The organism is Streptomyces sp. NPDC057682 (assembly GCF_042799575.1).
Classification (GTDB): domain Bacteria; phylum Actinomycetota; class Actinomycetes; order Streptomycetales; family Streptomycetaceae; genus Streptomyces.
The window spans coordinates 1-53975 of the sequence record NZ_JBHVIN010000012.1; the positions used below are offsets into that span (position 1 = coordinate 1).

Genomic DNA, 53975 nt, shown 5'->3' on the forward strand with positions numbered 1-53975 from the left:
CCGGGTGGGGGCGTGCAGGGGTGTCCCCGCAGGAAATGGCGTACGACCCGGGTCCCTCGCGTACCGGGGTGAACACGCCATTTCTGAGGAGTCACCCCGGAGGGACCCCGCCCCCACCCACCGGACAACGGCGCACCCCGCACCCCCGAAGGGCACCCGCACGCTCAGGACCCGCGCGGCCCCCGCGACCGCATCAGGAGGTACGCGGCGGAGGCCAGGGCCGCGGCGCGGAGGGCCCAGGGGGCGGTGTCGCCGAGCGCCGGGCCCATGGCGCCCTCGGCGATGGGGGCGCCCCAGTGGCGGTTGAGGCGGCCCCACAGCCAGACGAGCGCGGCGGCGGCGACCACGCCGGGGAGGCCCATGACCGCCCAGTTGGACTGGGACTTGGAGAGGGTGCGGGTGATGTAGGCGAGGCCCCAGCCGGCCGCGAGGGCCACGAGGCCCTGGATGCCCTGGAGGACGGCGCCGGCGGCGAGGAGGAGGGCGGCGAGGAGGAGGACGGGGTGGGCGAAGCCGCGGCCGGGGGCGTCCTCCTGGGGGCGGCGGCGCCGGAGCCGGGGGAGACGGCGGCGGCGCCGTACGGCGGGGGCGTCGGGTTCCTCGGGGGCGTCCTCGGCGGCGGGTTCGTCCGCGTCCGGGGAGCCGTCCGGCTCCTCGTCGGGCTCGTCGGGCCGGGGCGGCTTCAGGACTTCGGGGATCTCGACGCCGCCGGTGAACCCGGGGACGTCGGACCGGGAGCCGAACTCGCCGAAGTCGCCGAAGCGCCCGGGTGCGACGCTCCACCACTCCGGGCCCTCCTCGGAGGACCCGAGCTCGTCGGTGCCGGCCCGGTGCGGTGCGGAGGCGCCGGGTTCGGCGCGCCGGGGGGCGGGGATGCCGTCCGCGCGGCCGGCGGGGGCGGGCGCCTCGTCCGGCGGCGCGCCCGGCAGGGACGGTGCGCCGTCGGGCGACGCGGCCGCCGCGGCGACGAGTTCGTCGGGGCTGCCGAGGCGTCCGATGATGCGGCGCACCGCGGCCGGCGAGTCCGCGGACTGCTTCACCCGCTGCCGGTCGATCTCGCCCCGGAGGGCCGAGACGAGCCTCATCCGGGTGCCGGAGGAAAGCTGTTGCTGCTGGGCCAGGTCGCCGACCCGGCTCAGGTAGTCGTAGACCAGCTGGTCGCTCTCGATCCCCACGCGATCGTTCCCCTCTGCCCGCGCCTGCACCGACGGTAGCGCCCTCGGGCCTGTCCGGAGCGACTACCGTGGGACGGATGGGGACGACCACACCACCGCGGACGCTCGCCGAGGCGCTCCGCGCCCGGGACGACGAGTCACTGGCCGGGCTGCTGCGCGCCCGTCCCGATCTCCTCAGCCCCGTGCCGGGCGACATCACGCAGCTCGCGACGCGCGCGGGCACCCGTGCGTCGGTCGTGCGGGCGCTGGAGCGCCTGGACCGGTTCGCGCTGCAGACGGCGGAGGCCCTGGCGGTGGCCCCGGACCCGGCCCCGTACGACACGCTGCTCGGGCTGATGACGGGCGACGGGCGGGACGACGGGGAGCACCGGGGCGACGCGGGCGCGGCGATCGTCAAGGCGCTGCCGGGGGCCGTGGCGGCGTTGCGGGAGCAGGCGCTGGTGTGGGGGGAGGACGACCGGCTGCGGCTGGTGCGGACGGCCCGGGAGTTGCTGGCGCCCTCGCCGCAGCATCCGTCGCCCACCGGTCTCGGGCCGACGGTCGCGGAGGCGACGGCGGGCATGTCGCCGGGCCGGCTCCAGGAGATCCTGGCGGCGGCGGGGCTGCCCGCGACGCATGATCCGGTGTCGGCGGTGGGCGCGCTGGCGGGTCTGTTCACGGACCGGGCGCGGATGGGGGAGCTGCTGGACACGGCGCCGGTGGAGGCGCTGGCGGTGCTGGACCGGCTGGTGTGGGGGCCGCCGTACGGCGAGGTGACGCCGAATCCGACCGCGCCGGTGACCTGGCTGCGGGACCGGGGGCTGCTGCTGCCGGTGTCGACGCGGACGGTGGTGCTGCCGCGCGAGGCGGCGCTGCATCTGCGGGCCGGGCGGGCGCACCGGACGCCGGAGCCGGAGCCGCCGGTGGTGGCGGCCGTGGCCCAACGGGATCCACAGGCTGTGGACGGCGCGGCGGCCGGGCAGGCGTTTCTCGCGGTGTCCACGGTCGAGGAGCTGCTGAAGGGCTGGAACGGCGGCGGGCCCGCCGTGCTGCGGGCCGGCGGGCTGAGCGTCCGGGAGCTGAAGCGGACGGCCGTCGCGCTGGACGTCTCGGAGCCGGTCGCCGCGTTCTGGGTGGAGCTGGCGTACGCGGCCGGGCTGCTGGCCTCGGACGGCGAGGCGGACGAGCGGTACGCGCCGACGCCGGCGTACGACGACTGGGCCGAGGGGCCCGCCGAGGACCGCTGGGCGGTGCTCGCGGCGGCCTGGCTGGCGGCGACCCGCACCGCGGGGCTGGTCGGCGGGCAGGACGCCAAGGGCCGTGCGCTGTCGGCGCTGGGCCCGGAGCTGGACCGGTCCGCAGCGCCCGAGGTCCGGCTGCGGGTGCTGACGCTGCTGGGCGACCTGCCGGCCGGCACCGCACCGGATCCGGAGACCGTGCTGGCCCGGCTCCGCTGGGAGCGCCCGCTGCGAGGGGCCACCGCCCAGGACAGCGCGGACCTGCGGTCCCGGCTGGCCCTGTGGACGCTCAACGAGTCGGAACTGCTGGGCATCACGGGCCGGGGCGCGCTCGCCGCGCCGGCCCGCGCGCTGCTCGCCGAGGGTCCGGACGCGGCGGCGGCCCGGCTCGCCCCGCTGCTGCCCGAGCCGCTCGACCACATCCTGCTCCAGGCGGACCTGACGGCCGTCGCCCCGGGGCCGCTGGTGCGCCCGCTGGCGGAGGCCCTGGCGGTGCTGGCGGACATCGAGTCCAAGGGCGGTGCGACGGTCTACCGCTTCACACCGGGCTCGGTGCGCCGTGCCCTGGACGCGGGGCAGTCCGCCGCCGATCTGCACGCCTTCCTGGCCGCGCACGCCCGCACCCCGGTGCCGCAGCCGCTGAGCTATCTGATCGACGACGTCGCCCGCCGCCACGGCCATCTGCGGATCGGGGCGGCCTCCTCGTACGTGCGCTGCGACGACGAGGCGGTCCTCAACGAGATCCTGGCCGACAAGCGCGCGGCCGGACTGCGGCTGCGCCGCCTCGCCCCGACGGTCCTGGCCGCGCAGGTGGACCCGGCGTCGCTGCTCGACGGCCTGCGCGAGATGGGCTACGCCCCGGCGGCGGAGTCCGCCGACGGCAGCGTGCTGATCACCCGCGCGGGCGCCCGCCGCACCCCGCCGCGCACCGCCCCGGCCCCGGTCCCCGAGGGCCCGCCCGTCCCGGACGCCACGCTCCTCGGTGCGGCGGTCCGGGCGATCCGGGCCGGGGACACGGCCGCCACGGTCGTCCACAAGGAAACCGGCCCGGCCACCCCGGCCGGCACCCTTCCCCGTACGACCTCCGCCGAGACTCTGGCCACCGTCCAGGCGGCCGCGATGACGGGCTCCGCCCTCTGGATCGGCTACGTCAACGCGGACGGCGCCGCGAGCCAGCGGGTGATCGCCCCGGTGCGGGTGGAGGGCGGCTTCGTGACGGCGTACGACCACACGGCGGACGAGGTCCGCACGTACCCCCTGCACCGCATCACGGGCGTCGCGGAGCTGGCGGACGACCAGACCGTGTGAGCTCCCGCGAACCGGGGACGGAGCCCGCCCCCGACGGGCAGACTTGGCGTGTCCACGATTCTGGGGGAGATGCCATGCGACGCACCGACGCGGCCCGGCAACTGGGCGGTTTCGTCCGTGAGCACCGGACGGACGGCGGCAGACGGCTGGTGCAGGCCTGGGTGTCGATCGGCGTGGGGGCGGTGGGCCTGGCGTTCGGGATACCGGTGACCACGGCGACCATCGGTTCGACCGACGGCGCCCCGGAGCTGGCGGGGCTGCTCCTCGGGGTCGGCCTGGCGGGGTGCGGTCTGGGGATCTGGCGGCTGGTCCAGGGCTTCCGTACGCGGGAGCAGTCCTTCGACATCCACGAGCGGGGTATGACCCACCGGGTCGCGGGCAGGGCGAAGCTGATCCCGTGGGAGGACATCGCCTCGGTCGGCGCCCACGGCGACGACGGCCGGCCCCTGGCCGAGGCGCGCGGGATGGGCTTCGGCTGTCAGATCAAGCTGCGCGACGGCGGGCTCATCAAGATCGACACGTTCACCGTGGACGCCCGCGAACTGGCGGTGACCGTCCACACCGCCGTCCACCTGGGCCGCAACCCGGTGGGCCGGGGCTACCGCCGCCGGGACGCCGACTAGGGACGACGCCCGCAGGGGAAGCCGCCCGCCGGGGCGCCCGCTACGGCCGCCAGGGCGGTCCCGGGACGACCAGCGGGGAGCCCGTCACCGGGTCCGGGACGATGACCGCGTCCAGGCCGAAGACCTCGCGGACCAGGTCGGCGGTGACGATGTCGCCGGGGGCGCCCTCGGCGACGATGCGGCCGGACTTCATGGCGACCAGGTGGTCGGCGTAGCGGGCGGCCTGGTTGAGGTCGTGGAGGACGGTGACGACGGTCCGGCCGCGGGTGCCGTCGGCGGCGGGTGCGGCGAGCCGGCGGACCAGGTCGAGGACCTCCACCTGGTGGGCGATGTCGAGATAGGTGGTCGGCTCGTCGAGGAGCAGCAGATCGGTGTCCTGGGCGAGGGCCATGGCGATCCAGACGCGCTGGCGCTGCCCGCCGGAGAGTTCGTCGACGGAACGGGAACCGAGCCCGGTGATGTCGGTGCGCTCCATGGCCTCGGTCACGGCCCGCTCGTCCTCCTGGGACCACTGCTGCCACCAGTGCTGGTGGGGCTGGCGGCCGCGCGCCACGAGGTCGGAGACGGTGATGGCCTCGGGGGCCACCGGGGTCTGCGGGAGCAGCCCGATGGACTGGGCGATCTTCCGGGTGGGGATCCTGGAGAGTTCGGTGCCGTCGAGGAGGACGGCGCCGCCGCGCGGCTTGAGGAGTCGGCCGAGCGCGCGCAGGGTGGTGGACTTGCCGCAGGCGTTCGGCCCGACGATGACGGTGACCCGGCCGTCGGGGACGGTGAGGTCGAGTTCGTGGACGACGGTGCGGTCCTCGTACGCGAGGGTCAGCGCCCGCGCGCCCAGCCGGCTGGTCACGGCGTCCGTCTTCTCGGTCGTGGTCATGCCTTGCCTCCCCTGCGGCCACCGTGACCGCGGATGATCAGCCAGATCAGGTACGGGGCGCCGACCGCCGCCGTCAGGACGCCCACCGGCAGTTCGGTGGGGGAGAACAGCTTGCGGGCCAGCAGGTCCGCGAGGACGACGATCACCGCGCCCAGGAGGGCCGAGCAGAACAGCGGGATCTGCGCGGTCCGGGTCATGCGGCGGGCGATCTGCGGGGCCAGCAGGGCGACGAAGTCGACGGGCCCGGCCGTGCCCGTGGCCACGGACGCGAGGATCACGCCGAGGGCGACGAGCCCGAGCCGTACCCGCCCGAGCCGGACGCCCAGCGCGGTCGCCGTGTCGTCGTCCATGGAGACGGTGCGCTGGGCGCGCGCCGCCCACAGGACGGCGGGCAGCAGGACGAGCAGCGTCCAGCCGATCGGCGCGGCCTCGGGGTAGCCGCGCCCGTTGAGCGAGCCGGTCATCCAGATCTGGGCCTGCTGGGCGACGAGGTAGTCGCCCTTGGTGAGGAAGAGCGTGGTCACCGAGCGCAGGGCGATGGCGAAGCCGATGCCGATGAGGACGAAGCGGGTGGCGTGCAGTCCGCCGCGCCAGGCGAAGGCGTAGACGAGGGCGGCGGCGGCGACCCCGCCGATCACCGAGAGGTACGGCAGCACGGTGTACGAGGTGATGCCGAAGGTCATCGCGCCGACGGTGAGCGCGCCCGCGCCCTGGCTGATGCCGATGATGTCGGGGCTGGCGAGCGGGTTGCGGGCGACGGTCTGGATGAGCGCTCCGGCGATGCCGAAGGCGAGTCCGACGAGGAGGCCGACGGTCATCCGGGGCAGCCGCAGCGTGCCGACGACGAGTTCGTCGGGGGAGGGGCGGCCGAGGACGACGTTCACGACCTCGGAGGGGGCGACGAAGCTCTCGCCGACGCAGAGGTAGGCGACGCAGACGGCGGCGAGGACGACGAGGAGCGAGACGGCGACGACGGTGGCCCTGCGGTGCAGCAGGAACCGTCCGCGGGAGCCGACGCGGACGAGGCCGTAGCCGGCGGGCCGTACGGCCGCGGGGGCGGTGTCGACGGGGGCGGTCACGCGGGCACCGCCTTCCGGCGGACGAGCGTGACCAGGAACGGCACGCCGATCAGTGCGGTCATGACCCCGGCGGGGACCTCGCTCGGCGGGAACAGGATCCGGCCGATCACATCGGAGACGAGCAGCATCACGGGTCCGATCAGGGCGGCCATCGGCAGCACCCAGCGGTGGTCGCTGCCGACGATCGCGCGGGCGATGTGCGGGACGGCCAGGCCGATGAAGGCGATCGGCCCGGCGGCGGCGACCCCGATCCCGGTGAGGACGGTGGCGCCGACGCCGCCGACGATCCGTACGGTCGCGACCTTCTGGCCGAGCCCCTTGGCCATGTCCTCGCCGAGGGCGAGGGCGTCCAGACCGCGGGCGACGCTGAGCACGAGCACCGTTCCGGCGAGCAGGAAGGGCCAGATCTGCTGGGCGACGTCGGCCTCGCGGCCGGCGATGGAGCCGACCTGCCAGAAGCGGAACTCGTCGAGGGCGGAGGCCTTGGTGGTCAGGACGGCCATGGTCACGGAGACCAGCAGCGCGTTGATCGCGGCGCCGCCGAGGGCGAGTTTGACCGGGGTGGCGCCGCCGCGTCCGCTGGAGGCGATGGCGTACACCGCGACGGAGGCGACCGCGGCGCCCGCGAAGCCGAACCAGACGTATCCGGTGAGCGTGTGGACGCCCGCGTACGCGATGGCCAGGACGACGCCGACGGACGCGCCCTGGCTGATGCCGAGGATGCCGGGGTCGGCGATGGGGTTGCGGGTGATGCCCTGGAGGACGGTCCCGGCGAGGGCCAGCGCGGCGCCGACCATCAGACCGATGAGGGTGCGGGGCACCCGCATGTTCCGGATGACCTCGGCGGCGTCGGAGTGGCCGCCGTGCAGCAGGGCGTCCAGGACCTCGGACGGGGGTATGGAACGCGCCCCCACGGCCAGGCTGAGCAGGACGGCTATCAGCAGCGCCACGACGGCCGCCGCCGTCGCGAGAGCGCGTCTGGAACGGCGTGGTGCGGCGGCTGACATCGGACCTCATCGGCGAACGGTGAAAAGTTAGGCTTGGCTAGCCTATGCGCACCCGGTCCGGGGGTCTCCGGCGGCACATCCCCTGGGACCGCCCCGTTCGCCTCGGCACAATGGGTTCCATGGCTTCGCACGCACTGACGGTCGGCTTCGACCTGGACATGACGCTCATCGACTCCCGTCCCGGTATCGGGGCCGTCTACCGGGAGCTCGCCGCCGAAACGGGGGCCGCCATCGACATCGATCTCGTGGTCGGCCGGCTGGGCCCGCCCCTCCAGGACGAGCTGGCGAACTGGTTCCCGCCGGCCGAGGTGCCCGCCATGGTGGACCGGTACCGCGAGATCTATCCCACATACGCGATAGCCGCCTCCCTCGCGATGCCCGGCGCCCGGGAGTCCGTCGACGCGGTCCGCGCCCTGGGCGGCCGGACGATGGTCGTCAGCGCGAAGTACGAGCCGAGCGTGAAGCTCCACCTCACCCACCTGGGCATCGAACCGGACGTGATCGTCGGCGGGCTCTGGGCCGAGGCGAAGGCGGAGGCGCTGCGCGAGCACGGTGCGACGGTCTACGTCGGTGACCACACCGGCGACGTACGCGGCGCGCGGACCGCGCGGGCCCTCTCCGTCGCGGTGACGACGGGCCCCTGCGACGCGGCCGAACTGCGCGCGGCCGGCGCGGACGCGGTCCTGCCGTCGCTGACGGAGTTCCCCGCCTGGCTGCGCGCCCACGTGGAGGGCTAGCTGTCGCGTTATCGCGTCCTGTTCGCCACCGCCGAGCGGACCACGCCCGCCGCGGCGATCAGGAAGCCCACGCCCATCAGCATGCACACGGCGTACGCGACGGACGGGAACGGATCCGTCCCCAGGAACAGCGGGGCGACCGTGACCAGCGTGGCCACGGCACCGACGAAGAAGACGATCGCGCCGACCCGGACGAGGAGGTCGCCCGCTCCGGTGGGGGAGGGCTCGGCGGTGGGAGAAGTACTCATCCCGCCAGGGTAGTTCTTTCAGGACACCAGTCCGGATGACCAGGCTTGACGGCGGGTACTTCACCTGTGGAGGCTTCTGCCAGCAGGGGAAGCACGACCACAGGACGGCCTGACCTGCTGAGGCTTCGTTCCGGCATTTACGGGTTGAGATGGGGTGCGTGCTTTGCCGACTGGCAAGGTCAAGTGGTTCAACAGCGAGAAGGGCTTCGGCTTCCTCTCCCGCGACGACGGCAGCGATGTCTTCGTCCACTCGTCCGTGCTTCCCGACGGAGTCGACGCACTCAAGCCCGGTCAGCGCGTGGAGTTCGGCGTCGTCGCCGGACAACGCGGTGACCAGGCACTCTCCGTGGCGATCCTCGATCCCACCCCGTCCGTCGCCGCCGCCCAGCGCCGCAAGCCGGACGAGCTGGCGTCGATCGTCCAGGACCTGACGACCGTCCTGGAGAACATCACGCCGATGCTGGAGCGCGGCCGCTACCCCGACAAGGCCGCCGGCACCAAGATCGCCGGCCTGCTGCGGGCCGTGGCGGACCAGCTCGACGTCTGACCGGCCACCCGTTGGGGTGATACGCGGTACGGACGGCCCGGGGGGCGCCCGTACCGCGTCCGCACGCCGTCAGCCGAACGACAGTGCGTCCGGTCCCAGCGCCGGGACCAGGCCCTCCGCCGCCGCGCGGGTCAGCAGACCGCGGACCGCCGCGTAGCCGTCCTCGCCGAGGTCGGCGGTGAACTCGTTGACGTAGAGGCCGATGTGCTGGTCGGCGACGGCCGGGTCCATCTCCTGGGCGTGCTCCAGGACGTAGGGCCGGGAGGCCTCCGGGTCGTCCCACGCCATGCGCACCGAGGCGCGCGCGGATTCGGCCAGCCGCTTCAGGGTGTCCGCGCCCAGCGAGCGCTTGGCGATGATCGCGCCGAGCGGGATCGGCAGGCCGGTGGTGTCCTCCCAGTGCCGGCCCATGTCGGCCAGATTGTGCAGACCGTAGTTCTGGTATGTGAAGCGGGCCTCGTGGATGACGAGACCGGCGTCGACCTTGCCGTCCCGTACCGCCGGCATGATCTCGTCGAACGGCATGACGACGATCTCGCCCACCCCGCCCGGCACGACCTCCGCCGCCCAGAGGCGGAAGAGCAGATACGCCGTGGAGCGCTCGCTGGGCACGGCGACCGTCCGGCCCGTCAGATCGGTGCCCGGCTCACGGGTCAGGACCAGCGGACCGCAGCCCCGGCCCAGCGCCCCGCCGCACGGCAGCAGCGCGTAGTCGTCGAGGACGTACGGCAGCACCGCGTACGACACCTTCAGCACGTCCAGCTCGCCGCGCTCGGCCATGCCGTTGGTGAGGTCGATGTCCGCGAAGGTGACGTCGAGCGCGGGCGCGTCCGGGACCCGGCCGTGCGCCCAGGCGTCGAAGACGAAGGTGTCGTTCGGGCAGGGCGAGAAGGCGATCCGCAGCGGGTCAGGAATCGGTTCGGTCATGGTGCGTCCAGCCTTCCAGTACGGGGGTGAGCGTGCCGAACGCCCCGGTGAGCGCGGCCAGCGCGTCACCGATGCGCCAGGCGTCGCGGTCGCGCGGGCCGACGGCGTTCGAGACGGCCCGCAGCTCCAGCACGGGCAGGTCCAGCCGGGCGGCGGCCTCCGCCACGCCGAAGCCCTCCATGGCCTCGGCCAGCGCGTCCGGGTGCGCGGCGAGCAGACCGGCGGCGCGCTCGGCGCTGCCGGTGACGGTGGAGACGGTGAGGACCTCCCCGGTCGCGGCCCCGCTCGCGGCGGCCACCGCCCGGACCAGGGAGCGCGGCGGGAGGTGGTGCGAGCGGCCGAAGCCCAGCTCCGTGACCGGCAGGAACCCGTCCGGCGTCTCGGCGCCCAGGTCGGCCGCGACGATCCGGGAGGCCACCACGAGGGAGCCGACGGGCGCGGCCGGTGCGAAACCGCCGCCGATCCCCGCCGAGACCACCAGGTCGTACCGCCCGGCCGCCAGGGCGAACGCGGCCGAGGCCGCCGCGGCCGCCGGGCCCGCCTCGCCCGCCAGGACGTCGAACGGGCCCGCCCGGTGGATCTCCGCCCCGGGTATCCGGTGGACGGCCGGCTCCGCACCGCCCCGGAACGCACGCGTGACCGCGTCCCGTTCCACCGGGACAGCGGTCACGACGAGCACACGCACGGGGGACCCTCCGAGGTCAGGAGGGGGTCAGTCGGTCTTTTCGAGCTTGAAGTGCCAGATGCCGGTGAGCTTCTTGCCCTTGGTCTCGACGATGCTGATCTGCGTCGAGCTCGTGGTCTCGCCGGTCTGGCTGGAGAAGAAGGCGCTGCCCGGGATGGACCGGTAGGTCTTCTTGTACGGCTCCTGCTCGGCCTGCTGGCCGTTGATGAACAGGGTCCAGCCGTTGTCCGCGATCTCCGGGTCGACGCCGAAGCGGACCTTGTCGTCCATCGCGACCTTGACGGTCTTCTCGGCCTTCTTGTTCAGGCAGCCCTGGATCAGCGACTCCTTCAGGGCGTCGCCGTCGTTGTAGCAGGCGGCCTCGGAACTCACCGAGTTGTCGCCGACCGTCACGGTGGCGAGCGGCGTCGGCTTGTCGCAGGCGGAGAGGACGAGGAGTCCCGCGGACACGGCACCAAGAGCGACGCCGATTCGACGGCCCTTACCGGAGAAGAACGCAACGGTCATGGGCCGAAGGCTATCGGTCGCTCCCGCTCACGCCACGCGGGGGTGCGGCGAGCCGCGCCGCGCGGCGCCCAGCAGACCCCGTACGGACGCCGCCGCGCCCAGCGCGAGGATGCCCGCGGCGACCGACATGCCCAGTACGCCGTTGAGGGGGAGGGAGATGCCGATCGCCCCGCCCACCACCCATGACATCTGGAGCAGCGTCTCCGACCGGGCGAAGGCGGAGGTCCGCACCTCCTCCGGCACATCGCGCTGGATCATCGCGTCCAGCGACAGCTTGGACAGCGCCTGGGTGAACCCGGCCGTGGCGGCCAGCGCGGCGACCAGGGCGGTGCTGAAGAACGCGGCGGCCAGCACCGCGACGGTCAGCGCCAGGCCCAGCACCGAGGCGACGATGACCTCGGGGCCGCGAGCCCGCAGCCAGGAGCCGACCGCCGTCCCCAGCGCGTTCCCGACCCCGGCCGCCACCCCGACGATCCCCAGCGAGATCGCGGCACTCTGCCCGGAGAGCGGATGCTCGCGCAGCAGGAACGCCAGGAAGAAGATCAGGAAGCCGGAGAGCGCCCGGTGCGCGGCGTTGGCCTGGAGGCCGTGCAGGACGGACGGGCCGACGGTCCGCAGCCCCGGCCGCTTCTCGCCGTTCCGCTTCTCCTTGGACTTCTTCTCCTGGGGCTTCCGCTCCTTCGGCCGGCCGGTCTCCGCCGTACGGGCCGGGGCGGGCCGGTGCGTCAGGCTGTGCGGCAGCACCAGCCGGGCCCGGCGCTCGCCCTTCGCCGAGTCCACCTTGGGCGGCAGCGTGAACGCCAGGGCCGCGCCGCCGACGAAGATCGCGCAGGCCCCGTACAGCGGCCACGGCGGCCCGATGGTCTGGAGCCCCGCCCCGATCGGCGCGGCCGCCCCGGTGGCCAGCAGCCCGGCGAGGGTGACCCGCGAGTTCGCCTTCACCAGCGAGAAGCGGGGTGGCAGCAGCCGGGGGACGACGGCGCTGCGCACCACCCCGTACGCCTTGGAGCAGACGAGCACGCCCAGCGCCGCCGGATACAGCTCCAGGCCGCCGGTGGCCACCGCACCCGACATGGTGATCGCCAGCACCGCGCGGGCCAGCATGGAGCCCGCCATGGCCGCCCGCCGGCCGTGCGGCAGATGGTCCAGGAGCGGACCGATCACCGGGGCGAGCAGGATGAACGGCGCCATGGTGACCGCCAGGTACAGCGCGACCCGGCCGCGCGCCTGGTCCGTCGGCACGGAGAAGAACACCGTGGAGGCGAGCGCGACCGTGATCATCACGTCGCCCGCGCCGTTCACCGCGTGCAGTTCGATCAGCTTGCCGAGGCCGGATTCGCCCGCCCCGTGCGCGTGCGTCGCCCTGCGGATGGAGCGCGCGGTCCGGGTGAACGGGGCCCTCAGGGCACGCCCGACCGCCCGCCCCGCCCTGCGGAGCGGACCGGAGTCGTCGTGCGACCTGGCGGAAGCCACCTGGTCATAGTGCCCCAGTCCCCGCCGTCACGAACCGGGATCGCGGTGGGGCGCGGTGCGGATGGCCCCGTCGGATCAGTGACCGGGCAGGTGGCGGGGGGTGCGGACGGTTCCGGCGGGGCGGCGCGGCGGGGGTGGCGGAGGGGGCACGGGGGGCGGATACGGCGTCGTTTGGGACGGGCAGGTGGGCGGGGAGCGGCGGAGAGGGTAGCGTGCGTAGCGCGCCACCGGCGGTTTCCTCCCGGCCGCGCGCCTCTCGGCGATCCCGCAGAATGGGTCGCGGAAGGTGCGCCCGGGTCAGGCACCTCGGATGCGGACGTCGACGCGGCCCCCAGGTCCGCTCCGCCCGCAGCCGTACGGCCGAAATCGATGGATGTGCTGGCGCGCTCGTGAGACTGGCGTAGGAGAGAAGCGAGACCTGTGAGTGCTGCGACGACGCGAAGCCGTACGGCCCGTACCCCCGTCCCCGACCGGCTGTGCGCGGAGGCGGTAGACCTCGCCCGCGCCTCGGCCGAGGAGGCCGCGGCGCCGGGGGTGGTGGGCGAGCATGTGGCCGTGGTCTCCGAGGGGGACCGGGTCGTCACGCACTACTTCGAGTGCACCGACCCCGGCTACCGGGGCTGGCGCTGGGCGGTGACGGTCGCCCGCGCCTCCCGGGCGAAGAACGTCACGCTCGACGAGACGGTGCTGCTCCCGGGCGGTGACGCCCTGCTGGCGCCGGAGTGGGTGCCGTGGAGCGAGCGGCTGCGGCCGGGCGACATGGGACCGGGCGATCTGCTGCCCACCGAGGCGGAGGACCTGCGGCTGGAGCCCGGGTACACCGGCGAGGACGAGCCGCCGCCGAACTCCGCCGTCTCCGAGGAGATGGCCGACCGGGTCGACGCGGAGGACGCCGAGCTGACCTCGCGCCCGGCCGGGACGAGCCGCGGTTCGATCGCCGCCGTCGCGGAGGAACTGGGCATGCGGCGGGCCCGGGTGCTGTCCCGGTACGGGCTGCACACGGCGGCCGACCGCTGGGACGAGGCGTTCGGCCCGAAGACCCCGATGGCACAGGCCGCTCCGGCGTCCTGTGTGAGCTGCGCGTTCCTGGTGCCGCTCGCCGGTTCGCTGCGGCAGGCCTTCGGGGTGTGCGCCAACGAGTTCGGTCCGGCGGACGGGCACGTGGTGTCCCTCGCCTACGGCTGTGGCGGGCACTCGGAGGCGGCGGTGATGCCGAAGCCGCCGAAGCCGGCGCCGCACGCGCTGGACACGATGCGGGTGGACGCGTACCCGCTGCGTCCGGAGCGGGACTCCGGGTCCGTTCCGGCGGAGGACGATCCCGAGAGCGATCTCGGGCACTCCTGACGCGGTGCGGGGGCTCTGGGCTCGGGGTTCCGTCCTCAAGCGCCGGACGGGCTGATGGGTGCGGGTTCCCCGCAGGGGCGCCTTCTGTTCGTCGTGTGGGGTCCGGGGTCCCTCCGGGGCGACTCCTCGAACGACGAACGTGCGGGCACCTCGTAAGGGCGTCCCGGTCTGTGTTCGTCGTTCTGCGGGGACGCCCCTGCACGCCCCCGAACCCGGCCGTCGCGCGTCTGCGGCAGCGTGATTCACCGGCGTGAGGACGCACAACCGGCCGGGTGGGGGCGTGCAGGGGTGTCCCCGCAGGAAATGGCGTACGACCCGGGTCCCTCGCGTACCGGGGTGAACACGCCATTTCTGAGGAGTCACCCCGGAGGGACCCCGCCCCCACCCACCGAACACGGGCGCACCCCGCGCCCCGGAGGGCACCCGCACCATCAGGGCCCCCGGGAAGCGCACACTGGGCAGCGCTGGGTAGGCGCAACCGGAGCATGGACAACGGACGAGGGAGTCACGTCGTGGGCATCATGGTGACCGAGGGGGCCGACCCGTTCGGAACGGCACGGCTGCGGCGCGGTGTGCTCGACGCCTGGGGCGCCGGCCCGGCCCGTTTCCGCGAGGACGCCAACGCGGAGGAGGACCTGGCGCTCGGCGGCTACCGCGACCGGCTGGTCGTCGAGCTGGCGCAGAACGCGGCCGACGCCGCGGCCCGCGCCGGAGTCCCCGGCCGGCTCCGCCTGACGCTGCACCCGGCGGCCGACGGCACCCCGCCCGTCCTCGCCGCCGCGAACACCGGGGCCCCGCTGGACGCCGCCGGGGTGGAGTCGCTGTCGACGCTGCGCGCCTCCGCCAAGCGAGAGGGCCACGAGAGCGCCGTCGGCCGGTTCGGCGTGGGCTTCGCCGCGGTGCTCGCGGTGAGCGACGAGCCCGCCGTCGTCGGCCGGCACGGAGGGGTGCGCTGGTCGCTCGCCGAGGCCCGGGACCTCGCCCGGGAGGCGGCCGTCGGCAGCCCCGGGCTCGGCGACGAACTGCGCCGGCGCGACGGCCACGTACCGCTCCTGCGGCTTCCGCTGCCCGCCGAGGGCACCGCCCCCGACGGCTACGACACCGTGGTCATCCTGCCGCTGCGCGACGCCGCCGCCGAGGACCTGGTGGAGCGGCTGCTGGCCGCCGTGGACGACGCGCTGCTGCTCACGCTGGGCGGCCTGGAGGAGATCGTCGTCGAGACCCCGGAGTCCGTACGGACCCTGCGGCGCTCGCAGCACGGCCCGTACACGCACGTCGAGGACTCCGCGCACGGCACGAACCGCTGGCGGACCGTCACCCGGCACGGCGCGATCGAGCCCGCGCTGCTCGCGGACCGGCCGCTGGAGGAACGGCTGCGCCCGCACTGGACGGTGACCTGGGCGGTCCCGGTGGACGAGGACGGCGCCCCGGTCCACCCCCGCACCGCCCCCGTGGTGCACGCCCCGACGCCCACCGACGAACCGCTCGGCGTCCCCGCGCTGCTGATCGCCTCGCTGCCGCTGGACACCACCCGGCGCCATCCCGCGCCCGGACCGCTCACCGACTTCCTGGTGCAGCGGGCCGCCGACGCGTACGCCGAACTGCTCGCCGACTGGCAGCCGGTGTCGGTCGCCACGATCGGCCTGGTGCCCGGCCCGCTGGGCAAGGGCGAACTGGACGGCGCCCTGCGCGCGGCCGTGCTGGAGCGGCTGCCGCGCGTCGCGTTCCTGGCCGCCGCGGCCCCGCGCGATCCGGCCGCCGAACCGGACCGCTGGGACGGCTGGGACGCCCCGGACACCGTGGCGGAGACGACGGCCGCGTTGCGGCCCCTGGAGGCCGAGGTCCTGGAGGGTGTCGGCGCGCAGACGGTCGCCGTCCTCGCCGAGGTGCTGCCCTGTCTCCTTCCGGCCGGACTGGAGCGCCGCGTCGAACTGCGCACGCTCGGGGTGGCCCGGGTGCCGCTGACTGAGGCGATCGACCGGCTGGCCGGGCTGGAACGCGAACCGGGCTGGTGGCGGCGGCTGTACGACAGCCTGACCGGTGTCGACCCCGACCGGCTCACCGGCCTTCCGGTGCCGCTGGCCGGGACGGCGTCCGAGCGGCCGGACCCGGACGTTCCGGCCGTGCCGCGGACGACGATCGGCCCCCGCCAGATCCTGCTCCCGCTGCCCGACGCGCTGACCGGGCCCGTGCTGGAGCGGCTGGGCCGGCTCGGTCTGAAGGTCGCCCACCCGGACGCCGCGCATCCGCTGCTGGAGAAGCTCGGCGCCCTGCCCGCCACGCCGCGCGCCGTGCTGACGACCCCGCAGGTGCGGGCCGCCGTCGCCGGTTCGCTGGACGCGGACGAGATCTGGGACGAGGACGCGCTGGACGGCGAGGAGCTGGCCGAGACCGTGCTGACCCTGGTCAGGGACGCCGGTCTGGAGCCGGGCGACGAACCGTGGCTGGGCGCCCTCGCCCTCCCCGACGAGGACGGCGAACCGGCGCCCGCCGGGGAACTGGTGCTGCCCGGCAGCCCGTTCGCCGCGGTGATGCGCGAGGGCGAACTCGCCCTGTGCGACGAGGAGCTGGCCGCCCGCTGGGGCGAGCAGCCGCTCACCGCCTGCGGGGTCCTCGCCACGTTCGCCCTGGTCCGGGCCACCGATGTGGTGCTCGACCCGGACGAACTCGACCCGCGCGACGGTGACTTCGCGGAACCGGACGACGCCGGGCTGCTCGACGCCGTCGACGTGTGGTGCGAGGACGTTCTGGACGGGCTCCCGGACGCGCCGGTCCCGCCGGTCGCCACCGAGATCGTCGCCGTCCGCGACCTCGACCTCGTGGACGACGACGCCTGGCCGCAGGCGCTCGCCCTGCTCGCCCGGCCGCCGCTGCGCGACGCGCTGACCCAGCCGGTCCGCGTGCTGCTTCCGGACGGCACGACGGAGTCGGTGCGCCCGTACGCCGCGTGGTGGCTGCGCGGCCACCCGGTGCTGGACGGCCGCCGCCCGGCGGGGCTCCGCGCCCGGGGCGGCGATCCGCTGCTGGCCGGTCTGTACGACTCCGTGGACGCCACCGGCTTCGACGACGCGCAGGTGCTGCGCGCCCTCGGGGTGCGGACCTCGGTGGCCGCGCTGCTCGACGAGCCCGGCGGGGCCGCCGAACTCCTGGGCCGGCTCGCGGATCCGGACCGCCCGGTCGGCCCCGTACAGCTCCACGCCCTGTACACCGCGCTCTCCGCGCTCGATCCGGAGCAGGTGACGCTCCCGGACGAGCTGCGGGCGGTGGTGGACGGCGAGGTGCGGGTCGTGGACGCGGCGGACGCGGTCATCGCGGACGCCCCCGATCTGCTGCCGCTGACCGGCGGGCTGCCCCTGCTTCCGGTCGCCCCGGCGTGCGCGGCGGATCTGGCGGACCTGCTCCAGGTGCGGCGGCTCGGCGAGTCCGTCGAGGCCGGGGTGACCACCGAGGGCGAGGAGCACCGCGTCCCGGACTCCGTCCGGGTCCTGCTGGGCCCCGCCACCCCCGACACCTATCTGGAGCACGGCGAACTCCGCGCGGGCGGCGTCGAACTCGACTGGCGCCGCACCCCCGACGGCACCGTCCACGCCGCCACCCTGGAGGGCGTCGCCGCCGGACTCGCCTGGGCCGCCGGCCAGTGGCCCCGCCGCTTCGAGGTCGCCGCCCTGCTGGAGGACCCCTCCCGTACGGAGGAACTGGCCCGCGACCGCTGGTTCGACTGATCCGGCGGCGGGCGGCCGGGTGCTGCTAGGGGAGTTCACCAGAGCTCTTCGCCGAATCTCCACATCCTTGTACAACCCTTCACGTTCGAGCGCGGTCTGTTCGGATGAGTCATCCCGACTCGACTGACCGGCCGGCCCGTGGGTTCCGCTTGCGGACCGGCCCTCTGCGTACGGGGAATCACACATGCGCATGCGTACATCCGCCGTCGTCTCCGCCGGTGTTCTCGCCCTGGCGGCGCTGGCGGTGCCGTCCGCCCAGGCCGACGGCCACTACGGCGACACGGCGATCACCAAGGTGACGGTCAACGGCGGCAAGAACGTGATCGTCGGCACGAGCCTCGTCAAGAAGTTCACCGTGGTCGTGACGGCCAAGGACGACTCCGGGATCAAGGAGGCCGACATCGTCCTGCACGGCCCGGGATTCGGCTTCCTCGACGCGAGCGGTGTCCGCTGCTCGGGCAGCACCTGCACGGCGAGCTTCCTCGTCGACCCGAAGGTCGATCTGCCGTACTCGAACGACTACGCGGGCACCTGGTACGTCGACGCCTGGGTGGACGCCAAGGACGGCGACTACGTCTGGAAGGGCAAGGCGGGCTCCTTCAAGTTCCAGCGGGCGGCCACGCTGGGCGTCAACGCCGCGCCCGAGCCGGTGAAGAAGGGGAAGACGCTCACGGTGACCGGCAAGCTGGCGCGGGCCAGCTGGGACGACTTCAAGTACCACGGCTACAGCGGTCAGTCGGTCGGGCTGCAGTTCTGCAAGAAGGGCAGCAAGACCTACACCACCGTGAAGACCGTCAGGACGAGCAGCACCGGCGCGCTGAAGACCACGGTCAAGGCGTCGGCCGACGGCTACTGGCGCTACAGCTTCGCCGGTACGTCCACGACCCCGGCCGTCGTCTCCTCGGGCGACTTCGTCGACGTGAAGTAGCCCCGGGGCGGGCGCCGCCGCCCTACGCGGGCCAGCGGCGCCCCACCAGGCGCCAGGCGTACTCCAGGGCGACCGAGGCGATCGCGGCGATGCCGACGGCGGTCCACGGCATCGTGGTGCCGACCAGTTTCAGGGCGAAGAAGTCCTGGAGCCAGGGGACGGCGAGGACGACGAGGAAGGCGGCGCCCATGGCGAGGACGAGGCAGATCCGCCACCAGGTGTAGGGGCGGGCGATGATCGCGAGGACCCACATCGAGACGAGGAACAGGGTGAGGGTGGCGGTGCTCGTCTCGGCGTCCAGGGCGCCGGTTCCGGCGTAGTGGGAGCGGGCGATCAGGTAGGTCGTGAAGGTGGCGGCGGCCGCGATGACGCCGGAGGGGATCGCGTACCGCATGACGCGGCGGACGAAGTGCGGGTGGGCGCGTTCCTTGTTGGGGGCCAGGGCGAGGAAGAACGCCGGGACGCCGATGGTGAGGGTGGACAGCAGGGTGAGGTGGCGGGGCAGGAACGGGTACTCGACCTGGAAGCAGACGACGAGGACGGCGAGGAGCACCGAGTAGACGGTCTTCGTCAGGAACAGGGTGGCGACGCGGGTGATGTTGCCGATGACGCGGCGGCCCTCGGCGACGACGGAGGGGAGCGTCGCGAAGCTGTTGTTGAGGAGGACGATCTGGGCGACGGCGCGGGTGGCCTCGGAGCCGGAGCCCATGGAGACGCCGATGTCGGCGTCCTTGAGGGCGAGGACGTCGTTGACGCCGTCGCCGGTCATGGCGACGGTGTGGCCGCGTGACTGGAGGGCGGCGACCATGTCGCGCTTCTGCTGGGGGGTGACGCGGCCGAAGACCGCGTTCTCCTCCATGGCGGTGGCCATCTCGTCCGGGTCGGTGGGCATCCGGCGCGCGTCCAGGGTGTGTTCGGCGCCGGGCAGCCCGAGCTTGGCGGCGACGGCGCCGACGGAGACGGCGTTGTCGCCGGAGATGACCTTGGTGGCGACGCGCTGGTCGGCGAAGTAGGCGAGGGTCTCGCCGGCGTCGGGGCGCAGCCGCTGTTCGAGCACGATCAGGGCGCTGGGCAAGGCCCCGTCGGAGGGGGACGGATCGTCCAGCTCGCCCTTGACCCGGGCCAGCAGCAGCACGCGCAGCCCCTGTTCGTTGAGCTGCTCGATCTCGGTGAGGGCGGCGTCGTCCTCGGGGAGCAGGACGTCGGGGGCGCCGAGCAGCCAGGCGGAGGCGTGGCCGTCGCCCTCGTCGAAGGAGGCGCCGCTGTATTTGCGGGCGGAGGAGAACGGGAGGGTGTCGGTGACGGTCCAGGGCCGGTCGGGGTCCGCCGGGTAGGCGTCGACGATGGCCTGGAGGCTGGCGTTGGGGCGGGGGTCGGAGGAGCCGAGGGCGCCGAGCACCCGGCGGAGGTAGGGCTCCTCGGTGCCGTTCAGCGGGCGGACCTCGGTGACGTCCATGCCGCCCTCGGTGAGGGTGCCGGTCTTGTCGAGGCAGACGACGTCGACCCGGGCCAGGCCCTCGATCGCGGGCAGTTCCTGGACCAGGCACTGCTTGCGTCCCAGCCGTACGACACCGATCGCGAAGGCGACGGAGGTGAGCAGGACCAGCCCTTCGGGGATCATCGGGACGATGCCGCCGACGGTCCGGGCGATGGAGTCCTTGATGTTGTTGTCCTTGACGACCAGCTGACTGATGATCAGCCCGATCGCGGTCGGGATCATCATCCAGGTGACGTACTTGAGGATGGTGGAGATGCCGCTGCGCAGCTCCGACTGGACGAGCGTGAAGCGGGAGGCCTCCTCGGCGAGCTGGGCGGCGTAGGCCTCGCGGCCGACCTTGGTGGCGGCGAACGCGCCGCCGCCCGCGACGACGAAGCTGCCGGACATGACGGGGTCGCCGGCCCGTTTGAGCACGGGGTCGGCCTCGCCGGTGAGCAGGGACTCGTCGATCTCCAGGTTGTCGGCCTCGGCGACCGTGCCGTCGACGACGACCTTGTCGCCGGGTCCGAGTTCGATCACGTCCCCGAGGACGATCTCGGAGGTGGAGATCTCGGCGGCCACGCCGTCGCGCCGGACCGTGGGTCTGGCCTCCCCGATCACGGCGAGGCTGTCGAGGGTCTTCTTGGCCCGCCACTCCTGCACGATGCCGATGCCGGTGTTGGCGATGATCACGAAGCCGAAGAGGCTGTCCTGGATCGGCGCGACGATCAGCATGATCAGCCAGAGCACGCCGATGATCAGGTTGAACCGGGTGAAGACATTGGCCCGGACGATTTCGGTCAGGGACCGGGAGGACCGTACGGGGACGTCGTTGACCTCGCCGCGGGCGATCCGTTCGGCGACCTCGGCGGCGGTGAGTCCGCGCCGCACGGCGGCCGGGTCGGGCAGCTCCACCGGGTGGACCGGGTCCAGTTCGGATCCGGCGTCGATCATCACCGGCCGTTCGGCGGAGCCGGTGCCGGAGGGTTCGGTGGAGGTGCCGTCCGGCAGGTCGCCGGAGGGATCGGGTGCCCGCTGAGTCATGGTTCCGACGGTACGGGCGGATCGTCCGCTTCACCCGCCAGGGGGTCCGAAGATCAGACCGGGGGAGGAGGGGAATGGTCCCGTGGTTGTACGCGCGGTCCCGGCCGGGCGGCCGGGCGGCCCCTTGCTCGGGCGAGGGTCCCGGGGCGTCCGTGTCTCAGGAGGAGGTGCCGGCGGCGTCCGCGCCGTCGCCGGAGGCGTGGGCCGCGGCGGCCCGCTTGATCGCCGCGTCGCGGCCCCGCACGTACCAGATGCCGATCAGGCCGAGGCCGGCCCCGGCCAGGCAGGTCCACACCCACCACAGATGGCCGTGGTCGTCGAACCAGCCGTAGAACGGGATCTGGACCAGGAAGAGGACGAACCAGAGGATCGTGCCGCCGGTGATCGTCGCGACGACCGGGCCCTCCAGGGGCTCCGGTGCCTCGTGCTTCGCAGTCCACTTCGCCATGCCGCCAGTGTAAGCGGCGGGTACATAAAGGCCGTCGGCCCAGTCGGCCCAAGGGTCTACGCGCGGAGATAGCGATCTTCGCCTTATGTATTCATACTGAATCTGCTTAAGACTGGCTCGAATTATTCGTGTGAATGTCCAAAGCTGACCACTTTTTACCTCCTTCTACGTACGACTGAGGTCATCCATGTCCCCCTCGGCCACCGCTCCGGTCGACCCCAAGATGCCCCCGCCGCCCTCGTCGGCCGGCGGCCTGGACCGCTTCTTCAAGATCTCCGAGCGGGGGTCGACGATCGGTCGCGAGATCCGCGGCGGTTTCGCCACGTTCTTCGCGATGGCCTACATCATCGTGCTCAACCCGATCATTCTGGGCAGCGCGAAGGACATGTACGGCCACCAGCTCGACGGCGGCCAGCTGGTCACCGCCACGGTGCTGACCGCCGCGTTCTCCACCCTGCTCATGGGCGTCATCGGCAACGTCCCGATCGCGCTCGCCGCCGGCCTCGGCGTCAACACCGTCGTCGCCCTCCAGCTCGCCCCCCGGATGAGCTGGCCCGACGCCATGGGCATGGTCGTCCTCGCGGGCATCGTCGTGATGCTCCTGGTCGCCACCGGGCTCCGCGAGCGCGTGATGAACGCCGTACCGACCTCGCTCCGCAAGGGCATCGCGATCGGTATCGGCATGTTCATCCTGCTGATCGGACTGGTCGACTCGGGCTTCGTCTCCCGCATCCCGGACGCCGCGCACACCACCGTGCCGCTCCAGCTCGGCAGCGACGGCCACCTCAACGGCTGGCCGGTGCTCGTTTTCGTCCTCGGTGCGCTGCTCACCCTCGCGCTGATCGTCCGCAAGGTGCCGGGCGCGATCCTGATCTCCATCGTCGCCATGACCGTCGTCGCGCTGATCATCGACGCGATCGCGGACCTGCCGGGCGAGGCCTGGGGCCTGACCGTGCCGAAGTGGCCGGGCAACCCGGTCGACGCCCCGGACTTCGGGCTGATCGGTCACGCGAGCCTGTTCGGCGGCTTCGACAAGGTCGGCGTCCTGACCGGCATCCTGTTCGTCTTCACCGTGCTGCTGTCCTGCTTCTTCGACGCCATGGGCACCATCCTCGGCGTCGGCGACGAGGCCAAGCTGACCGACGAGAACGGCAACTTCCCCGGCATCAACAAGGTGCTGTTCGTCGACGGCATCGCGGTCGCCGCGGGCGGTGGCACCTCCTCGTCCGCCTCGACCTGCTTCGTGGAGTCCACCGCGGGTGTCGGCGAGGGCGCGCGGACCGGTTTCGCGAGCATCGTCACGGGTCTGCTGTTCACGGCGTCGCTGTTCCTCACGCCGCTGGCGACCATGGTCCCCTCGCAGGCGGCCACCCCGGCCCTGCTGGCCGTCGGCTTCCTGATCATCGCGGGCTCGGTGCGGGACATCGACTGGAGCGACTACACGCTCGCGATCCCGGCCTTCCTGGCCATGGTCATGATGCCGTTCACGTACTCGATCACCAACGGCATCGGCATCGGCTTCATCGCGTTCTGCGTGCTGCGGCTGGCCGCCGGGCGCGGTCGCGAGGTGCCCGTCGCCATGTACGCGGTGTCGGCGGTCTTCGTCTTCTACTACGCGATGCCGGCGCTCGGCCTCACGTGATCCCCGGGTCGGGGGCTCAGGTGACCTCTTCGGCCCTGGCCCCCTCCGCCCCGTAGAACTTCTCCGTCTCCTCGACGGCCGACTGGAAACGTTCGTCGAAGTCGTCGCGAATGAGCGTCCGGACCACATAGTCCTGGACGCTCATTCCGCGTTTTGCGGCGTGCTGCTTGAGCCGGTCGAGCAGCTCACCGTCTATGCGCAGGCTGAGCACTGTCGATCCCATGGCAAGCAGGGTTACGTCCCGCGGGGCCGAAGTGCGTGACTTTCCGGAAGCGACTCACTCGTTTGGGTGATCGATTGGTAAACACGCACGCGCGCGATACCACCGAGTGGTCTTTAGGGTAGGTAATGAGTTACGCTAACAAACATGCCTGACCTGATCCACGACGGCGACAGTGCCGCCGCCGTGAGCTCCCTCCGCTCCGCCGTCATGCTGCTGGGCCGGCGCCTCAAGCACCAGCGCGTCGACGAGTCGCTGAGCCCCACCGAGATGTCGGTGCTCGGCACGCTCGCCCGCTGCGGTTCCGCCACCCCCGGTGAGCTGGCCCGCAAGGAGCATGTGCAGCCGCCGTCGATGACCCGCATCGTCGCGCTGCTGGAAGCCAAGGGACTTGTCAGACTGGAACCGCACCCCGATGACCGTCGTCAGAAGATGGTCAGCCAGACCGAGCAGGCCGAGGCCATGCTCGCCGAGAGCCGCGACAAGCGGAACGCCTGGCTGACCACCCTTGCCGAAGGCCTGGACGAGGACGAGTGGGAGACGCTGCGCAAGGCGGCGCCCGTGCTCGAAAAGCTCGCCCACCTGTAGCGGGGCGGACCGCGCCGGACCGGGTCCGGCGCACCGCCCCCACCGAGGCGTCCCCGTCAGTCAGCCCAGTGTCCACGCCCGAGGAGGCGAACCCTTTTGAGTACGGGATCCGGAGCAGACTCCGCCCCCGCACCGACTTCCACCCACGAGAGCAGGACCGGCGGGACCTTCTCGTCGCTGAAGATACGCAACTACCGCCTGTTCGCCACGGGCGCCGTGATCTCCAACACCGGTACCTGGATGTCCCGCATCACGCAGGACTGGCTCGTCCTGAGCCTGACCGGGTCCGCCGCCGCCGTCGGCATCACCACGGCACTCCAGTTCCTTCCGATGCTGCTCTTCGGCCTCTACGGCGGCGTCATCGCCGACCGCCTCCCGAAGCGCAAGCTCCTTCTCGTCAGCCAGGCCGCCCTCGGGCTCTGCGGCATCGCGCTCGCGGTCCTCACGCTCTCCGGCGTGGTCCAGGTGTGGCACGTCTATCTGATCGCGTTCCTGCTCGGCATGGTCACGGTCGTGGACAACCCGGCGCGCCAGTCGTTCGTCTCCGAGATGGTCGGCCCCGCGCAGCTGCGCAACGCCGTCAGCCTGAACTCGGCGAACTTCCAGTCCGCCCGGCTCATCGGCCCCGCCGTCGCGGGTGTGCTGATCACCACGGTCGGCAGCGGCTGGGCCTTCATGTTCAACGGGCTGTCGTTCGCCGCCCCGCTGATCGGCCTCCTGATGATGCGGACGAGCGAGCTGCACAAGGCCACCGTCGTGCCCCGGGCCAAGGGCCAGCTCCGCGAAGGGCTGCGTTACGTCTCCGGCCGCCCCGAGCTGATCTGGCCGATCGTCCTGGTCGGCTTCGTCGGCACCTTCGGCTTCAACTTCCCGATCTGGCTGACGGCCTTCGCGGACGAGATCTTCCACGGCGGCGCCGGGATGTACTCGTTCTTCAACATCCTCATGGCGGCCGGCTCCCTCGCCGGCGCGCTGCTCGCCGCCCGCCGCCGCTCCTCGCGGCTGCGGATGCTCGTCGCCGCCGGTACGGCCTTCGGCCTCCTGGAGATCATCGCCTCCGTGGCGCCGTCCGTCTGGCTCTTCGCGCTCCTGCTGGTCCCGATCGGGATGATCGGCCTCACGACCAACATCAGCGCCAACACCAGCGTCCAGATGGCCGCCGACCCGGCCATGCGCGGCCGGGTGATGAGCCTGTACATGATGGTCTTCGCCGGTGGTACGCCGGTGGGCGCCCCGATCGTCGGCTGGATCAGCGACGCGTACGGCGTCCGCACCGGCATGGCGGTCGGCGGGGCCTTCTCGCTGCTGGCCGCGCTGGGCGTGGGCTTCATGCTGGCCCGCGTCGGCGGTCTGCGCCTGAAGGTCGACCTCCGCCCGGGACGGCCGCACGTCCGCTTCGTCCCCCGCGAACAGCTGGCGACGGCGGCCTGACCGCCTCCGCCCCGCAGACGCGGAACGGCCCCGCACCGGAACGACCGGTGCGGGGCCGTCGTGCTGGGGAGGGGGAGGCGGAGGGGGATGGGGCGGCGGCCGGGAAGCCCGGAACGGGCCGGGGGCTGCCAGACTCGCCGTATGAGACTCTTCGCCGCCGTGCTGCCGCCGGAGCCCGCCGTGGAGGAGTTGCGCGGGGCGGTGGCGCCGCTGCGGCGACTGCCGGGGGCCGAGGGGCTGCGGTGGACGGAACCCGCCGGATGGCACTACACGCTCGCGTTCCTCGGGGAGGTGGCGGACGAGGTCCTGCCGGAGCTGTACCGGCGGACGGAGCGGGCCGCGCGCCGGACGGAGGCCTTCGGGCTGCGGGTGCACGGTGCCGGGCGGTTCGACGGGCGGGCGCTGTGGACGGGTGCCGCGGGGGCGCTGGACACCCTGCGGCTGCTGGCCGAGCGGGCGGACGCGGCGGCCCGGCGGTCCGGGGTGCCCATGGAGGAGCACCGCCGCTACGTCCCGCATCTCACGCTGGCCCGCAGCCGGGTCCCGGCCGATCTGGCCCCGTTCGTGTCCGCGCTGGAGGGTTTCGAGGGGCTGCACTGGGAGGCCCGTGAGCTGAGTCTCGTCCGCAGCACCCTGCCGACGGGCGGGGTGCCGGGGGAGCGCCCGCGCTACGAGGCGGTGCGGGCCTGGCCGCTGGGCGGATGAGCCGGGAGGCGGGCCTGGCCGCCGGGGCGGCGAGCCGGTCGGGTTACGCTCGTCGGGTGGATCCGAAGACCAGAAACCGCATCATGGCGGCCGTGCTCGTACTGATGTTCGCCGTCGTCGCCGTGGCCGCCGCGCTCGGCTGACCTCCGTACTCCGTCGTGCCCCGCCCCGGCCATTCGAGGCGGCGGCCCCGGCAGTGCTTGCTTCGAGCGGACTCGAAGGCGTTGGCTGGGGGACCATGAAGTACACACATCTGGGACGCACCGGACTCGAAGTCAGCCGTCTCGTGCTCGGCACGATGAACTTCGGTCCGCAGACCGACGAGGCCGACAGCCACACCATCATGGACGCCGCGCTCGACGCGGGCGTCAACTTCTTCGACACCGCCAACGTCTACGGCTGGGGCGAGAACAAGGGCCGCACCGAGGAGATCATCGGCAGCTGGTTCGACCGCGGCGGCGACCGCCGGGACAAGGTCGTCCTCGCCACCAAGGTGTACGGCAACATGGGCGCCGACGGCGAGGCCTGGCCCAACCACCACAAGCTGTCCGCGGTGAACATCCGCCGCGCCGTGGACGCCAGCCTCAAGCGGCTGCGGACGGACCACATCGACGTCTACCAGTTCCACCACATCGACCGGGACACCCCCGTCGACGAGATCTGGCAGGCCATCGACGTCCTGGTCCAGCAGGGCAAGATCCTCTACGCCGGTTCCTCGAACTTCCCCGGCTGGAAGATCGCCCAGATGAACGAGACGGCCCGGCACCGCGGCTCGTACGGTCTCGTCAGCGAGCAGTGCCTCTACAACCTCGCGGAGCGCCGCGCGGAGATGGAGGTCATTCCGGCCGCGCAGGAGTACGGCCTCGGCGTCATTCCCTGGTCGCCGCTGCACGGCGGTCTGCTCGGCGGCGCCATCCGCAAGGAGAGCGCGGGCGGCTCGGCCCGTTCGGCCTCCGGCCGGGCCGCCGAGACGCTTGCCGATCCGGCGGCCCGCGCGCAGATCCAGGCGTACGAGGATCTGCTGGACAAGCACGGTCTGGAGCCCGGCGAGGTGGGCCTGGCCTGGCTGCTGACGCGTCCCGGGGTCACCGGCCCGATCACCGGCCCGCGCACCCTGGCCCAGCTGGAGTCCGCGCTCCGCGCGGTCGAGCTGGAGCTGTCGGACGAGGTGCTGTCCGGCCTCGACGAGATCTTCCCGGGCCCGGGGCCCTCGCCGGAGGCCTTCGCCTGGTAGGGGCGCGTTCCGGCGTCGGCCGGGCGGTCCGGGCGCGTTCCCGGAACCGGCCGACCGGTCCGGGCGCGGTCCCGCGTTCCCGGAGCTTGCCGGGCGGTCCGGGCGCCGTGTGCGCTCAGGCCGTCCGGCCGCCCGTGTTCGTACTGCCGGGGCCCCCGCCGCCGGGGGCCGTTCCGCCCGTGTGCGTTCCGCCGGGGTTCGTCGCGGGCGACAGGATCCGGCCCAGTCCCGCCGCGGTCCCCAACCAGACCGCGCAGCCGATCGGCAGGGACCAGAGGGGGCCGAGGGCGGAGAGGTGGGCGAGCATCGCCCAGGTCAGGACCCCGTTGATCCAGCCGCTCATGGTGAGGAGCAGGGCCGCGCGCGGGGGCAGCCGCAGCCGCATGACCAACTGGTCGGCGATGAGCACGCCGACGGTCAGCGCGGCGAGGCAGGCGCCGCCCGCGAAGACGACGTAGCGTCCGGAGATCCTGCCCGTCACCCCGTGGTCGATGGCCGCCCCGCCGGCCCCCAGCGGGAAGGCGAGCAGCAGCGCGGACAGGAGCCGGTCGAAGAGCCTGCGCTCCCGCGGGTCGAAGACATTGGTGAACCCGTGCGTCGCGGCCATGCCGGCCAGCCCGGCCAAGCCGCTGAGGACGAGGGCGCTCCCGGTCTGGGTGGGGACGCACAGCAGCAGGAGGACGCCGGTGACGAGGGCGGTCCCCGCGCCGGCCAGCCAGGTCGCGGCGACCGTGCGGGTGGACACCGAGCCGATGCGCGGCGACCGTCCGCCGATCCGCAGCCGCGCGGGCGGGGTGATGGGCTGTCCGGGCGGCAGCGGGTACGGGTACGAGGGCGGCTGGACCTGTTGGTGCCGCTGCTGCGGCGGCGACGGGGTGGACGGCGGGGCGGCGGCGTGGGCGACGGACCCCAGGGTGGTGGGGGTGTTGTCGGGTTCGGGGAAGGGTGCACGGGCCGGTTCCGGTTCCGGTACGGGGTCCGGTGGGACCGGTGCCGGAGGCACCACGGCTTCGGCCGCTCCGGCGGTACCCGCCGCCCCGGCCGCGCGGGCGGCCTTCAGCAGGGCGGACACCTCCGCCGCGTCCGCCGGGCGCTCGTCCGGCTCCTTGGCGAGCAGCCGCAGGACGAGCGCGTCGAGTCCGTCGTACCCGGCCAGCTCCGCCCGGCGTTCGCTCGGCGGGCGGGGGGTGTTCCTGAGGTGCTGGGCCAGCACGGAGGTGCCCGTGCCGGTGAACGGCGGCTCGCCCGTGAGGAGGGCGTGGAGGAGACAGCCGAGGGAGTAGAGGTCGCTGCGGCTGTCGATGGTGTCGGGCGTCACGATCTGTTCCGGTGACATGTAGAGCGGGGTGCCGATCACGAACCCCGTCGCCGTCAGATCGGTGCGCGTCAGGGGGCCGGCCGTGGACAGCATCCGCGCGATCCCGAAGTCCAGGATCTTGATGGCGCCCTCGGAGGTGAGCAGGACATTGGCCGGTTTGATGTCGCGGTGGACGATGTCCGCCCGGTGCGCGGTCTCCAGTCCGGCGCAGATGGCGAGCGCCCAGTCGATCACCTCGGCGGGCGGGACGGGGTCCGGCTTCCGCTTCTCCAGTACGGCCCCGAGGTCGCGCCCCCGCAGGTGTTCCATGACGAGGTACAGCACGCGCTCGTCGGCCACCCGCGCCTCGCCGAAGTCGTGCAGGGTGACGATGTGCGGGCTCGACAGGCCGCCGACCACCCGGGCCTCGCGGGTGAAGCGGGTGACGGCGGTGTCCTCGTCGGGCTGGCTGAGGACCTTGACCGCGACCGTACGGCCGATGCGCTCGTCCTCGGCCAGCCAGACCCGGCCCATACCGCCGGAGCCCACCGGCTCCTTCAGCCGGTACCGCCCGTCGAGAAGCACTCCGCGCATCGGCCGTCCCCGCTCAACTCGTCTGACCCGCCTGGTACATGATGACCCGACAGTCAGCCCGTGGCCCAGGGTGCGCCGTATTCCGATGGGGTTTCGGACGCGCCCGGGGCGCGGTCGAGCGGGAGTCGCGCGTGCGGTCAGGCGGAGATGCTCACCCAGCCGGAGCAGGTGCCCGCGGTGATCAGCTTGGTCGACCAGTGGCCCTTGCAGACGCGGAAGCGGACGGTGACGCCCTCGGTGAAGTCCTTGTTCTTGAAGCGGTTCGCGCCGTAGCCGTCCGCGTTGAAGATGGCGCCGTAACGGCTTCCGGCCTCCCAGTCGACGACGGCGGACGAGCCGTCGGAGTTCCCGTCGTAGACCGAGAACCAGTCACCGGTGGGGGAGAAGCACGCCTGGTTCGAGGAGGTGGCGACGCACTTGTCCCACGAGACCCCGCTCGAATGGGTGGTGGCCGTGGCGCGTTCGGTCTCGGCGGTGGCGGCGGAGGCCTGGGTGACGGCGAGCATCAGGGCGGCGGACAGGGTGCCGGCGATCGCGCCTATGCGGGTGAGGGAGCGTGCTGCGGACATGGTTCCTCCGTTGTGGTGCCGTGGCCGGCGACGATCACCGGCCGCAGCCCACCCTAGATGTCATGCCCACGTAAAAAGCAAGGGGGTTCTGCTCGGGCCTCGTTCCGCTCGGGCCTGGCTCTGCTCGGGCCGGGCTCTGTTCGGGCCTTGCTCTGCTCAGGCGTTGCTCTGCTCAGTCCTCCGCGAACCGGTCCAGCGCCGCCAGGATCGCCCGGCTCGTCGCCGCTCCGCCCAGGTGCCCCGCGTCCTCGATCACCGTCAGTTCGGCGTCCGGCCACGCCTTGGCCAGTTCCCAGGCGGTGGAGAGAGGGCCGCCCATGTCGAGCCGGCCGTGGATCAGCACACCCGGGATGCCCGCCAGCCGCCCGGCGTCCCGGATCAGCTGCCCCTCCTCCAGCCAGGCGCCGTGGGAGAAGTAGCGCGCGCAGATGCGGACGAGCGCCTGCCGCGCGGGTCCCGGCCGGCCGCTGTACGGGGGCGGACCGCTGTGCGCCTCCATCGAGAGGACGGTGTCCTCCCAGGCGCACCAGTCGGCGGTGGCGCGGGCCCGTACCTCCGGATCGGGGCTCTCGGTGCGCGCGGCGTACGCGACGAGTACCTCGGGGGTCGTCTCGCCCGCCGCCTCCGGGACCCCGGCCCGGAACCGGTCCAGGGCCTCCGGGAAGAAGCGCCCGGCGCCCCGGTACAGCCAGTCGATCTCGGAGCGCCGGGACGTGGTGACGGCCGGGATCACGATCTCGGAGACCCGCTCCGGGTGCCGCTCGGCGTACGCGAGGATCAGCGTGGAGCCCCACGAGCCCCCGTACAGCAGCCAGCGGTCCACGCCCAGGTGGGTGCGGAGCCGTTCCATGTCGGCGATCAGCCGGTCCGTGGTGTTGAAGCGCAGATCGGCGGCGGGGTCGCTCGCGTGCGGGGTGGAGCGGCCGCAGTTGCGCTGGTCGAAGAGGATCACGCGGTAGCGCGCGGGGTCGAAGAACCGGCGCGCGCCCGGGGTGCATCCGGAGCCGGGACCGCCGTGCACCACGAGGGCGGGCTTTCCCGCCGGGTTGCCGCAGGCCTCCCAGTACACGAGGTTTCCGTCCCCCGCGTCCAGCATCCCGTGGTCGTACGGCTCGATCGGCGGGTACCTGTCGTCGGGGAGGCGCGGCGCGGACGTCATCAGCGGAGGGTACAAACGATCACCGGGCCGGTCCACCGGATTCCCCGGCGCGAGCACCCGCCGGGAGGCTCGCGCGCGGGCGTAGCCTGGACGCCGTGAACTCCACTCCTGAGGTCCTGGCCGTACTCGGTGACCTGCTCTCCGCCGCTGATGCCGACGCCCGCGGTGCGCTCTGGCAACTGGACCGGCAGGGCAGGGAGTTGGATGCCAATCTGGTACGGCTGCCGCCGGGCGGCGAGGTCGGGGAGCACCAGGAGAACGTGCTGGACGTGCTCCTCGTGGTCCTGGAGGGCGGCGGCCGGCTCGCCCCCGGCGACGGCGGCGAGCCCCTGGCGCTGACGCCCGGCACGGTGACGTGGCTGCCGCGCACCTCACGCCGCTCGCTCACCGCCGGGCCCGAGGGGCTCGCCTATCTCACGGTGCACCGCCGCCGCCCCGGCCTCGCGATCACCCGCGCGCCCGCGCCGGTGGCGTACGAGGGGGGCGAGGCGCCCTGCGCGCTGGACCGGGTCTGTCCCGAGTGCGGCCGGATGGCGATGGAGTCGGCGCCGGTGTTCTGCAGCGCCTGCGGGGAGCGGTTCCCGGACCGCTGACCCCGGGGCCGCTGACCCCGGGGCCGCTGACCCCGGGGCCGGTGGCTGCGGGGCGGCTTCAGTGGCGCGGCCGGCGGCGGCGTCCCGACAGGAAGACCCCGCCGGCGACGAGCAGCAGGGCCCCAGCGGCGGCGTAGAGCGTCGTGGACGTACCGGTGTCGGCGAGTCCGCCGCCCGGCGGGCGGTGGTGGTGGCCGCCACCCCCGCCCGGCCATTCCGGGTGCGAGCGCGTCGGCACCGCGGTGTGTCCGGTGGGGGTCGGCTCGGGCGCGGTCCCGGTCGGCGTCGGTTCGCTCGGCGACGGCGTCGGCTCGCTGGGACTGGGGCTCGGGCTCGGCTCGCTCGTCGTGGTGGACGGCGAGGGCGAGGGCGACGGTTCGCCCCCGCAGTCGATGTCGGCGTCGAACGGGAACTCGTGGATCTCGCCCGCGTCCACGGCCGACGCGCCGCCTTCGGTCAGCGGACCCTCCGTCAGCTGCCGGGCCACGACAGTGCCTTCGATGTTCGAGGCGTCGATGTCCGTGAGGTGGGCCCGGGGTGCGTAGAAGGTGCCTTCGAGGGAGTCGCCGGAGGCCATGGTGATGTCGGTCGCGTCGGAGAAGTTCCAGAGCATGTACGGGGCCTGCTCACCGGACGTCCCGGCGGTGTTCGGCACGTTCCACACGTACGTGCCGCCGCTCCCCGTCGTGTCGACGTCCACGACGAACGGGGTGGTCGGTGACGGCGGGGTGTCGAAGACCAGCTCGGAGAGGTTGTTCAGCTGCTCGCCGGTCAGGTGCAGGACGTTGGTCCGGCCCTCGGTGAGGGTGAGGTGGGCGCTGGTGCCGGCCGGGAAGCCGGTCTGGTCGGGGAGCGGGTTTCCCGCGGAGTCGCGCAGGACCACGTTGGTGCCGCAGGTGCCGATGGCGTCCGAGCGCTCCCGGAACCGGGCGAACAGCGCGTCCAGGTCCGGGAGTCCGGTGGTGTCGGTGACCGAGGCGGCCGGCTGGCGGCCGGTCTCCTCCACGCGCGGGGTCGAGTTGTACGCCGCGTTCGCGGCGACGATCTGCGTGGCGACGGAGGCCCCGTTGGCGTCCGTGTCCAGGACGGAGGAGCCCGTAGGGTCGCCGATCTTGACGTAGCCGTCGTTGAGCACCTTCAGCACACCCTGCGGCGAACTGCCCGCGTGATCGATCCTGCCGCCGACGAGCAGGGCGGTCGGACTGTCGTCGCCGGGCGCGGTGAAGCTGCCGGGGGTGTGCAGCGCGATGTTGTACCCGGGACCGTAGGTCAGGTTTCCGCCGACGGCGACGGATCCCTCGGTCTCCGCGCTGCCCAGGGTGGCGTCCTCCTGGACGATGATCCCGAAGCCGTGGGAGCCCTCCAGCGGGTTGCCCGCGTAGTCGGCCGCCGCGGGGAGGGCGGTGGCGAGGCAGAGGACACAGGCGGCCACGGAGGCGGCGGCGGTACGGGCGGGACCGCTGCGGGGGAGAACGGTGTGCGTCATGCCCGGGAACGTAAATCCGATGGTCGGTCCGGAGGGCGCGGCGGGGCCGCCGTCTCACCCGTGTGGCTTCCGCGCTCCGTCCATTGGGCGCGCGGGGCGGGGCCGGGCGGGGAGTGGGTGGAACGGGGGGCTCGGGTCAGGGCCGAACCCGGCCGGGTCGGGTCAGGGTTGGGCCAGGGCCTGCGGGCAGGTCAGACGCTGTCCGTCCACAGCTGTGACGTCGCCTGTGCGTCGCAGGCGGCGGCGGACGGGGCGGCGGCGTAGCCGACCACGGACAGGCAGGTGCCCGCGCCCGTGTTCACGACGTTGTGGCCCCGGGACGTCGAGACGGTGATCTTCCACGACTGGCGCGCGGAGCCGTCGCAGGGGTTGAGGGCGTAGCCCATGAACTTCTGTGCTTCCAGGCACTTTCCGGTGCCGCCGTTGACGAGGGTGAAGGTGTTGCCGGGCCCGGACTTGTAGGTCCAGGTGTAGTCCATGCGGTAGCCACTGCGGGTGCCCGCGCACTTCTCGGTGGTCGCGGCAGCCGTGCCCCCGTAGGAGTTGACGGCCGAGGCGAGGCACGTGTTCTTGGCGAGGTTCTTCATGGCGTGCACGGTGGTGGGCGCCGGCAGGGCGGGGTCCTGGCCGACGCCTCCGCCGCCCGAGCCGGAGCCTGTGGTTCCGCCGCCGCCGGAGGAGCCGGAGGAGCCGGACCCGGTGGAGGATCCGGTTCCGCCTCCGGTGGTGCCCGTGGAGCCGGAGCCGGTGGTGCCGTCCGTGCCGTCGGCGGTGCCGCCCTTGCCGCCGTCGCGCGCGCTCGCGGACGCGTCGGGCGTCTTGCGGGAGGCCGAGGCGGTGGGTGAGGGCGAGCCCGAGGCCGTGGCGGTGGGGCCGCCGGACGCCGACGCGGTGGGGGTGCCGGGCGTCCGCGACCCGGAGGCGCCGGGCCGGGCCTCCGCGTCGGGCACCTCGAACGGGGCGAGCTTGAGGGTCAGGGTGGTCCCGGCGACGATCACGACGGGCACGGCGACGAGAAGGACCCGCCGCCGCCGGGACGGCCGGGCGGGATGGGCCTCGTTCTCCGGCTTCGCCGCGGCGTCCGGACCGGCCTTTCCGCCCTCCGGGGGGCCGACGGCGGGAGGCACCCGCTCCGCCCCCTCGACCTCCTCCGGTCCCTGTTCCGCTTCCGGCTCCGGTTCGGGCGGCGGGGTCCGGTTGGCGAAGGCCTCGCGGGCGGTGATGCGGTCGGTGACGGCCGGGGGCCACGGGCTGGAGACCGCCTCCGGGACGCGGGCGTCGGCACGGGCGAAGAGCGCGTCGGTGCCGGGCCGTTCGGCCGGGTCCTTGGCCAGGCAGGAGCCCACCAGTTCGGCCAGCTCGGGATCGGTGCGGGGCAGCCGGCCGAGGTCGGGTTCCTCGTGGACGATGCGGTAGAGCAGGTCGAGGCCCGAGCCGTCGCCGAACGGGGGCCGCCCGTTCGCCGCGTACAGCACCAGGCTCGCGAGCGCGAACACGTCGGCGGCGGTGGTCAGCTTCTGATTGGCGATCGCCTGCTCGGGGGCCATGTACGCGGGCGTCCCGACGACCATGCCGGTCTTGGTGAGCCGGCTCTGGTCGGCGGCGCGGGCCACCCCGAAGTCGATCAGCGTGAGCCCGTCGAGCGTCAGCATCACATTGGACGGCTTGAGGTCGCGGTGCACGATCCCCGCCGCGTGCACCGTGCGCAACCCGTCGGCGGCGTCGCGCAGCAGCCGCCACAGCGCGTCGGCGGGCAGCGGGCCGTCGTGCAGCCGCAGGGCCTCGCTCAGGGTGATCCCGGGGATGAAGTCCGTGGCGAACCACGGCGGCTTCGCCTCCCGGTCGCTCGCCAGCAGCCGCGCGCTCGTGCGGCCCGGCAGCCGCCCGAGGTTGTCCAGCTCGTGCCCGAAGTGGCCGAGGAACGCGGTGTCCTCGGCCAGTGCGGGCAGCACCTGCTTGACGGCCGCGTAGTGCCCGGCGGGCCGGACGGTTCCGTCGGCCGGTTCCGCGCCGTCGGCCGGTTCCGCGCCGTCGGCCGGTTCCGCGCCGTCGTCCGGCCGGGTGCCCTCGTCCGGCCGCGTCTCGTCGGTCGCCTCCGGTGGGAGGACGCCGAGATAGACCCGGCCCATGCCGCCCGAGCCGAGTACGCCGAGCAGCCGGAACGGGCCGATGCGTCGCGGATCGCGCGGCTCCAGGGGCCTGGCCCCGCTGCCGTCCAGATGTGCGTGGTCTTCAGGTCCCCCGAGCATGGGCGACAGGCTAGCCGAGGCGCACCGTCCGCCGTGACGGATGGATCCACCAAAGGGTGGCAAACGCAAGGGTGTTGACGTCCGGCTGATCGGCCCGCCCTCCGTCCGGGAACTGCGCGGCCCGCCCGACCGTCCTGAAGGACGAGGTCACAGGGGCGGGGACGGCAGGGCGGGATCATGGAACAGCGGACGGACGACGCGACGGATACGGACACGGACACAGGCACGGATACGGACACGAGCGCCGCCATCGGTACCGATACCGATACCGATACCGATGCCAATGCCGATGCCGACACGGCCCTCGCATCGGCCCCCCGCACGGGCGCGCACGACGGCACGGGCGCGCAGGACGGCAGGGACGACACGACCGCCCGGCGGACCTGGGCGCGTCCGGGGCGGTGGAGGCGGGGGAAGGTCCTCGCCGGGCTCGCCGCCCTGACGGCGCTGCTGCTGGCCTTCCCCCGGGTGCTGCCCAACACCCCCGGCCGCCTGGGCAGTCTGCTGGAGGCGTTCCTGCCGTGGCTCGGCCTGGCCGTCGTCCCGCTGCTGGTCCTGGCGCTGCTGCGCCGATCGGTGACCGCGCTGCTGGCGCTGGTGCTGCCGGTGGCGGCGTGGGCGTACGCGTTCGGCGGGCTGTTCCTGCCGGCGTCCGCGGCCAGTGACCGGGATCTGGTGGTGGTCCAGCACAACGTGAGCGATGTGAACGGGGACCCGGCGGGGACCGCCCGCGCCCTGGCGGCGGCCCGGCCCGACCTCATCGCGCTGGAGGAACTGGTCCCGGACGCGCTTCCCGCGTACGAGAAGGCGCTCGCGCCGCAGTACCGGTTCCACGAGGTGCGGGGGACCGTCGGGATCTGGTCGAAGCTTCCGCTCTCCGGCACCCGGGTCGTCGACATCAAGCCCAAGGACATCGAGGAGGGCTGGAGCCGGGGCCTGCGCACGGTCGTCCACACCGCGCAGGGGGAGGTCGCCGCCTATGTCGCGCATCTGCCGTCCCTGCGGTTCGGCGTGAGCGGCCTCGGCTCGGCGCGCCGGGACGAGAGCGCCCATCTGCTCGGCCGTGCGATCGCCGCCGAGACCGTCGCGAAGGTCATCGTCCTCGGCGACCTCAACAGCACGGTCGACGACCGCGGGCTCTCCCCCCTCACCTCCCAGCTCCACACCCCCGAACGCGGTTTCGCCTTCTCCTTCCCCGCCTCCTTCCCCCTGGCCCGTATCGACCAGGTCCTCGCCCGCTCGGCGACGGTCGAGGACATCCGCACGCTTCCGGCGACGGGGAGCGATCACCTGCCGGTGCTGGCGAGGGTGGCGCTGGGGTGAGGCGGGGGAGGACGTCACCGCGCGGGGGCGTCGCCGCTCACAGGCGGCGGGCGAACTCCTGGCGGTCGGCGAAGTTCTCGTAGCCCGCGCGCTCGAAGGCCTTGATCATGGCGGTGTTGGCCGCGTCGCAGTCACCGCGGATCTCCTCGGCGCCCGCCTCGGTCAGCAGCCGCGTGCCGCGGGCCACGACGGCGGTCGCGTATCCGTTGCCCCGGCAGGCGGGAGCGACGGCCACCAGGCCGATGACGGCGGCCCCCGGGTTCCGGGCGGGCAGGCTGAGCGCGGCCGGCGTGCCGTCGGGGGCGTAGCCGATCTCCCACCAGTGGGGTTCGTACGCGAACCCCTCCATGTCCTCGAAGACGCTCTCCGCGGCGGCCCGCGCGCCCTCCCGGGCGATCAGGGCGGAGAAGTGGGAGTCGGCGCTTGTGGGCAGGGCCTCGGCGAGCAGGGCGAGGAAGGGTTCCCGGCCCACGTCGGGCAGCGCGCGCCAGGTCAACCGGGCGTCGTACGCGCTGAGTTCGTCTCCTACCGCGCGGCGGAAGCGGCGCCCGTCACGGGCCAGGTCGAAGCCCGCCAGCCGCAGCAGCTCGGCCCGCCGTTCCGGATCCGTCTGGAACTGCGGTGCCTGCGCGGGCGAGTCGACGACGTGCCCCAGCTCCGTGGCCCCGAGCGAACGGCCCAGGGCGACCGCCTCGTCCAGCAGCGCCCGCCCGGTGGACAGCCCCGGCTCGTCCCACGGTGCCTCCAGGAGCACCAGGGCCATCGGGACGTCGTTGCCGGGCATGGTCCACAGCGCGGTGGCCGCGGTGAGCCGCCCGTCGGCGTCCTCCGCGACCAGGCACCACTCCGGGCGGGTGCACTTCTTCTCCAGAAGGTCGGTGAGGTAGGCGGCCGTCCCGGCGTTGCGCTCGGGCCGGCCGATGTGCTCGACGAGCGAGGGCAGTTCGCCGGGGTGTGCGATACGTATGGGCATGTATGCGGATCAACCTGTCTCTCGGTGAGGTAGCCGTTCTCCGCGCCATCGTTCCGTAAACGGAACGTTCTGTAAACAGAACAATCCTGCCGGTCTCTGTGGTCCCATGACCGCAGTGCCGTGACCTCGCGAAAGGACCTGCGAAACCATGCCGACGGTCATCCCCGTGCCCGACAACTGGCAGTCCCTGTTCGATGATTGGGACGAGATCCGGAACGGCTACTACGCCGGGGACGAGGACGACGCCGTACGCGACTGCGTCCGGCGGCTGGAGGCGGCGGCAGCGGCGGGCGACCCCGCACTGTTCTGGACGCTGGGCCTGCTGATGCTCTCCCCCTACGTGGCCTTCGGCGACCCCGCCCCGGAGACCGGGCCCCTCGCCGTCGCCGCGCTGGGCCGGGTCGCGGGCGAGGGCGACGGCACGCCGTGCACCCACGCCTGGCACCCGTACGAGGCCGACGTGGACGATCTGCTGGAGCACCTGCCCACCTGCATGGACGTGCTCGGCTCCCCCCGCGGCCGGGCCCTCGACGACCTGCTCCCCGAAGACCTCCTCCCCGGACTCCCCCTGGACGCGCTCGGGGACGAGGACGCCGAACCCGCGCACCTCACGGCCCCCGACATCCTCGCCCGCTGGCAGTGCCCGCGCACCGCCCCGGGCTTCGCCCGCGCGGCCCTCGACTACCTGGGCGCGCCCGTGGCCTGAGGGCGGCGGACCGAAGCGGCCTCGCGGGGCGAGCGCACGCGAATCGGCTGGTATTACTGGGACATGCAGGAAGAGACGGCACGCTCCGCGATCGACACCTTCATCTCCGCGTTCAACGCCTCGGACGACAGCTATGTGACCGCCCTGCTCTCCCAGGCCCTGACCTCGGACGTGGTCTTCTGGGGACCGCTGGGGCGCAGCGAGGGGATCGCGGCGGTCGAACAGTTCGTCCTGGACATCCGGCGCCACCCGGCGGGGACCGGCACGATGGTGCGCTGCTCGGCGGTGGACATGCCCGGCGAATGGGCCCGGTACCAGTGGGTCTTCACCACCCCCGACGGAGGCCCCCGCCTGGCGGGAACCGACGTCGTCCATCTGCGACGGAGCCTCATCGACCAGGTCATCGTCTTCGCGGGGGAGATCGATCCGTCGGCCTCCTGAGCCGGGGCGGGCCGAATGGGCCCGCGATCGGCTCGGCCGTCACCGCACGTCCGGCCACCGCGACCGCCAACCCGGCGATCACAACACGCCCTAGGGGGTGTCGGCTCCTTCCCGGGGCGACAGGTCGCGCAGCGCGTAGCTCCGATGCTCCCTTCCCCCGGGGGACCTGGCTGTGAGGACGTGAACGTCGGCGGTCACCCGGCGCTGGGCGTACCGGGCCAGGAGAGCGGTCACGTCTTCCTTCGAGGTCCGGATCACCAGCACGCCGCTTCCCTCCACAGCGATCTCGATGAAGCCTCGCGTCGTGCTGCCGCCCACCAGCGTGCCTTCCAGGCGCGTGTCCTCGTCGTCCACTTGAGCGGCCCGGAGCGCACGGCGGCACCGGTCGGCGCTCTCCGAGCTGAACGATGTCCTGCGCGCGGTCGCCCTGGTCTCCCAGCTGAGGGTGACGTCCGTGTTCGAGGTGGCAAGCACCTCCGAGAGTTCGGAGAGATGCTTGATGGCGCGGCGTCCCAGAGGCAGCGCGGCATCGAGAACGGCATCCTCCGCCCCGGCCGCGGAACTCGCACGGTCGGCCACGTCGAAGATCTTGTTGACGGCTCGGTCCAGCAGTACGTCGCTCCCGGTGCCGGGCAACTCCGCCTGCGCCGTGTCCGGAGCTCCCTCCAGGACCATGCCGTAGGACGAGGCGAAGACAGGCCCCGAGAGGAGCCGGGTCGCTCGCTGGATGTCGCGCGGTACGGGCCCCGCGTCCTGTGTGGGGCGCACGTCGTCCATCGCGTTGGCGACGGCCTGCACGGTCGTCTGCAGGGCGCGCAGCCATTCGCCGAGAACCGCCGACTCGACCCGGTTGGCACTCACGCTTTCGCCTGCCAGGGCGAACCGCAGAATGGGGCGGTCCGGGCGGTCCCGGGTTTCCTGGCCGGCCCCGGGCTGAAGCTCACGCGCGATGCGCCTGAGCTGCGCGGATCGCAGTTCGGGCATCGTCCGGGGGACGGGCTTCTCGGACGATTCCGATCGCCTGGCCGCCAGCCAGGCCCGCATGGCCGCCTTGTCCGTGGTGTCGGGCAAGTCGTGGGGAGTGCTCACAGCGCCACCTCCACATAACCCCTGCGCACGCCTTGTCCGAGGCGGCAACGCTGCCAGATCTCGTCGTAGAGACCGAGTGTCTGGAAGATCTCGCCGTCTCCGGGCGCCATCGCGCCGACCGTACCCAGGTCCTGGAAGTCCACAGTGGCGGGCAGGCTCAGCAAGTAGGCGTCGATGCGCATGCCGTGCTTCACACACCACTCCCGATCGCTGAGGTTGGCAAGGTCCGCGATGTCATCCGGCTCGATGATGCGCGCGTATGTGTCCGCGTCAATGAGGTAGGCCAGGTCGATATCGTTGGGGTCCAGTTTGCCGCTTACGAAGCTTCCTGCCAGCCACATACGTGCGACTGAGCCAAAGGCGCACTCCGTCAATGCCCTGTGCGTCATGAACTCGCCCCAGAGGCCCGGCCGGGTGCTCGACGCCTCCCAGGCGGGTGCCCGCACCAACGCGTGCTCAACCTCGTCCAAGGTCATCAGGTAGCGGCCGGGGGGGCGGACACCGAGTCTCCGGGGCGAAGGGCGGCAGGGGAGGCAATGGGGCTCCAAAGGGGCCAAACGGATGAGTGCCCGACACTCTACGTGACGAGGTCGTCACGTATGGGCTGATCGCTTCATCCCGGCCGGACCCCGATCGAGAGGGGTGATCGGGAGGCCGGACGCCATCGCACCCGATGTGGTGAACCGAGGTCCGGACTCACCGACTCGCCAGTCACTCTCCGCTTACAGTCATGACGCATAGTCATGACGCTTGGTCATGAGACCTGTCAGCGCGAGAAAGAGAGCCCCCGTGTCCGTTCGCTCCCTCACCACAGCCCTCGGTGCCGCCTGCGGCGCCTTCGCCCTGCTGCTCGCCGTGCCCGGTTCGGCCTCGGCGGCCACCGGGCAGTTCCGGTACAGCTACGGCACTGCCGAGGGGTACGAGGTGGTCGGCTTCCTGAACAATCCCCCCAGCGGCGTATGCCTCAGCCTTGAGGGCCCCGCGTCCGAACCGGGGTCGGTCAGTTGGGCGCCGAGGAACCTGACCAGGTCTACGGCCACCGTCTTCCGTGACGCCGACTGCACCGGGGACGACTTCGTCTCCCTGCCCCCGGGCGCCGGTGGCGGGGACGATCTTCTGGTGCGGTCGGTGGTCTTCTCCTGATTCGGGCCGGGTCCGGTCGGCCGCCGGGGCTATCCTCCGCGCATGGACGGAGAGTTCGGCGGCTGGCCGGAGCAGGCCATGGATGTGCTGGCGCAGCTCCGGGGGGAGCCGGACCGGGAGACCAGGGAGCGCTGCCGGGCGGATCGGGAGCGGCTGGTGCGGCGGCCGATGATCGGTCTGCTGAACGCGGTGGCGGACGCCGAGCCCCGGTACGAGGACTTCTCGGTGTGGCACTACCGGACCGACTCGTGGTGGTGGCAGAACCAGGGGGCGGTGATCCGGATCGGGCGGAAGGTCGAGATCGGGCTGCGGTTCTCGCTGGACGGGCTGCGGATCCAGGGGGCCTGGTGGTATCCGGACCCGGGCCAGGTGGACGCGTACCGCAGGGCCGTTGCCGCCGAGGGCAGCGGGCGGGAGCTCGCGGCGCTGGTCGACGCCGTACGGGACAAGGGGTACGAGGTCTCCGGGGACCTGATGCGACGCCCTCCGCGCGGCTATCCGGCGGACCACGCCCGCGCGGAGCTGCTGCGGCACCGCTCGCTGATCGCCGCCCGCTTCCTGGGTGACGAGGAGTGGCTGTACACCCCCGAAGCGGTGGACCGGGTGCTCTCGGCCGCCGCCGATCTGGACCCCTTGCTGACGTGGCTCGCCCGCCATGTCACGCGTACGACCTGACACCGTTCCGTATGCGTCAACGGTCGGGCGGCCTCAGCGGCCGGGCGGTCTCGGCCCGGACGGTGGCCTCAGCCCGGCCGGTGGCTCTCCACGATCCCGAGCGCGTACGCGTTGTCCGGGGCGATCTCCTGGACCGCCAGGCGGGCTTCCCGGACCCGGTCCGTGGTGCACAGCAGCCGGACGAAGACGTACAGCGCGTCGCGGTCGCCCTGTTCCGCGCGTCGGCGGAGTGCCGGTTCCATCCGCCGGTCGCGCAGGGCCCGGTTGAGCCGGCGGCGGGCGTGGGGGTCGGTGCGGGCCAGCTCCGTGAGTTCCGGGAACCGTCCCGCGCCGGCGAGCAGGTCCATGTGCCACAGGTGGTTGCCGTGCAGGTTGTGATCGTCGGAGTAGCACTCGGCGCGGGCACTGACCAGGGCGATGGCCGTGTCCCAGTCCTGTGCCCGCTCGGCCTCCTCGGCCTGTTCGAACCACATCACAGGGGGAGTATCGCGCAGAGCCGGTGTTGGACGGTGCCTCCATCGGCATACTCGGCCTCCGGGCGTCGTTCGACCGAAGGGATGCCGGATGTGTCGTGGGGACCGATAGAACTCGGCGTCGTGGGCCTGGCCCTGCTGCTGCGGCTGACGGCCTTCGGCTGGTTCGCGCTCCTCGCGATCGGTGTGAGCGCGGTATCGCTCGGCACCGTCCCCGCCCTCGTGTTCGGGCCGCTCGTCTACGCGGGCTTCTGCGCCCCGTCCTCCGCACGACCCCTGCTCGTCCTGGCCGACGTGCTGCTGTTGGTGTGCGCGCTCACCCTGGAGGACGGCGGTGACAACTCCTCCACCAGTCCCCTCCAGGTCCTCACCGGCGGCCGGGCGGGGTCGGGAGGCCTTGCGCACCGCGCGTTCCGGTACTGCGGCCTCGCCTACCTCCTGACCCTGCCGGTCCTCGTGATCTGGACGGTCGCCGGCTGAGGACGGGCCCCGTTCCGCGTTCCTCGGCGGGAAACCCCAGGTGGCGAGACATGCCTTCCGAATCGGACGACCCCGGATCAACCGCGCCCGGGGCGGGTTGACGCGCCTGCTTGACTCGTACATGATCACGAACTCAGTTCGGTGAAGACGTTTCCAAGAGCGGGGAGTTATCCATGAAGTTCCGCAGGTCGGCCTTTGTCGCCACAGCGTGCGTCGCGGCGCTGGCAACGGGTGCGGGGACCGCGATGGCGGGTCAGGATGCCGGATTCGTCGTGGCGAACTCCTCGGACTGCGACACCCCGGACCACGCGGCGGCCGAGGGCCGCTTCTGGAACGAGGGCGACAAGTTCACCATCGAGGACATCTGCTCGGACGGCCATCGTGCGGTGCTCCAGGTGGATGCCGGGGCGGCGCAGCCCGGCGAGGGGTACGACTGGAAGATGGAAGCCGCGGGCGGCTGGGGCGACAAGACGACCGTGGTCCACAACTACGCGGAAGGCACGTTCGTTCAGATCCGAGCGTGCGTGTACGAGGGCTCGACGAAGCTGTCGTGCAGCCGGTGGGACCAGGGCGAGGCGTAACGCTTCGGTCGTCGGCCGAGCGGTCGACCGCATGAGTTCCACCGTTGTCGTCGCGTCCGCCACCCGGACAGGGCAACACTGAACCGGTGACCCGGCAGACAACCACGCGCACCCGGTCCTCCGTGACCGGGTGCGCGGTCCTCGCCCTCGTCGCCGCCGTCCTGGCGGCCGTCGCCGTCTGCGTCGCGGCGGCCATCGCCGTGCCCGCCTTCTTCGACAGACCGGACGTTCCCCCCGAGGAGCGGCTCGCCAAGAAGACCGGCCTCACGGAGTACCGCCTCCGCACCGCCGTACGGGACGGCACCCTCACCGATCCCGAGATCGCGTACGCGGCCGGCGGACGCTGGAGCGTCGAGCGCGCGCCCTCCACCATCCGTGTCGCCGTCCGCTACAGCCCGGAGGAGGCGTGCTACGCGTACGAGGTGAACCAACCCCTGATCGACGCAACGGCCGTACGCAAGCACCGCCTTGACCGGTGTCCGGCCGTGCCCCACGAACCGACGTAGAGGCACGGCCGCTGGAACCGGCCCGGCTCACAGGATCGGCGGACGCCCCAGCCTGGTCATCAGGAGGACCGTCCGCCAGCGCATCGGCTTGCGCGGGCCGCACGGCGTCCGCAGCCCTTCGAGGAAGCCGCCCCACCATGCCCGCAGCCCGGGGAGGGAGCGGATACGGGCCGCGGTCAGCAGCGTCCACACGCCGAGGTAGACGGGGATCAGCGGAGCCGGGAGGCGTCGGCGGGCCAGCCACACACGGTTCCGGGCGGTGAAGCGGTAGTAGACGGCGTGACGTGCCGGAGACGTGGCGGGATGCTGGAGGACGAGCTCGGGCTCGTACAGGATCTTCCAGCCCTCATCGAGCGCCCGCCAGGCGAGGTCGGACTCCTCGTGCCCGAAGAAGAACTCCCCGGCCCACAGGCCCGTCTGCCTGAGCATCGGCATCGAGAAGGCGTGCCCTCCGCCCAGGAACGCGGTCACCGGGCCACCGCGCATCGGATCACCCGCCCGCAGACGCGGCACCCAGCGCCGCTCCGTGTGCCCGGACTCGTCCGCCACCCGGAAACCGATGATCCCCAGCCGCGCATCAGCCGCGAACAGGTCCCGCACCCGCCGGAACACTCCCGCGTCGATCAGTAGCCCGTCGTCGTCCAGCTCGACCACGACATCGACCTCACCGGAGTCCCGCAGCATCTCCAGCCCGACGTTCCGCCCACCCGGACAGCCGAGATTCTCCGCCAGCGGGACCTTGGTCACGTTCTCCGCCACGTCCACGTCCGCGAGCGGCGTCGCATTGCCGATCAGCACCACACGCGCCGCCGGAACATCCTGCCTCTCCACCGACGCCAGCAACTCCGCCAGCTCTCGCGGGCGCGTGCCCATCGTGACGATTACGGCTCCGATACGCGGCGATGACATGCCGGCACGCTACAGGGGCGGGCGATCAACCACGCCCGTGCCTCAGCCCGCCGTGTGCCGTACGAACGCCGACCAGGCGGCGGGGGAGAGGGCGAGGGCGGGGACGGTGAGGTCCTTGGAGTCGCGGACGTGGATGGTGTGGGGGCAGGTGGCTACCTCGACGCAGTCGCCGCCGTTCTGGCCGCTGTAGCTGGACTTGGACCAAGCGAGGGCGACCTCTACGCAGTTCCCGCTGTTGTCGCTGCTGTAGCTGGACTTGGTCCACTTAAGGTCTGCGCTCATACTTCCTTCGCCACCTGCTTGATCAATTTCCGTGACTCTTCGGTGTCGAGAGCCTGTGTCCGCAGGATGCCATACCTCGCGAACAGGTCGTTCACATAGGCTGGTTCGCCGTCCATGATGCTGCGAGACTGGATCTCCAAATAGGCCAGCCTTCGCCGGTCGTCAGTCTCCAGTAGGACGAACGAAGCGCTCAACCCCGCGTGGCTCTCCCGGCGGGGCGGCATCACCTGCACATGTACGTGACGCAGCTCGCTGATCTCGATGATGTGCTGGAGCTGTGCTCGGTGTACGTCCCGTCCGCCAATGGGCCGGGTGAGCGGGGCAAGTTCCAGAACGAAGCTGAGGTCCGCCCTCGGAGCCCGGGTCAACAGTGCTTGCCGCGCAAGGCGGGCGGCTACGCGGCCCTCGATCTCCTCGTCCTCGACGGGCGGACAGGCTCCGCGGAACATGGCCCGTGCGTGGTCTTCGGTCTGAAGAAGGCCAGGGATGACGTGGCACTCGTACTCGTACCTCAGCCTGGCCTTGGCCTCTTCATCGGCGAAGGGGCCGAACCACGTGGCCAAGTGGCTGAACGACAACTTCACGGCTGCAGCGATCAATGCGCCGTTGGCGCCGACCGCCGAATCGGCTGCCGGAACGAACTTGCCCTTCGGTGGCCTCTGGCCCCGCTCCACCATCGCCACCTGCGACTTGGAGAAGCCGATTCTTGCGCCTAATCCTTCTTGGGAGAGCCCGGCAAGCGCGCGGTAGTGCCGCAGCAGCGCCCCGAACATCTCCGCGTTCCCGCTCCCGGTACTACTGGAGTGCACAGCCCCACCTCCAAGTACACAACAGTGCACAGATGCCTTGTGTCCCTGGTCACAGTAGGTGTGCGCGTCGACGCTTAGCGCATGGACCAGAAAAATTCACCGAACCAGGTGCCCTCGTGGATTCCCGCGAGCGGGCACGCCCTGCGGCACGCCGGGATCTACTTCGACGCCGTGCGGATCAGTGGGCTGCTGGGGGAGCAAGTGGCTTACGAGATCATGCAGTTCACGGACTTTCAGGCGGGGCCGATCGTCCGGTCGCGGATCGGGATGCGGAGCATGTTCTTTCTGGTGCGGCCGGGGACGGCGGGGGCGTATCGGTGGCCGGCGGAGGTGGATGCGCTGACGCGGAAGGGGGCGGAGTTCGTGGGGGTGCCTGCGCTGGACGGGCTGACGTACCCGTTGGACTGGCGGTCCGTGCCGACGGCGGATGATCCGTTCGTGGATACGGAACTGCTGTTCGAGCTGCTGGCGAAGGTGGTTGGGGACGAGATTCCTGCTGTACGGTGATCGCGTCATTACGCTCCGTGCGCTCGCGCACGGGGCGGCCCTCGGTGGTGCTACCAACACCGGTCCGAGGGCCTTCACCCCACGATGGATCGGAAGTCCACCGGGATGCTTTGGCATGCTATCTCGCCGTCCTACGGCTACGTGAAGGCCGCGTACGACATCGTGCGCCATCCGCGTCTCTCCAGCGACGCGAAGATCTTGATCACCTACGTGCAGGGGCTGCCCGAGAGGCGTACGGGCAAGGCCCTGAGCGATCACGCGAAGTCCCTGGGCATCACCGGGCGGGCGTACCAGAAGGCCAAGTCGCAGTTGATGGCCAACGGGTTCGTCCACGAGTGGCGGGAGCAGGGCGACCGCGGGCGCTGGATCACCGACCAGCTGTTCTCCAACGTTCCGCTGACCGACTTCGAGGCGCGGCGTGTCCGGGCCGCGCAGACACAGGTCCGACCGGGTGCGCGGTATCCGGCGGTCGGTGATCCGGGGACTCGGTCGGCCGGTGGCTATACACCGGAGGATGAAGAACGTGAGGAGAACTGTCCCCACCCACCCTCCGAAGCCCCCGCGCAGCCCGATGAGGCTGCGGCGGAGACCGTGGCACAGGACGACGATCCCCAAGTCGTCGAGGCAGAGCGCGTGTTGCTCTCCTTGCGCCACGCCAGTCCCCAACTCCACCTCGGCGTACGCGAGGCGCGCGGGCTCTCCGGGACGGCGGCGGACTGGCTCCGGCGCGGGGTGAAGGCGGCGGAGCTGCGGCTCGCGCTGGTGAGTGCGCTGCCGGAGGGCGGCGTACGGTCGGCCGTGGGCTTCGTACGCCACCGGCTCGTCCAGAAGATGCCCGAGCCTCCCGTACCCGCGTTCCCGGCCCTCGCGCCGGAGCCCCCGCCGGGGCCGCCCGTCCCGTGCGAGGGGGACGGCCCCGAGCACGTCTTCCGGCCCCGGGGCGACGAGACCGTGTGCGGGCCCTGTGCGCAGCAGGCGGCATGGGAGGTGCACTCGGTCAAGTGGCCGTGGCCGGGCCCCGAGGACGGCGGCGAGGAGCCGGAGGAGATTCCCTGGCGTGAGCGGTTCGCGGCGATTCAGGAGCAGGACGCGGCCGGGGACGCGCCGATGCCTCCCGGCGCGGCCTGGGAGGCATCGGGACCGAATGCGGGCGGGATCAGCCCGCCGGGGAGTCGCTGACCTTGCTCACGGGGCTGAGCTCCATCTTGCCGCCGTCGTTGCCGTCGGTGACGGGGAGCGAGCCCGCCGGCCACTTCAGGGTGACGGGGTGGGTCTCGTTCGGAGGCGTCACGACCATGTCGGTGAGCTTGAGGCCGGAGCCGCCGGTGTTGTTGACCGGGTACGTGATCTGGAAGGCGGCGGTCTCACCCGACTTGAGGGTCTGCGGCTGGGGCTGCTCGCCGTTGCGGTCCACGGAGAAGGTGTCGCCCAGGGACGACTTCAGGTCGACACCCGCGAAGCCGGTGATGCGGCATTCGCTGCTGCCGGTGTTCTTGAAGGAGACGGTGACGATGCCTTCCGTCTCGTCCGTGGTGTTGTCGGTGGCGTTGACCTCAAGCGCGTTCGTCTGGCAGATCGCGGCCTTGCCGGTGCCGCTGCCGCCGTTGCCTCCGGTGCCGCTGTCGGCGCCCTGGTCGCTTCCGCCGGTGCTGTTGTCGGTGCTCTTGTCCCCCTGGCCCGAGCCGCCCGTGTCGCCGGACCCGCCCGTCTGGCCCGCCGACGCGGAGGCGCCGGCCTGCGCGCCGTCCGTCGCGCCGTCGTCGCCGTTGCAGGCGGTGAGCGAGAGCGCGGCCACGAGGCCGATGGCGGCGATGACGGCCTTGCGGGTGTGCAGCATGATTCCCCCGGGATGCGGTGCGGGTGGTGCGGTCTGTGCGGTCTGGGTCGTTCCGTGGTGCGTGGATATTTGTACCTCACAGGTAGTGCCGAACCGTCAGCGATCATGTCCGTGTTCCGTCACAGACAGGCCCGTGCCCCGGCTCCGGCGGGGTGCGCACGTGCCCGGGATCGCGGACTATGGTGCGCAGGTCATCCAACTGGCCCCGGGGGAGGGGCCGTAGCGCGCAGGGGGATATGGCGTGGGCAAGGACGAGTCGTCGATACCGGACGAGGAGTGGGAGCGGTTCCTGCGGGAGGCGGAGGCCGGGTCGGCCGGTGCGCCCGAGGAACCCTCCGCACGGGCCCGGATGGTGACGCGGCGTCTCGCGGACGAGCCCGATCCGCCGGAGGGATGGCGCACGCACCGGCCGCCGGCCCGTACGAAGGGGCGGACCTGGTACGTCGTCGGGTTCGTCGTGGTGCTCGCCCTGCTGGTGGTGGCGCTGATGCCCGGGAAGGTGGCCGGGTGGTTCGACGGGAGGTCCGGGGACTCCGTCTCGTACCACGGGCCGACGGGGGATCCGGCCGGGTCCGGATCCCCGGACGGGCCCGCAGCCGAACTGCCCACGATCGACGACCCGTTCAAGGGCTCGCCCGCCGCCGGATGGAAGGACGGGGTCTCCTCGCTCGCGCTGCCGAAGGCGAAGGCCACGGGCTGGATGAGCGAGGCGGAGGTGGCGAAGGCGCTGGTCCGGTCCCGGGACTTCCTGGCCGCCGCGGGCACCGATCCCGGCGTCCTGCGCGGTGAGCGCCCGGTGAAGGCGCTCGCGCTGCTGAACCCGCACCAGAAGGACGTGCAGAGCTATGTGAAGGCCGCGCTGTCCGCGCCGAGCGCCGACAACGACCCGCTGCACCTCTTCAGCCGGTTCGACCCGGCCCGCTTCCGCGTGGTCGACGACATCGTCCGCACCCTGGGGCGGATCACGTACCGCGAGGGCAAGAGCGGCGCGGTCGACGTCACGGCCGATGTGACGTACGTGTACCCGGTCGTCCGCGCGGACGGCGACAGCGACGAGGTGGCCCGGACCGTCGTCCGCCGCGAAACGGTCATGAGCTGGGAGGACCCGTCCAAGGTGCAGATCGAGCCCGGGACGTTCTCGCTCATCGTGTTCCGCACGGACGCCGCCAACGGCGGCTGCGCGAACCACACCGGCTTCTACGTCCCGGAGTTCGCCGCCGACCGCGCGACCCGTGACGGATCCCTGGAGGGCGCCGCGAAGGACCCGTACGAGCGGGACACCTCCATGGAGGAACGCGTCCCGAAGGACGGAGGCGACCGGTGCGGGCGGGTCACACGGCTCTGAGGACGGCGCACGCGCCGGGCCTCGCGCCCGTCCCGTGCCCACCGTTGGCACGGGACCGTGCCGCCTTCGTGGCCACGGGAGGGCATTGCCCCCACGAGTGGTTTAGCAGGCGATATGCACTCTTGCGGGCTACTGGTGCATATCTCGGCGCGGTTTGCGGGGCTCAATGGGAGCCCCCGCGGAGAACCGTTCCGCCGGGGCTTATCCGAAGCAGAGGAAGTCCATGCGTACGCGCAACAAGTTCCTGATCGCCGCCGCCGGTGTCGCGGCCGTAGGCACCGCCTCCATCGCGGGCGTCGCCCTGGCCGCCGACCCCACGGAGAACGTCAACGCTCCGTATGCCCAGGCCGCGGCGTACGTCAAGGCAGACGGCACCGCCGCCCGGAAGACCAACGCCGTCGGGTCGGTCACCAAGACGGCCACCGGCAGGTACTGCGTCACCCTGACCTCCAACGTCGACGCGAACAAGGTCATTCCGAACGTCTCCCTGACCACCGGCGCCCCGTGGCACAGCGAGATCTACGTGGTGGTGGGCGGCAGCAGCTGCCCGCAGAACTCGCTCCGTGTGCAGACCGGGGTCAACGGCTCCTACAAGGACCTCTCCTTCTACGTGGTCGCGCCCTGATCCCGTTGCCCGCCCGGGGTGTTCCGTCGCGAGGCGGAACACCCCGGGCGGGCTCCTGCTCACGCCCCCGCGGCGGCCTGCGGCTCGGGGCGGCGGGACCGGCCGGTGCCCATGCCGCAGACGGCGAAGGTCACAGCGGCCAGGCCGAAGATGATCGCCAGGTTGCCCTTCGTGTGAATGGCGGCCTGCTTCGTCGCTATCTCCCTCTCCCAGCGCACCGAGCCCTGCTGGTTGGAGGCCTCGTACTCGGCGAGGCACTTCATGTACCGCCGGTCCAGCGGTTCGTCGCGATCCGCGTCGCACCGGGACTCCTCGAAGTGAAGCGACGCGCTGCTGGAATCGTCATAGGCCTTCCCCGACACCTTGGAGGCCGCGTCCAGCGCGATCGCGGACAGGATGACCGCGGTGAGCAGACTGATCATGGCCAGGAAGATGCACAGGACGGCTCCGGGACTGCGCCCTTGATTTGTCATGTCCGGGAGGGTAGCGACACGCGTGGACCGGGGTGACGGCGCGTACCGCCCGGCAACTCCCCTTCCGCACGCCGGAACTGCTGTTCGGGCTCCTTATGGGTGTGGTGGGGGCGGAGAAGCGTGCGCTACGGTGAGCGCGCCGTTACGCTCGGTGCGCCCGTGGATCGTGGGCCCGGGGGCCGAGACGGACTGAGGAGGACCCGTGGTGGATACCGGGGTGGAACTTTGGGACGGCGTACGGACGGCGAGGGAACCCGCGCGGTGCCGTGCCCAACTCATGGCGGCGGGACGGACCTTGTTCGCCGTGTACGGCTACGCGCGCACCAGCGTGGAGGACCTGTGCGCGACCGCGCAGGTCCAGGTGCGGGACTTCTACCGCGAGTTCGCCTCGCGCGAGGCCCTGCTCACCGAGCTGTACGACGAGATCGCGACGCGCGGCATGCGGGCGTCCGAGACCGAGCTGACCGCCGAGGGCATGGACACCTGCCCGACCGAGGAGCGGGTCTACCGGCTCTTCGACGCCTATGTGCGGGCCGTCACCCAGGACCCGAAGGAGGCCAGGGTGGCCTTCGTCGAGGTGCTGGGGGTGAGCCGCGAGATGGACGAGCACCTGGCGATGTGGCGGCAGGTGTGGACGGACTTCCTGACCCAGGAGGCCGAGCGCGCCCGGGGGCGCGGACATGCGGTGGACAGCAACCTCGCGGTCGTCGTGAAGGTGCTGACCCGGTCCGTCGACGAACTGCTCGCGCACCACGGCCGGCGCCCGCGCCAGGTGCCGCCGTCCTGGCTGACCAGTGAGTTCACCCGGCTGTCGATGGCCATGATCGGCCCCGCCAGCGGCATCCGGCCCTGACGGGCGGGGCCTTTCGCGGGGCCGTCGGGCCGGGGCCGTTCCGCCCTCCGTTTGACAACACCGCTTGCCGGGGCGGCAAATGGAACCATGGCAGCGGACGAGAGCGGAACGGCGGACGGCGGCGCGGCGGCCGGTGGCGGGGCCATGGACGGCGACGAGCTGGCGTCCGTCCTGACCGGTGTGGGGCCGCGGCTGCGCGCCCTGCGCACCGAACGCGGCACCACCCTGGCCCAGCTCAGCGAGACCACCGGCATCTCACTCAGCACGCTCTCCCGGCTGGAGTCCGGCGGCCGCAAACCCACCCTGGAACTGCTGCTCCCGCTGGCCAAGGCGTACGGGGTGCAGCTGGACGAACTGGTGGGCGCGCCGGACACCGGGGACCCGCGCGTCACCTTCCGGCCCTTCAAGCGGCACGGCATGACCTTCGTCCCGCTGACCCGCCACCTCAGCGGCGTCAACGCGTACAAGCAGGTCATGCCCGGGGCGACCGGCACCGAGGGCCCGGTCGAACAGCGGGTGCACGAGGGGTACGAGTGGCTGTACGTGCTCTCCGGGCGGCTGCGGCTGGTCCTCGGCGAGCACGATCTGGTGCTCACGCCCGGCGAGGTCGCCGAGTTCGACACCCACACCCCGCACTGGTGGGGTGCCGCCGGGCCGGAACCGGTGGAGTTCCTGAGCCTGTTCGGGCCGCAGGGCGAGCGGATGCACGTCCGGGCGAAGCCCTCGGGCGGCTGACGGCGTCCTCAGACGGCGTCCTCAGACGGCGGGCAGCGACGGGTCCGGGGTCCAGGGCTCCGGGGCGGCCAGCGAGAAGCGCTCGTGGTCGCGCCAGGCGCCGTCGATGTACAGATAGGCGGGCGACAGGCCCTCGTACTGAAAGCCCAGCCTGCGGACCACGGCCAGGGACGCGGTGTTCGCCGGCTGGATGCTGGCCTCCAGCCGGTGGAGGCGCAGCTGCTCGAAGGCGTACCGCAGGACCAGCGTCAGGCCCTCGGTCATGTAGCCCCGGCCGGCCGACGGGGCGAACGCCGCGTAGCCGAGGGACGCGCCCTGGTAGCGGCCCCGGATGACCGAGTTGATGTTGACCGTGCCGGTCGCCTCGCCGGTCTCCCGGTTCCGGATCAGGAAGCCCATGTTGCTGCCGTCGTCGAAGCGGTGCATCCACTCCCGGAAGGCGTCCGGCGTCGACGGAAGCTGCATCCACGGCCCGTACAACTCGGCGCTGGCCGCCACCATCGCGCAGAACTCGTCCTGGTCGGCGAGGGTGAGGGGCCGGAGTTCGACGCGGGAACCGGCGGGGGGAGCGGCGGGGGCGGGGTGCGAGGGCATGGCGCCCATCGTAGGCAGGGGCGGATACCCGCTGGTCAGCGGGGTGCGGGGCGGTACGGGCCGCCCAGGCCCCATGCCTGGTGCATCGCGTCGGCGTACGCGGCGGCGAGCCGGTGCTCGCCGGACGGGCCCGGGTGCGTGCCGTCGTAGGTGTCCCTGTGGATGTCGTAGCCGTGCGGGTGCGAGGCCAGGAGGACCGGGGAGCCCGGGGCGTCCAGGTCGGCCACCGTCTTGGCGAGGAGTTCGTTGAAGCGGGCGCACTCGGCGGCGAACGGGGCGTCGTTCTCGGCCCGCACGTTCGGTATGACGGGCAGCAGCACGCAGCGGATGTGCGGGTTCGCCTCCCGGGCCGCCGTGAGGAACGCGCGGGCGTTCTCGGCGGTCTGGCCGCTGTCCGTGTAGAACCCGAGGTCTATCAGGCCGAGCGAGACGAGCAGGACGTCCGCGCGGTGCCCGGTGACCGCGTCCCCGATCACCGGGGCCATGTGCAGCCAGCCCTCGCCCCAGCCGGCCAGGTGGCGGCGGGCCGCGTCGGGGAAGCCGGGTGCGGCGTACGCGTCCGAGACGGCGGTGTTTGTGGCCGCGTCGTACAGCGCGGTGCGGGGGCCGACGAGGGCGTACGGGCCGTCGAAGGTGGCTTCCAGGTGCTGCCACAGGCGGTAGCGCCATGTGAAGTCACCGGCGCGTCCGATGGTCATGGAATCGCCGACGCACATGAAACGCATGGCGTCATCATGGCGGATCATGGCTCCGGCCTGCGACGTGACGATGGACACTTGTGCCATGCGTCCGTACCGACTGACCGTCTCCGCCGCCGTCGCCGCGCTGCTGGCCCTGACCGCCGGGGTGCTGCCCGCCGCCGCCGACGACGGCGAGCCCGACCGCGACTTCACGATCGAGGACCCCCGGATCACCGAGTCCAGCGGCCTCGCGGCCAGCCGCGCCCACCCCGGGATCTACTGGACGCACAACGACAGCGACGACGGCCCGTACGTCTTCGCGGTCGACTCCCGCACCGGGAAGACCGTCGCCCGGATCACGATGAAGGGCGTCGGCGAGCCCCGCGACGTCGAGGCGATCTCGCTCGGCCCGGACGGCAACCTGTACGTCGGCGACATCGGCGACAACCTGAACGGCAGCTGGGACCACGTCTGGATCTACCGCTTCCCCGAGCCGAAGGAACTGCGCGACGCGACGGTCCGGGCCACCCAGTTCGACGTCAAGTACGCCGACGGGCCGCGCAACGCGGAGGCGCTGATGGTGCACCCGAAGACCGGCCGGGTCTACATCGCCTCGAAGAACGAGGACGGCGGCGGGCTCTACGAGGGCCCGGAGAAGCTCACCACCGGCGGGACCAACGTCTTCCGGCGCGTCGGCGAGGTGCCGTGGGTGACGGACGGCGCGTTCTCCCCCGACGGCACCGAACTGGTCCTGCGCTCCTACTTCAGCGCCCGCGGCTACGCCTTCGCGAACGGCCGC

General features: G+C 72.5%; 57 protein-coding genes (1 of these 57 running past the window's edge). 29 read left to right on the forward strand and 28 right to left on the reverse strand.

What is annotated here, in order from left to right; all coding sequences use genetic code 11:
• Positions 1 to 164 precede the first annotated feature (164 nt).
• On the reverse strand, positions 165 to 1175 hold the full coding sequence (locus ACFVDM_RS21965) for a hypothetical protein (protein ID WP_383642466.1): 1011 nt from the start codon (positions 1173 to 1175) through the stop codon (positions 165 to 167).
• 77 nt (positions 1176 to 1252) lie between these two features.
• Between ACFVDM_RS21965 and ACFVDM_RS21970 the strand changes: the two genes are divergently transcribed.
• On the forward strand, positions 1253 to 3700 hold the full coding sequence (locus ACFVDM_RS21970) for a helicase C-terminal domain-containing protein (protein ID WP_383642469.1): 2448 nt from the start codon (positions 1253 to 1255) through the stop codon (positions 3698 to 3700).
• A gap of 74 nt (positions 3701 to 3774) precedes the next feature.
• Positions 3775 to 4323, forward strand: coding sequence for a hypothetical protein (locus tag ACFVDM_RS21975; RefSeq protein WP_383642472.1), 549 nt, complete (start codon positions 3775 to 3777; stop codon positions 4321 to 4323).
• A gap of 40 nt (positions 4324 to 4363) precedes the next feature.
• Here the strand turns inward: ACFVDM_RS21975 and ACFVDM_RS21980 are convergent, their stop codons facing one another.
• The 3 genes from ACFVDM_RS21980 to ACFVDM_RS21990 are packed head-to-tail and all read right to left on the reverse strand — an operon-like array spanning position 4364 to position 7283.
• On the reverse strand, positions 4364 to 5197 hold the full coding sequence (locus tag ACFVDM_RS21980) for an ABC transporter ATP-binding protein (protein ID WP_383642475.1): 834 nt from the start codon (positions 5195 to 5197) through the stop codon (positions 4364 to 4366).
• Positions 5194 to 6276 (reverse strand): FecCD family ABC transporter permease, encoded by a 1083-nt coding sequence (locus ACFVDM_RS21985; RefSeq protein ID WP_383642478.1) that lies wholly within the window; start codon positions 6274 to 6276, stop codon positions 5194 to 5196. The genes ACFVDM_RS21980 and ACFVDM_RS21985 overlap by 4 nt, the downstream gene beginning before the upstream one ends.
• Entirely contained in the window at positions 6273 to 7283 is a 1011-nt protein-coding gene (locus tag ACFVDM_RS21990; RefSeq protein WP_383642480.1) for a FecCD family ABC transporter permease, read from the reverse strand. Before ACFVDM_RS21990 ends, ACFVDM_RS21985 begins: the two co-directional genes overlap by 4 nt.
• A gap of 119 nt (positions 7284 to 7402) precedes the next feature.
• On the opposite strand from ACFVDM_RS21990, the gene ACFVDM_RS21995 reads away from it, so the two are divergent.
• On the forward strand, positions 7403 to 8020 hold the full coding sequence (locus ACFVDM_RS21995) for an HAD family hydrolase (protein WP_383642483.1): 618 nt from the start codon (positions 7403 to 7405) through the stop codon (positions 8018 to 8020).
• Positions 8021 to 8028: 8 nt separating this feature from the next.
• Here ACFVDM_RS21995 and ACFVDM_RS22000 read toward each other — a convergent pair whose 3' ends face one another.
• A complete protein-coding gene (locus ACFVDM_RS22000) occupies positions 8029 to 8268 on the reverse strand; it encodes a hypothetical protein (RefSeq protein ID WP_383642486.1) in 240 nt (79 codons plus the stop codon).
• A gap of 163 nt (positions 8269 to 8431) precedes the next feature.
• On the opposite strand from ACFVDM_RS22000, the gene ACFVDM_RS22005 reads away from it, so the two are divergent.
• Entirely contained in the window at positions 8432 to 8815 is a 384-nt protein-coding gene (locus ACFVDM_RS22005) for a cold-shock protein (protein ID WP_383642489.1), read from the forward strand.
• Positions 8816 to 8884: 69 nt separating this feature from the next.
• On the opposite strand, the gene ACFVDM_RS22010 is transcribed toward ACFVDM_RS22005, so the two are convergent.
• Genes ACFVDM_RS22010 through ACFVDM_RS22025 form a run of 4 tightly spaced genes read right to left on the reverse strand, consistent with a single transcriptional unit; the run spans position 8885 to position 12407 of the window.
• Positions 8885 to 9742: a 1,4-dihydroxy-6-naphthoate synthase gene (locus ACFVDM_RS22010; RefSeq protein WP_383642492.1), complete on the reverse strand. Its 858-nt coding sequence runs from the start codon at positions 9740 to 9742 to the stop codon at positions 8885 to 8887.
• Positions 9723 to 10427 (reverse strand): futalosine hydrolase, encoded by a 705-nt coding sequence (locus tag ACFVDM_RS22015; protein ID WP_383642495.1) that lies wholly within the window; start codon positions 10425 to 10427, stop codon positions 9723 to 9725. The genes ACFVDM_RS22010 and ACFVDM_RS22015 overlap by 20 nt, the downstream gene beginning before the upstream one ends.
• 27 nt (positions 10428 to 10454) lie before the next feature.
• The gene (locus ACFVDM_RS22020) at positions 10455 to 10934 is read right to left on the reverse strand and encodes a DUF2771 domain-containing protein (RefSeq protein ID WP_383642498.1); all 480 of its coding nucleotides are present in this window, start codon (positions 10932 to 10934) and stop codon (positions 10455 to 10457) included.
• A 27-nt stretch (positions 10935 to 10961) separates the two neighbouring features.
• Complete coding sequence (locus ACFVDM_RS22025; RefSeq protein WP_383642501.1) at positions 10962 to 12407, reverse strand: MFS transporter; 1446 nt, start codon at positions 12405 to 12407, stop codon at positions 10962 to 10964.
• A 420-nt stretch (positions 12408 to 12827) separates the two neighbouring features.
• On the opposite strand from ACFVDM_RS22025, the gene ACFVDM_RS22030 reads away from it, so the two are divergent.
• From ACFVDM_RS22030 to ACFVDM_RS22040, 3 genes are all read left to right on the forward strand, one after another.
• On the forward strand, positions 12828 to 13751 hold the full coding sequence (locus tag ACFVDM_RS22030) for a DUF3027 domain-containing protein (RefSeq protein ID WP_383642504.1): 924 nt from the start codon (positions 12828 to 12830) through the stop codon (positions 13749 to 13751).
• Positions 13752 to 14272: 521 nt separating this feature from the next.
• On the forward strand, positions 14273 to 17473 hold the full coding sequence (locus ACFVDM_RS22035; RefSeq protein WP_383643216.1) for a sacsin N-terminal ATP-binding-like domain-containing protein: 3201 nt from the start codon (positions 14273 to 14275) through the stop codon (positions 17471 to 17473).
• A gap of 184 nt (positions 17474 to 17657) precedes the next feature.
• Positions 17658 to 18401 (forward strand): calcium-binding protein, encoded by a 744-nt coding sequence (locus ACFVDM_RS22040; protein WP_383642507.1) that lies wholly within the window; start codon positions 17658 to 17660, stop codon positions 18399 to 18401.
• A 22-nt stretch (positions 18402 to 18423) separates the two neighbouring features.
• On the opposite strand, the gene ACFVDM_RS22045 is transcribed toward ACFVDM_RS22040, so the two are convergent.
• Together ACFVDM_RS22045 and ACFVDM_RS22050 are read right to left on the reverse strand one after the other, a co-directional pair.
• Positions 18424 to 20922 carry a cation-translocating P-type ATPase gene (locus ACFVDM_RS22045; protein WP_383642510.1) on the reverse strand — a complete coding sequence of 833 codons (2499 nt, stop codon included), beginning with the start codon at positions 20920 to 20922 and terminating at the stop codon, positions 18424 to 18426.
• A gap of 157 nt (positions 20923 to 21079) precedes the next feature.
• Complete coding sequence (locus tag ACFVDM_RS22050; RefSeq protein ID WP_383642513.1) at positions 21080 to 21370, reverse strand: DUF2530 domain-containing protein; 291 nt, start codon at positions 21368 to 21370, stop codon at positions 21080 to 21082.
• Positions 21371 to 21557: 187 nt separating this feature from the next.
• On the opposite strand from ACFVDM_RS22050, the gene ACFVDM_RS22055 reads away from it, so the two are divergent.
• A complete protein-coding gene (locus tag ACFVDM_RS22055; protein WP_383642515.1) occupies positions 21558 to 23012 on the forward strand; it encodes an NCS2 family permease in 1455 nt (484 codons plus the stop codon).
• A 16-nt stretch (positions 23013 to 23028) separates the two neighbouring features.
• On the opposite strand, the gene ACFVDM_RS22060 is transcribed toward ACFVDM_RS22055, so the two are convergent.
• Positions 23029 to 23235 (reverse strand): ribbon-helix-helix protein, CopG family, encoded by a 207-nt coding sequence (locus tag ACFVDM_RS22060; RefSeq protein WP_383642518.1) that lies wholly within the window; start codon positions 23233 to 23235, stop codon positions 23029 to 23031.
• 144 nt (positions 23236 to 23379) lie between these two features.
• Here ACFVDM_RS22060 and ACFVDM_RS22065 point away from each other — a divergent pair, with 144 nt between their 5' ends.
• The 5 genes from ACFVDM_RS22065 to ACFVDM_RS22085 all read left to right on the forward strand — a co-directional run bounded on the left by ACFVDM_RS22065 (position 23380) and on the right by ACFVDM_RS22085 (position 27190).
• The gene (locus tag ACFVDM_RS22065) at positions 23380 to 23820 is read left to right on the forward strand and encodes a MarR family winged helix-turn-helix transcriptional regulator (RefSeq protein WP_383642521.1); all 441 of its coding nucleotides are present in this window, start codon (positions 23380 to 23382) and stop codon (positions 23818 to 23820) included.
• A gap of 96 nt (positions 23821 to 23916) precedes the next feature.
• Positions 23917 to 25251, forward strand: coding sequence for an MFS transporter (locus tag ACFVDM_RS22070; protein ID WP_383642524.1), 1335 nt, complete (start codon positions 23917 to 23919; stop codon positions 25249 to 25251).
• A gap of 141 nt (positions 25252 to 25392) precedes the next feature.
• Entirely contained in the window at positions 25393 to 25956 is a 564-nt protein-coding gene (gene thpR, locus ACFVDM_RS22075; RefSeq protein ID WP_383642527.1) for an RNA 2',3'-cyclic phosphodiesterase, read from the forward strand.
• Complete coding sequence (locus tag ACFVDM_RS22080) at positions 25953 to 26099, forward strand: hypothetical protein (protein ID WP_383642530.1); 147 nt, start codon at positions 25953 to 25955, stop codon at positions 26097 to 26099. The genes thpR and ACFVDM_RS22080 overlap by 4 nt, the downstream gene beginning before the upstream one ends.
• Before the next feature lie 95 nt (positions 26100 to 26194).
• Positions 26195 to 27190, forward strand: a complete 996-nt coding sequence (locus tag ACFVDM_RS22085; RefSeq protein WP_383642533.1) for an aldo/keto reductase — start codon at positions 26195 to 26197, stop codon at positions 27188 to 27190.
• A gap of 115 nt (positions 27191 to 27305) precedes the next feature.
• Here ACFVDM_RS22085 and ACFVDM_RS22090 read toward each other — a convergent pair whose 3' ends face one another.
• The 3 genes from ACFVDM_RS22090 to pip all read right to left on the reverse strand — a co-directional run bounded on the left by ACFVDM_RS22090 (position 27306) and on the right by pip (position 30809).
• Complete coding sequence (locus ACFVDM_RS22090; protein WP_383642535.1) at positions 27306 to 29081, reverse strand: serine/threonine-protein kinase; 1776 nt, start codon at positions 29079 to 29081, stop codon at positions 27306 to 27308.
• 137 nt (positions 29082 to 29218) lie between these two features.
• Complete coding sequence (locus ACFVDM_RS22095) at positions 29219 to 29650, reverse strand: hypothetical protein (protein ID WP_383642538.1); 432 nt, start codon at positions 29648 to 29650, stop codon at positions 29219 to 29221.
• 172 nt (positions 29651 to 29822) lie between these two features.
• On the reverse strand, positions 29823 to 30809 hold the full coding sequence (gene pip, locus ACFVDM_RS22100; protein WP_383642541.1) for a prolyl aminopeptidase: 987 nt from the start codon (positions 30807 to 30809) through the stop codon (positions 29823 to 29825).
• A gap of 95 nt (positions 30810 to 30904) precedes the next feature.
• Here pip and ACFVDM_RS22105 point away from each other — a divergent pair, with 95 nt between their 5' ends.
• A complete protein-coding gene (locus ACFVDM_RS22105) occupies positions 30905 to 31402 on the forward strand; it encodes a hypothetical protein (protein WP_383642544.1) in 498 nt (165 codons plus the stop codon).
• Positions 31403 to 31460: 58 nt separating this feature from the next.
• Here ACFVDM_RS22105 and ACFVDM_RS22110 read toward each other — a convergent pair whose 3' ends face one another.
• Together ACFVDM_RS22110 and ACFVDM_RS22115 are read right to left on the reverse strand one after the other, a co-directional pair.
• Complete coding sequence (locus tag ACFVDM_RS22110; protein WP_383642547.1) at positions 31461 to 32888, reverse strand: collagen-binding domain-containing protein; 1428 nt, start codon at positions 32886 to 32888, stop codon at positions 31461 to 31463.
• Between the two features lie 191 nt (positions 32889 to 33079).
• Complete coding sequence (locus ACFVDM_RS22115) at positions 33080 to 35137, reverse strand: protein kinase (protein ID WP_383642550.1); 2058 nt, start codon at positions 35135 to 35137, stop codon at positions 33080 to 33082.
• A gap of 438 nt (positions 35138 to 35575) precedes the next feature.
• Between ACFVDM_RS22115 and ACFVDM_RS22120 the strand changes: the two genes are divergently transcribed.
• The gene (locus tag ACFVDM_RS22120; RefSeq protein ID WP_383643219.1) at positions 35576 to 36460 is read left to right on the forward strand and encodes an endonuclease/exonuclease/phosphatase family protein; all 885 of its coding nucleotides are present in this window, start codon (positions 35576 to 35578) and stop codon (positions 36458 to 36460) included.
• Positions 36461 to 36497: 37 nt separating this feature from the next.
• Here the strand turns inward: ACFVDM_RS22120 and ACFVDM_RS22125 are convergent, their stop codons facing one another.
• Positions 36498 to 37433: a GNAT family N-acetyltransferase gene (locus tag ACFVDM_RS22125; protein ID WP_383642553.1), complete on the reverse strand. Its 936-nt coding sequence runs from the start codon at positions 37431 to 37433 to the stop codon at positions 36498 to 36500.
• A gap of 148 nt (positions 37434 to 37581) precedes the next feature.
• Here ACFVDM_RS22125 and ACFVDM_RS22130 point away from each other — a divergent pair, with 148 nt between their 5' ends.
• Together ACFVDM_RS22130 and ACFVDM_RS22135 are read left to right on the forward strand one after the other, a co-directional pair.
• Positions 37582 to 38139: a hypothetical protein gene (locus ACFVDM_RS22130; RefSeq protein ID WP_383642556.1), complete on the forward strand. Its 558-nt coding sequence runs from the start codon at positions 37582 to 37584 to the stop codon at positions 38137 to 38139.
• A gap of 63 nt (positions 38140 to 38202) precedes the next feature.
• Positions 38203 to 38580, forward strand: a complete 378-nt coding sequence (locus ACFVDM_RS22135; protein WP_383642558.1) for a nuclear transport factor 2 family protein — start codon at positions 38203 to 38205, stop codon at positions 38578 to 38580.
• A 90-nt stretch (positions 38581 to 38670) separates the two neighbouring features.
• On the opposite strand, the gene ACFVDM_RS22140 is transcribed toward ACFVDM_RS22135, so the two are convergent.
• Positions 38671 to 39669, reverse strand: a complete 999-nt coding sequence (locus ACFVDM_RS22140) for a hypothetical protein (RefSeq protein ID WP_383642561.1) — start codon at positions 39667 to 39669, stop codon at positions 38671 to 38673.
• Positions 39666 to 40226: a DUF6932 family protein gene (locus tag ACFVDM_RS22145; protein WP_383642564.1), complete on the reverse strand. Its 561-nt coding sequence runs from the start codon at positions 40224 to 40226 to the stop codon at positions 39666 to 39668. The genes ACFVDM_RS22140 and ACFVDM_RS22145 overlap by 4 nt, the downstream gene beginning before the upstream one ends.
• Positions 40227 to 40458: 232 nt before the next feature.
• On the opposite strand from ACFVDM_RS22145, the gene ACFVDM_RS22150 reads away from it, so the two are divergent.
• Positions 40459 to 40812, forward strand: coding sequence for a hypothetical protein (locus ACFVDM_RS22150; protein WP_383642567.1), 354 nt, complete (start codon positions 40459 to 40461; stop codon positions 40810 to 40812).
• Positions 40813 to 40854: 42 nt separating this feature from the next.
• Entirely contained in the window at positions 40855 to 41487 is a 633-nt protein-coding gene (locus ACFVDM_RS22155; protein WP_383642570.1) for a DUF2461 family protein, read from the forward strand.
• Positions 41488 to 41555: 68 nt separating this feature from the next.
• On the opposite strand, the gene ACFVDM_RS22160 is transcribed toward ACFVDM_RS22155, so the two are convergent.
• Positions 41556 to 41960: a hypothetical protein gene (locus tag ACFVDM_RS22160; protein WP_383643222.1), complete on the reverse strand. Its 405-nt coding sequence runs from the start codon at positions 41958 to 41960 to the stop codon at positions 41556 to 41558.
• 93 nt (positions 41961 to 42053) lie between these two features.
• Between ACFVDM_RS22160 and ACFVDM_RS22165 the strand changes: the two genes are divergently transcribed.
• The 3 genes from ACFVDM_RS22165 to ACFVDM_RS22175 all read left to right on the forward strand — a co-directional run bounded on the left by ACFVDM_RS22165 (position 42054) and on the right by ACFVDM_RS22175 (position 43527).
• Complete coding sequence (locus tag ACFVDM_RS22165; RefSeq protein WP_383642572.1) at positions 42054 to 42440, forward strand: hypothetical protein; 387 nt, start codon at positions 42054 to 42056, stop codon at positions 42438 to 42440.
• Between the two features lie 245 nt (positions 42441 to 42685).
• On the forward strand, positions 42686 to 43021 hold the full coding sequence (locus ACFVDM_RS22170) for a hypothetical protein (protein ID WP_383642574.1): 336 nt from the start codon (positions 42686 to 42688) through the stop codon (positions 43019 to 43021).
• A gap of 86 nt (positions 43022 to 43107) precedes the next feature.
• Positions 43108 to 43527, forward strand: coding sequence for a hypothetical protein (locus ACFVDM_RS22175; protein WP_383642577.1), 420 nt, complete (start codon positions 43108 to 43110; stop codon positions 43525 to 43527).
• A 27-nt stretch (positions 43528 to 43554) separates the two neighbouring features.
• Here the strand turns inward: ACFVDM_RS22175 and ACFVDM_RS22180 are convergent, their stop codons facing one another.
• From ACFVDM_RS22180 to ACFVDM_RS22190, 3 genes are read right to left on the reverse strand one after another with little or no spacing between them, the layout of a single operon-like run.
• Positions 43555 to 44436 carry a glycosyltransferase family 2 protein gene (locus tag ACFVDM_RS22180; RefSeq protein ID WP_383642579.1) on the reverse strand — a complete coding sequence of 294 codons (882 nt, stop codon included), beginning with the start codon at positions 44434 to 44436 and terminating at the stop codon, positions 43555 to 43557.
• A 42-nt stretch (positions 44437 to 44478) separates the two neighbouring features.
• On the reverse strand, positions 44479 to 44718 hold the full coding sequence (locus tag ACFVDM_RS22185) for a DUF397 domain-containing protein (RefSeq protein WP_383642582.1): 240 nt from the start codon (positions 44716 to 44718) through the stop codon (positions 44479 to 44481).
• Positions 44715 to 45491 carry a helix-turn-helix domain-containing protein gene (locus ACFVDM_RS22190; protein ID WP_383642585.1) on the reverse strand — a complete coding sequence of 259 codons (777 nt, stop codon included), beginning with the start codon at positions 45489 to 45491 and terminating at the stop codon, positions 44715 to 44717. Before ACFVDM_RS22190 ends, ACFVDM_RS22185 begins: the two co-directional genes overlap by 4 nt.
• Positions 45492 to 45608: 117 nt before the next feature.
• On the opposite strand from ACFVDM_RS22190, the gene ACFVDM_RS22195 reads away from it, so the two are divergent.
• Positions 45609 to 46034 carry a hypothetical protein gene (locus ACFVDM_RS22195; RefSeq protein WP_383642588.1) on the forward strand — a complete coding sequence of 142 codons (426 nt, stop codon included), beginning with the start codon at positions 45609 to 45611 and terminating at the stop codon, positions 46032 to 46034.
• 105 nt (positions 46035 to 46139) lie between these two features.
• Positions 46140 to 47213 carry a hypothetical protein gene (locus ACFVDM_RS22200; protein ID WP_383642591.1) on the forward strand — a complete coding sequence of 358 codons (1074 nt, stop codon included), beginning with the start codon at positions 46140 to 46142 and terminating at the stop codon, positions 47211 to 47213.
• On the opposite strand, the gene ACFVDM_RS22205 is transcribed toward ACFVDM_RS22200, so the two are convergent.
• Positions 47191 to 47871 (reverse strand): DUF4232 domain-containing protein, encoded by a 681-nt coding sequence (locus ACFVDM_RS22205; RefSeq protein WP_383642594.1) that lies wholly within the window; start codon positions 47869 to 47871, stop codon positions 47191 to 47193. The two genes, ACFVDM_RS22200 and ACFVDM_RS22205, sit on opposite strands and share 23 nt — an antisense overlap.
• A 241-nt stretch (positions 47872 to 48112) precedes the next feature.
• Between ACFVDM_RS22205 and ACFVDM_RS22210 the strand changes: the two genes are divergently transcribed.
• Both ACFVDM_RS22210 and ACFVDM_RS22215 read left to right on the forward strand, forming a co-directional pair.
• Complete coding sequence (locus tag ACFVDM_RS22210) at positions 48113 to 49216, forward strand: hypothetical protein (protein ID WP_383642596.1); 1104 nt, start codon at positions 48113 to 48115, stop codon at positions 49214 to 49216.
• A 223-nt stretch (positions 49217 to 49439) separates the two neighbouring features.
• Positions 49440 to 49841, forward strand: coding sequence for a hypothetical protein (locus ACFVDM_RS22215; RefSeq protein WP_383642599.1), 402 nt, complete (start codon positions 49440 to 49442; stop codon positions 49839 to 49841).
• A 59-nt stretch (positions 49842 to 49900) separates the two neighbouring features.
• Here the strand turns inward: ACFVDM_RS22215 and ACFVDM_RS22220 are convergent, their stop codons facing one another.
• Entirely contained in the window at positions 49901 to 50314 is a 414-nt protein-coding gene (locus ACFVDM_RS22220) for a hypothetical protein (RefSeq protein ID WP_383642602.1), read from the reverse strand.
• A gap of 202 nt (positions 50315 to 50516) precedes the next feature.
• On the opposite strand from ACFVDM_RS22220, the gene ACFVDM_RS22225 reads away from it, so the two are divergent.
• Positions 50517 to 51167, forward strand: a complete 651-nt coding sequence (locus ACFVDM_RS22225; RefSeq protein WP_383642605.1) for a TetR/AcrR family transcriptional regulator — start codon at positions 50517 to 50519, stop codon at positions 51165 to 51167.
• A gap of 144 nt (positions 51168 to 51311) precedes the next feature.
• A complete protein-coding gene (locus ACFVDM_RS22230) occupies positions 51312 to 51902 on the forward strand; it encodes a helix-turn-helix domain-containing protein (RefSeq protein WP_383643225.1) in 591 nt (196 codons plus the stop codon).
• A gap of 21 nt (positions 51903 to 51923) precedes the next feature.
• Here ACFVDM_RS22230 and ACFVDM_RS22235 read toward each other — a convergent pair whose 3' ends face one another.
• Both ACFVDM_RS22235 and ACFVDM_RS22240 read right to left on the reverse strand, forming a co-directional pair.
• On the reverse strand, positions 51924 to 52496 hold the full coding sequence (locus tag ACFVDM_RS22235; RefSeq protein ID WP_383642607.1) for a GNAT family N-acetyltransferase: 573 nt from the start codon (positions 52494 to 52496) through the stop codon (positions 51924 to 51926).
• Between the two features lie 35 nt (positions 52497 to 52531).
• Positions 52532 to 53221 (reverse strand): GDSL-type esterase/lipase family protein, encoded by a 690-nt coding sequence (locus tag ACFVDM_RS22240; RefSeq protein ID WP_383642610.1) that lies wholly within the window; start codon positions 53219 to 53221, stop codon positions 52532 to 52534.
• 58 nt (positions 53222 to 53279) lie between these two features.
• Here ACFVDM_RS22240 and ACFVDM_RS22245 point away from each other — a divergent pair, with 58 nt between their 5' ends.
• Positions 53280 to 53975 carry the 5' portion of a WD40 repeat domain-containing protein gene (locus tag ACFVDM_RS22245; RefSeq protein ID WP_383642613.1) on the forward strand. Its footprint extends 306 nt past the window's final position, so the window shows 696 of its 1002 coding nt (coding positions 1-696); its start codon is at positions 53280 to 53282; the stop codon falls past the right edge of the window.

What these genes read in the sequence shown, in the direction of transcription:
- ACFVDM_RS21970 (WP_383642469.1), top strand. Translation starts at nt 1,253, where the DNA reads ATGGGGACGACCACACCACCGCGGACGCTCGCCGAGGCGCTCCGCGCC.
- ACFVDM_RS21975 (WP_383642472.1), top strand. Translation starts at nt 3,775, where the DNA reads ATGCGACGCACCGACGCGGCCCGGCAACTGGGCGGTTTCGTCCGTGAG.
- ACFVDM_RS21980 (WP_383642475.1), bottom strand. Translation starts at nt 5,197, where the DNA reads ATGACCACGACCGAGAAGACGGACGCCGTGACCAGCCGGCTGGGCGCG.
- ACFVDM_RS21990 (WP_383642480.1), bottom strand. Translation starts at nt 7,283, where the DNA reads ATGTCAGCCGCCGCACCACGCCGTTCCAGACGCGCTCTCGCGACGGCG.
- ACFVDM_RS21995 (WP_383642483.1), top strand. Translation starts at nt 7,403, where the DNA reads ATGGCTTCGCACGCACTGACGGTCGGCTTCGACCTGGACATGACGCTC.
- ACFVDM_RS22000 (WP_383642486.1), bottom strand. Translation starts at nt 8,268, where the DNA reads ATGAGTACTTCTCCCACCGCCGAGCCCTCCCCCACCGGAGCGGGCGAC.
- ACFVDM_RS22010 (WP_383642492.1), bottom strand. Translation starts at nt 9,742, where the DNA reads ATGACCGAACCGATTCCTGACCCGCTGCGGATCGCCTTCTCGCCCTGC.
- ACFVDM_RS22020 (WP_383642498.1), bottom strand. Translation starts at nt 10,934, where the DNA reads ATGACCGTTGCGTTCTTCTCCGGTAAGGGCCGTCGAATCGGCGTCGCT.
- ACFVDM_RS22035 (WP_383643216.1), top strand. Translation starts at nt 14,273, where the DNA reads ATGGTGACCGAGGGGGCCGACCCGTTCGGAACGGCACGGCTGCGGCGC.
- ACFVDM_RS22040 (WP_383642507.1), top strand. Translation starts at nt 17,658, where the DNA reads ATGCGCATGCGTACATCCGCCGTCGTCTCCGCCGGTGTTCTCGCCCTG.
- ACFVDM_RS22045 (WP_383642510.1), bottom strand. Translation starts at nt 20,922, where the DNA reads ATGACTCAGCGGGCACCCGATCCCTCCGGCGACCTGCCGGACGGCACC.
- ACFVDM_RS22050 (WP_383642513.1), bottom strand. Translation starts at nt 21,370, where the DNA reads ATGGCGAAGTGGACTGCGAAGCACGAGGCACCGGAGCCCCTGGAGGGC.
- ACFVDM_RS22055 (WP_383642515.1), top strand. Translation starts at nt 21,558, where the DNA reads ATGTCCCCCTCGGCCACCGCTCCGGTCGACCCCAAGATGCCCCCGCCG.
- ACFVDM_RS22060 (WP_383642518.1), bottom strand. Translation starts at nt 23,235, where the DNA reads ATGGGATCGACAGTGCTCAGCCTGCGCATAGACGGTGAGCTGCTCGAC.
- ACFVDM_RS22065 (WP_383642521.1), top strand. Translation starts at nt 23,380, where the DNA reads ATGCCTGACCTGATCCACGACGGCGACAGTGCCGCCGCCGTGAGCTCC.
- thpR (WP_383642527.1), top strand. Translation starts at nt 25,393, where the DNA reads ATGAGACTCTTCGCCGCCGTGCTGCCGCCGGAGCCCGCCGTGGAGGAG.
- ACFVDM_RS22080 (WP_383642530.1), top strand. Translation starts at nt 25,953, where the DNA reads ATGAGCCGGGAGGCGGGCCTGGCCGCCGGGGCGGCGAGCCGGTCGGGT.
- ACFVDM_RS22085 (WP_383642533.1), top strand. Translation starts at nt 26,195, where the DNA reads ATGAAGTACACACATCTGGGACGCACCGGACTCGAAGTCAGCCGTCTC.
- ACFVDM_RS22090 (WP_383642535.1), bottom strand. Translation starts at nt 29,081, where the DNA reads ATGCGCGGAGTGCTTCTCGACGGGCGGTACCGGCTGAAGGAGCCGGTG.
- ACFVDM_RS22095 (WP_383642538.1), bottom strand. Translation starts at nt 29,650, where the DNA reads ATGTCCGCAGCACGCTCCCTCACCCGCATAGGCGCGATCGCCGGCACC.
- pip (WP_383642541.1), bottom strand. Translation starts at nt 30,809, where the DNA reads ATGACGTCCGCGCCGCGCCTCCCCGACGACAGGTACCCGCCGATCGAG.
- ACFVDM_RS22110 (WP_383642547.1), bottom strand. Translation starts at nt 32,888, where the DNA reads ATGACGCACACCGTTCTCCCCCGCAGCGGTCCCGCCCGTACCGCCGCC.
- ACFVDM_RS22115 (WP_383642550.1), bottom strand. Translation starts at nt 35,137, where the DNA reads ATGCTCGGGGGACCTGAAGACCACGCACATCTGGACGGCAGCGGGGCC.
- ACFVDM_RS22125 (WP_383642553.1), bottom strand. Translation starts at nt 37,433, where the DNA reads ATGCCCATACGTATCGCACACCCCGGCGAACTGCCCTCGCTCGTCGAG.
- ACFVDM_RS22130 (WP_383642556.1), top strand. Translation starts at nt 37,582, where the DNA reads ATGCCGACGGTCATCCCCGTGCCCGACAACTGGCAGTCCCTGTTCGAT.
- ACFVDM_RS22135 (WP_383642558.1), top strand. Translation starts at nt 38,203, where the DNA reads ATGCAGGAAGAGACGGCACGCTCCGCGATCGACACCTTCATCTCCGCG.
- ACFVDM_RS22155 (WP_383642570.1), top strand. Translation starts at nt 40,855, where the DNA reads ATGGACGGAGAGTTCGGCGGCTGGCCGGAGCAGGCCATGGATGTGCTG.
- ACFVDM_RS22160 (WP_383643222.1), bottom strand. Translation starts at nt 41,960, where the DNA reads ATGTGGTTCGAACAGGCCGAGGAGGCCGAGCGGGCACAGGACTGGGAC.
- ACFVDM_RS22170 (WP_383642574.1), top strand. Translation starts at nt 42,686, where the DNA reads ATGGCGGGTCAGGATGCCGGATTCGTCGTGGCGAACTCCTCGGACTGC.
- ACFVDM_RS22180 (WP_383642579.1), bottom strand. Translation starts at nt 44,436, where the DNA reads ATGTCATCGCCGCGTATCGGAGCCGTAATCGTCACGATGGGCACGCGC.
- ACFVDM_RS22185 (WP_383642582.1), bottom strand. Translation starts at nt 44,718, where the DNA reads ATGAGCGCAGACCTTAAGTGGACCAAGTCCAGCTACAGCAGCGACAAC.
- ACFVDM_RS22190 (WP_383642585.1), bottom strand. Translation starts at nt 45,491, where the DNA reads ATGTTCGGGGCGCTGCTGCGGCACTACCGCGCGCTTGCCGGGCTCTCC.
- ACFVDM_RS22195 (WP_383642588.1), top strand. Translation starts at nt 45,609, where the DNA reads ATGGACCAGAAAAATTCACCGAACCAGGTGCCCTCGTGGATTCCCGCG.
- ACFVDM_RS22200 (WP_383642591.1), top strand. Translation starts at nt 46,140, where the DNA reads ATGCTTTGGCATGCTATCTCGCCGTCCTACGGCTACGTGAAGGCCGCG.
- ACFVDM_RS22205 (WP_383642594.1), bottom strand. Translation starts at nt 47,871, where the DNA reads ATGCTGCACACCCGCAAGGCCGTCATCGCCGCCATCGGCCTCGTGGCC.
- ACFVDM_RS22215 (WP_383642599.1), top strand. Translation starts at nt 49,440, where the DNA reads ATGCGTACGCGCAACAAGTTCCTGATCGCCGCCGCCGGTGTCGCGGCC.
- ACFVDM_RS22220 (WP_383642602.1), bottom strand. Translation starts at nt 50,314, where the DNA reads ATGACAAATCAAGGGCGCAGTCCCGGAGCCGTCCTGTGCATCTTCCTG.
- ACFVDM_RS22230 (WP_383643225.1), top strand. Translation starts at nt 51,312, where the DNA reads ATGGACGGCGACGAGCTGGCGTCCGTCCTGACCGGTGTGGGGCCGCGG.
- ACFVDM_RS22235 (WP_383642607.1), bottom strand. Translation starts at nt 52,496, where the DNA reads ATGCCCTCGCACCCCGCCCCCGCCGCTCCCCCCGCCGGTTCCCGCGTC.
- ACFVDM_RS22240 (WP_383642610.1), bottom strand. Translation starts at nt 53,221, where the DNA reads ATGCGTTTCATGTGCGTCGGCGATTCCATGACCATCGGACGCGCCGGT.